The sequence below is a fragment of the Burkholderia sp. MSMB1589WGS genome (assembly GCF_001636105.1).
GTDB lineage: Bacteria > Pseudomonadota > Gammaproteobacteria > Burkholderiales > Burkholderiaceae > Burkholderia > Burkholderia humptydooensis.
In genome coordinates this window covers 906,199-962,905 of record NZ_LNJT01000007.1, presented here as the reverse complement: position 1 = coordinate 962,905, position 56,707 = coordinate 906,199, and the positions used below count along the sequence as shown (strand labels likewise).

The window sequence follows — 56,707 nt, the reverse complement described above, 5'->3', positions numbered from 1 at the left end:
CGCTGGCTGCGGCGTCTACGCGCTGTTCGGCGACGACGATGCGCCGCTCTATGTCGGTCGCAGCGTTCGGGTCCGCCAGCGGTTGCGCGCGCTGCTGATGGGCGAGCGACGCTCGGCGAAAGACATGCGGCTCGCTCAACTGGTTCGGCGCGTCGAATGGCGCGAGACGGGCGGCGAGCTCGGCGCGCTGCTGGCCGAGGCGGACTGGATCGCGTCGCTCGCGCCGTCGTTCAACCGGCGGCCGGACCGGAGCGCCGCGGGCGAGGCGCACTGGCCGTTCGATGGGCCGGTCGCGTTCGAGGAGCGCGGCGAGTCGAGCGTCTTCCATGTGGTCGACCGTTGGCGCTACGTCGGCGCGGCATCGTCGCTCGAGCAGGCGGCGGCGCTCGCGGCCGATGCGCGCGCGGCGGGCGAGGGCGTGTCGGACGCCGCGCCGGCGGTGCGCCGCATTCTGCAGACGCATCTCGCGCGCGGGCTCGAGCTGATTCCGCTCGCGGGCGCCGCGCCTGCCGCAGCCTAGCCGACGGCGCTGGCGCTGCCCGCCGTGCAGACGTGCGACAGTGCGGTGCCGAGCGCGTCCTTCTGACCGGAGTCGTAGCGCGTCAAGGTCTTCCAGTTCGCGATGCTGCGTGCGAGGCGCGACGGACAATCCGGCGCATCGCGCAGCGGCGCGACGCGCGCGAGCGCGGCGATCAGCGATTGCGTGAGCCGGTCGAGCTGCGGCCGCGTGCTCGTCGCCAGATCGGGCGCCGGGCCTTCGGGGCCGTGCGTTGCGCGCCATGTCGCGAAGAGCGTGTTCTGCACCTGCTTGCTCGCCGCGATCTGGTCGTCGAAGAACGCGCGGGCGTACGCGGGATCGACGCCGTTCGCCGTCGCGCGCTTCTCGACGTCGGCCAGGAGCGCCGCTTCGCGCGGCGGGTCCGAGATCGGCTTCCTGTTGATCCATTTCCAGTGAGCGACGGGTTCGGCAAGCGCAAGGCGCTGCGACGCGAGCGCGACGAGGTTCGTGAGCGCGGTGTCGTCACCGTCGGCGGCGGCGATGCGGGGCGCGCTCAGCACGGCGCAGCCGAGCAAGGCGGCGGCCAGGCTTGCGCGAAGCGACTGTTTCATGGCGAAAAATGACAATGCCGGCGTGCGGGAACCGGGCGATGGAAAAAACAGAAGAATAAGCGAAGACGTTGCGCAGCGACGTGGCGCAAGCGGGAGATCAGCGGACGCAACAACCTCGACCCGGCTCACGATGGCGGGCCGGATTCCGTGCGGCTTGCCGGGACGGCGAAGTGGTGGGGCACACGAAAGCGTTCGCGGACACGCGACGATTCACCGGCCCGCACGTGCCGCCAGCGGATGCACGGTCATTTCGGTGAGCACAGCTTGCGCTGCTCGTCGAAGAACGCGCGCACGTGCTCGGGCAACTCGGCGAGAAACTCGACGGCCACGGGCTCAGGGTCCGGGCTCATCACTTTCTCGGGAGGCGGAATGCGGGTGGGCCTTTCGTCCATGATTTCTCTCCTTGGTGAGACAATTATCGAACGCGAGCTTTGCTTTATGCCAGTGTTCAATCGTTAGATTTTGTCTCTGTTGCTTAAACAGCACATGCGTTTGCGTTGATGTGCAGCAACGCGTGATCCCGCACGGATGCGCCTCCTTCGAAGCGCGATCGCGAACCGCCTTGTTATACTGCGCGCCTCTTTTCCCCAAACTGCGATGAAACGTTCGACGCGATGGTTGAGCCTCGTCTGGCTGGCGCTGGTACTCAATGTACTGTCGCCCGTCATCGGCTATGCGCGCGCCGCCGCGAACGCGCACGACGTGCCGTTCGCGCTCGAATTGTGCAGCGCAGCGGGCGCGCAGCGCGTCGTCATCGGCAGCGGCGGGGCGACGCGCCAGGACGACGGTTCGCTCGCGCACGCCGCGCATTGCGTCTACTGTCCCGGCTTCGCCGCGAATGTCGCGCTCGGCTCGAGCGCGCCCGTGTTGCCCCGCTTCGTCCGCGCGTTCGTGTATGCAAACCGCGCCGAGCGGCCCGCCGTCTTCTTTCGCCGCGGCGTGCGCATCGCGCAGCCGCGCGCTCCGCCTGAAACCGTCCCGGTCTGATTTCCGCAGCCCGCTCGCGCATCGCCACGCGTGAGCGTCGTCGTGCGCGCGACGTCCGGCGTCGTGCCCGTTCTTCCTTGAAGACAGGCGCGGCGCGCGTTCGCCCGCGCGGCGATCCGCCGACCACGTTTCAGGATTCGCTTTTCCATGTCTAATGAACTTGCCGCGCATGTCGCGCGCAGGCGGCTCGCGGCCGCGTGCGCTGCGGCGTTCGCCTGGCCCGCCGCCCACGCCGCCACGACGGGCGCCGCCGTCCCTGCCGATTCAACGTCCGCCGTCGCCGAGCCGGCCGCATCCGGAAAGACCCTGGATGTCGTCAGGATTACCGCGCCGCGCCCCGCATTCGCGCCCGGCACGCCCGGCGTCGTCGAGACGCTCACGCGCGAGCAGATCGATTCGCACGTCAACGTGACGACCGAAGACGCGCTCAAGTACGCGCCGAACCTGATGGTGCGCCGGCGCTATATCGGCGATCGCAACTCCGTGTTTGCCGGCCGCGACTTCAACGAGTTGCAGAGCGCGCGCGGACTCGTCTACGCGGACGGCATCCTGCTGTCCAATCTGCTCGGCTCCAGCTATTCGTATCCGCCGCGCTGGTCGTTGATCCAGCCCGACGACGTCGCGCGCGTCGACGTGCTGTACGGCCCGTTCTCCGCGCTCTACCCGGGCAACGCGATCGGCTCGACCGTGCAGATCACGACGCGCAAGCCGGATCGGCTCGAGGCGTCGGTGTCGACGCAGTTCTTCACGCAGCGCTATCACGATGGCTATGGTTTTGCCGACAGCTTCGGCGGCAATCACCAGACCGCGCGCATCGCCGACCGCGTCGGGCGCTTCTGGTACGCGCTGTCGCTCGACCGGCTCGAAAACGACAGCCAGCCGATGCAATACGCGAGCCCGAACGGCGCGTTCGATCCGAGGCTCGGCGCGAGCGTGCCGGTGACGGGCGCCGTTTCCGACATCGGCCCGAACGGGCGGCCGCGGACAATCGTCGGCGCGCAGACGATCGAGCGCACCGAGCAGCTCAACGAAACGCTGCGCTTCGGCTATGCGTTCACCGACCACGTCGACGCGACGGTCACGCTCGGCCATTGGGAGAACCACTACCGGCAGCACGGCGACACGCTGCTGCGCGACGCGGCGGGTAATCCGGTGTACGGCGGCAACGTGTCGTTCGGCGGGCGCAATTACACGGTGTCGCCCACCGCGTTCGCGCCGCAGAACGGCGATCAGGAGAACTGGCTGTACGGCCTCGGGCTCGACGCGCGTCTCGCGTCCGGCTGGAAACTGTCGGCGACCGCGTCCGCATACGAGGTGTCGCGCGACGTGCTGCGCAGCGCGTCGAGCGCGCCGCCCGGCGCATGGGACGGCGGGCCTGGAACGGTGTTCCGCGGCGACGGCACCGGCTGGCGCACCGTCGACTTGCGCGCGGAGTCGCCCGACGCGCGTGGGCACCGCTTTTCGTTCGGCTATCACTTCGACGCTTATTTCCTGCGCAACGCGACCTACAACACGGCGGATTGGCAAAACGCCGTGCCGACGACGCTCGCGAACCGCTATCGCGGCAACACGCGCACGCAGGCGCTGTATGCGCAGGACGCGTGGCGTTTCGCGCCCGGCTGGCTCGCGACGCTCGGCCTGCGCTACGAGCGGTGGGACGCGTATGGAGGCGAGCTCGGCAACGCGAGCGCGACGCTCGGCTATGCGGACCGCGGCGCGACCGCGTTCTCGCCGAAGCTCTCGCTCGAATGGCGGCCGGCGGATGCGTGGCGCTTGAGGTTGTCGTTCGCGACGGGCACGCGTTTTCCGACCGTCGCCGAGCTGTTCCAGGGCACGATCTCGAACAACGCGATCGTCAACAACAACCCGAACCTGCAGCCGGAAAAGGCGATCGACTGGGACTTCACGGCCGAGCGCGACGTGGGCTTCGGCGTCGTGCGCGCGAGCGTGTTCCAGAGCGATCTGCGCCAATCGATCTACAGCCAGACGACGCTCGCGGGCGCTTCGACGTACACGAACATCTCGAATGTCGACCGCGTGCGGGTGCGCGGCGTCGAGCTCGCGTTCTCGGGGCAGGACGTCGCAATCAGGGGACTCGACGTCGACGCGAACGTGTCCGCGACGAATGCGCAGACGCTCGCCGACGCGGCGAACCCGAACTACGTCGGCGCGCGCTGGCCGAGGATTCCGCGGATGCGCGCGAACCTGCTCGCGTCGTACCGCTTCGACGAGCACTGGATGACGAGCGTCGGCGTTCGCTATTCGGGGCGGCAGTACAACGCGCTCGACAACAGCGACGTGAATCCGAACGTGTACGGCGGCACCAGCTCGTATGCGGTCGTCGACCTGAAGGCGCGCTACCGGTTCGATCGGCACTGGCTCGCGTCGTTCGGCATCGACAACGTGACCGATCGCCGCTACTACGTGTTCCATCCTTATCCGGGCCGCACTTTTTATGGAGAGTTGAAATGGTCGCTATGAAGCATCGATCGGCGGGCGTCGCGCTCGTCGCGCTTGTTGCGTTCGCGCGCGGTGCGCTCGCGCACGACGCGCAGCCGGCCGCGGGCGTATCGTCCGCGCATGCTGCGCACATGGAGATGGACGCTGCGCCGGCCGGCGCGGCGCAGAAGGCGCCGCTCGCGACGGGAGCCGCATTCGATGCGCGTCATCGGCTGTGGGTCGCGTGGGTCGAAGGGCAGCATGTCGTCGTCGCGCATTCGGACGACGCCGGGCGCACGCTGAGCGCGCCCGCGACGGTCAACGCGCTGCCCGAACCGGTCTACACGAGCGCAGAGAACCGGCCGAAGATCGCCGCGAGCCCGGACGGGCGCGCGATCTACGTCACGTGGTCGATGCCGCTCGATGCGCCTTACACCGGGATGGTGCGCTTCTCGCGCTCGCTCGACGGCGGCGCGACGTGGTCGGTGCCCGTCACCGTGCATCGCGACCGGCAGGCGATCACACATCGTTTCGACATGCTGACGATCGATCCGCAAGGCCGCATCTTCGTCGCGTGGATCGACAAGCGGGATCTCGTCGCGGCGCACCGGGCGGGGCGTTCGTACGACGGCGCGGCGATCTACTACGCGGTGTCGACCGACGGCGGCGCGACGTTCGAGCCGGAACGCAAGGTGAGCGACCACACGTGCGAATGCTGCCGGATCGCGATGGCGATCGATGCCGGCGGCCGCGTGCAGGCCGCGTGGCGCAACGTGTTCCCAGGCCAGATCCGCGATCATGCGGTGGCGGTGCTGCCCGCGTCGGCGGACCGCGCGGTCGAGCCCGTGCGCGCGACATTCTCGAACTGGCATGTCGAGGCGTGCCCGGATCACGGGCCTGCGCTCGCGATCACGACGGATGGCGTGCGGCATCTCGCATGGTTCGGCGTCGTCGACGGCAAGGCAGACGTGTTCTATTCGCGACTCGATGCGAGCGGCGCGCCGCTCGGCACGCCGCTCGCGTTCGGCGACGATCCGGCGGCGCCGAACGAACAGGCGTCGCATGCGGCACTCGTCGCGCAGCGCGACACGCTATGGCTCGCGTGGAAGGCGTTCGACGGCGACACGATGCGCATCAGGCTGCGCCGGTCGGACGACGGCGGCATGCACTGGAGCGCGCCGCGCACGCTCGCGTACACGTCGGGCGCGAGCGACAACCCGCAACTGCTGGCCGACCGCGGACGCATCTATCTGTCATGGCGCACGCGCAACGACGGCTATCGATTGATCGACGTGGAGGCGCAGCAATGAAACGGATGGTTTTCGCACTCGCTGCGTTCGCGATTGTCGCGTCGGGCGTCGCGGGAGAAGCGCCGGCGCCGCAGCCGCTGCGCGCGTCGGAGGTCGCATCGCTCTATGCGAGCGGAAGCGGTGCGCCGCTCGTCGTCGAAGTGTGGTCGCTCGACTGCGGCTACTGCCGCGAGAACGCCGTGCATCTCGTCGAATGGCAGCGGCGGCATCCGCAGGTGCGCATCGCACTCGTCGCGCTCGACTCGCTCGACGAGCACGCGCAGGCGCTCGCCGGCGCGCTCGCGCAGATGCAACTGCCCGCGACGGTCAGGCAATACGCGAACGCGGAGCCGATGCCGGAACGATTGCGTGCGGCGCTCGATCCGGCGTGGCGTGGCGAACTGCCGCGCACGCTGTGGATCGGCGCGGACGGCACGCGGCGCGCGAAGAGCGGCTTGCTCACGCCGGCCGTGCTCGATGCTTGGCTGCAACATCGGGATTCCTGACGATCGGTGGGGAGGCGAAGGTCGTCGGCGCGAGTAAGCGATCCGGAATGCAGAAGAACGCGGCGCGCGGCCGCGAGAAAGGCGAGGGGACGGCGAGAAAGCGCCCGGCGGCCATGCGGCGCGCCGGGCAACGTCGTTATACGTCAGGCTCGCTTGAATAGCCGGATCACGAACAGCAGGATGACTGCGCCGATGACGGCGACGATCACCGAGCTGATGAAGCCGCCGCCGATGTGAATGCCGAGAATGCCGGCGAGCCAGCCGCCGATGACGGCGCCGACGATGCCGACGATGATGTCCACGAGCAGCCCGAAGCCGCCGCCCTTCACGAGCAGGCCGGCGAGCCAGCCGGCGATTGCGCCGATGATGAGCCACATAATCAAGCCATGAGCCATGGTGGTCCTCTCCTTTGTTGGTTCCCACGAATGAGCCGACGTCGGGCGCTACCTGTGACGTGACGCGGATCGCACGCCGATCCCGGAGCGTCGCACACGCAATTTACTGCAATAGGCGGGTCAGGATCGTTAAGTAATGTTACGCATCCCGTCCGGATTGACCAAATATTTTTTGCCGGACGAATGCCGATGCGCGCATTGAAATAAAAGCGTAAGAAAACGTGTGCCCGATTGGCTTGCGATGACGCGCTGCGTTGCGAGCGGCGCGCGTGCGGCGGCGCAGCGAATGGTTTTGACGGTAGCCGACGGTGGGCATGCGCACAGTGCGGTACGGCACCGTTCAGGCGGACGAATGAACGCGCAAGTGCGCTTGAGTTGAAACATGTCGAAGGCGGGGCGATCGATTGCGATCGCGCTGGCATCGCGCCAACGACGTCGAGCCACGTGACGGCGCTGCTTTATTCGGGACCGTTATCGGCGATTGGTTCGGACTGCTGTCCGGTATCGCTTGGAGCGCGACGACGGTTGTCGTGAGGAGAACGCGGCTGTCGATCCTGCCGCTGCTCGCGACCGTGACATGAGGATGACGCGCGGCTTCGGCGAGGCTGTCGCCGCGCGCGGACGCTTCGAATGTGCGCAACGCCGACAGAGGCGGAAGCTTCGACGTGTCTTGCGGATCGGGCCGCATGGGCGGGCTTGATCGGATCGATAAATGAAAAGGGCTGCGATGCTTTCGCATCGCAGCCCTTGAATCTGTTGGTGCCGGAGATAGGAGTCGAACCTACGACCTTCGCATTACGAATGCGCTGCTCTACCAACTGAGCTACACCGGCAACAAAGAAATGAAATTATAGGGAGCTACTGGAGGCTTGGCAAGAGGGTTGGCGAAAAAAAATCGATGTTTTTTGCCGCGCGGATAACGGCCCGATTCGTCGATATTTCGCGCAACCGATTCGCGCCGATTCGCGCCGGTTCGCCGTCATTCGACGAGTGCACATCGAACGGAGCGCGCCGGATGCGGCAGGGCGGTGCCGACGGCGGCGCCCCGACGCCCTCGGTCGTGCGTCAAGACTGCGCTTCCTGGTGATAGCGCGCGACGCGCTCGACTTCGTTCTTCGAGCCGAGAATCACCGGCACGCGCTGGTGCAGGCCCGTCGGCTGCACGTCGAGGATCCGCTGCAGGCCCGTCGTCGCCGCGCCGCCCGCCTGCTCGACGATGAACGACATCGGATTCGCCTCGTACATCAGCCGCAGCTTGCCCGGACGATCCGGCGTGCGCTTGTCGGCGGGGTACATGAAGACGCCGCCGCGGTTCAGGATCCGGTGCACGTCGGCGACCATCGACGCGATCCAGCGCATGTTGAAGTTCTCGCCGCGCGGGCCTTCGGCGCCTGCGTTCAGCTCGTCGACGTAGCGCTTCACCGGGTCGTACCAGTGGCGCGCGTTCGACGCGTTGATCGCATATTCGCGCGTGTCCTCCGGAATCCGCAGGTTGCTCTGCGTGAGCACCCACGAGCCGACTTCGCGGTCGAGCGTGAAGCAGTTCACGCCGTTGCCCGTCGTCAGCACGAATACGGTCTGCGGGCCGTACACCGCGTAGCCTGCCGCGACCTGCTCGGTGCCCGGCTGCAGGAACGACTGCTCGGTCGCCAACTGGCCGTCCGGGCAGCGCAGCACCGAGAAGATCGTGCCGATCGACACGTTCACGTCGATGTTCGACGAGCCGTCGAGCGGATCGAACACGAGCAGGTATTCGCCGCGCGGGTAATTTTCCGGGATCGGGAAGAACGTCTCCATTTCCTCCGACGCCATCGCGGCGAGATTGCCGCCCCATTCGTTCGCGTCGAGCAGGATCTCGTTCGACAGGATGTCGAGCTTCTTCTGCACCTCGCCCTGGACGTTCTCGCTGCCGGCCGTGCCGAGCGCATCGCCCAGCGCGCCCTTGCTCACGTTGTAGCTGATCGCCTTGCACGCGCGCGCGACCACTTCGATCAACAGGCGCAGGTCGGCGGGGAGGTTGTGGGTCTCACGCTGCTGCTCGATCAGATACTTGGACAGCGTGGTGCGTCGGGTAATGGACATGGGGAACTCCGAGAGGCTGAAGAATGCGTTGGATGTTGGGATAGGAATAGGCTCGATTTTACCCGTCGCGACCCGTGGCAGACGGTTTTTCGGCGAAAACGGGCCGCAAGCGGCGGGCGGCGCGCCGCCTACAGCAGCTCGATCTCGGGCAGCGACGCCGCGCTCGTCTCGCGCATCGTCGCGACGAAGTCGGCCGCGTACGCGCGCGTCGAGAACGCGGGCAGCGTCGCCGCGTAGAGCTCGCCCGACAGCGTCGAGCCGTCGGCGCGCAGCACCGGGCGCGCGCTCACGTAACGCTTGTCGAGGTAGGTCGCGACCGCCCACAGCGGCAGTGCCGCGACGCCGCGCCGGCTCGCGACGAGCTGCAGGATCGCGATCGTCAGCTCCGACGTGCGCCGCTTCGGCTCGATGCCGGCGGGCTTCAGCACCTGCCGGACGATGTCGAGCATCTCGTCGGGCACCGGGTACGTGATGAGCGTTTCGTCGCCGAAGTCGGCGGCCGCAAGCGACGGTTTTTGCGCGAGCGCGTGGTCGTTGCCGACGAGCCCGACGATCTGGAAGCGAAAGAGCGGGTGATAGTCGACCGCTTCGTCGGCGTCGGCCTCGGCGACGATCGCGAGATCCGCGCGGTCCTGGTGTAGGAGGCCGATCGGGTCCGCGTGAAAGCCCGACACGATGTCGAGCTCGACTTCCGGCCAGCGCTGCCGGAACGCGTCCATCGCGGGCATCAGCCAGTCGAAGCAGGTATGGCATTCGACCGCGATCCGCAGCGCGCCGCCCGTGCCGAGCGCGAGGCGCGCGATGTCGCGCTCGGCTTCCTCGATCGCGGGCACGACCTGCTCGGCGAGCGCGAGCAGCCGCTTGCCGGCCGCGGTGAACGTGAGCGGCGCGGACTTGCGCACGAAGAGCGGCAGCCCGAAGTGCGTCTCGAGCGCCTTCAACTGATGCGACAGCGCCGACTGCGTGAGGCACAGCACCTGCGCGGCGCGCGACAGGTTGCCGGTATCGCGCAGCGCGACGAGCGTCTGCAGATGCCGGAATTCGAGCGGGGAGCGGATCATCGCAGTGCGCGTCGCAGGGTTTGAAGTTGAAAAATATTCATGTTGTTCGGCAAAAACTTTCGTTTGAGTAATGATAGGGCAAATCCGATACTGCTGGTCACTTCTGGAGGATCGAGATGAGCACCGCACATATCCTGGGTTTTCCGCGCATCGGCGCGCAACGGGAACTGAAGTTCGCCCTCGAACGCTACTGGCGCGACGGTGCGTCGGCCGACGCCGAGCGCGCGCTCGTCGACACCGGCCGCGCGCTGCGCGCCGCGCACTGGCGCACGCAGCGCGACGCCGGGCTCGACTGCGTGACGGTTGGCGATTTCGCGTGGTACGACCACGTGCTGACGACGCTCGCGCATGTCGGCGGCCTGCCGCCGCGCTTCGGCTTCGACGCGCGCGCGCTCACGCTCGCCGATCACTTCGCGGCCGCCCGCGGCAACGCCGCTCAGCCGGCGATGGAAATGACGAAGTGGTTCGATACGAACTACCACTACCTGGTGCCCGAGTATTCGCCCGCGACGACGTTCGGGCCGGGCGTCGAGTGGCTCTTCGACGAGGTGCGCGAAGCGCGCGCGCTCGGCCACCGCGCGAAGGCGGCGCTCGTCGGCCCGCTCACGCTGCTCTGGCTCGGCAAGGCGCGCGACGGGCTCGCCGAGCGTCTCGATCTGCTGCCGCGCCTCGTGCCCGCGTATCGCGCGCTGCTCGCACGGCTGAAGGAAGAGGGTGTCGACTGGGTGCAGATCGACGAGCCGATCTTCGCGCTCGATCTGCCCGCCGCGTGGCGCGACGCGGCGCAGCCCGCGTACGAAGCGCTCGCGCCCGGCGCGCCGAAGCTGCTGGTCGCGACGTACTTCGACGACGCGAGCGAGCACGCGGCGCGGCTGAAGGCGCTGCCCGTCGCGGGCCTGCACATCGACCTCGTGCGCGGCGACGCGCAGCTCGACGCATTCGTCGCGGATTATCCGGCCGACAAGGTGCTGTCGTGCGGCATCGTCGACGGCCGCAACGTGTGGCGCAACGACCTCGACCGCTCGCTCGCGCGGCTCGCGCCGGTGCGCGACGCGCTCGGCGAGCGGCTGTGGGTCGCGACGAGCTGCTCGTTGCTGCACGCGCCCGTCGATCTCGCGCACGAGCCGAAGCTCGACGACGAGCTGAAGGCGTGGCTCGCGTTCGCGGCGCAGAAGACGCGCGAGGTCGCGGCGCTGCGCGACGCGCTCGTGAAGGGGCGCGCGGCGGTCGCGGCGGAGTTCGACGCCGCTGCTGCGGCGGCGGCCGCGCGCCGCACGTCGGCGCGCATCCACAATCCGCTCGTCAAGCGCCGCGTCGCGGCGCTGAACGACGCCGACGCGCGCCGCGCGAGCGCGTATCCGGCGCGCGCGGCCGCGCAGCGCGCGCGCTTCGACTTGCCGCCGCTGCCGACGACGACGATCGGCTCGTTCCCGCAGACGCCGGAGATCCGCCGCGCGCGCGCCGCGTTCAAGCAGGGCGTGCTCGATCACCTCGGCTATCTGGAGGCGATGCGCGAGCAGGTGCGCATCGCGATCGACAAGCAGCTCGCGTACGGCCTCGACGTGCTCGTGCACGGCGAGGCGGAGCGCAACGACATGGTCGAATACTTCGGCGAGCTGCTGTGGGGCTTCGCGATCACGAGCAACGGCTGGGTGCAGAGCTATGGTTCGCGCTGCGTGAAGCCGCCCCTCGTCTATGGCGACGTCTATCTGCCGGAGCCAATGACGGTGGGCTGGGCGTCGTATGCGCAGAGCCTGACGACGAAGCCGGTGAAGGGGATGCTGACGGGGCCCGTGACGATGCTGCAATGGTCGTTCGTGCGCGACGACCAGCCGCGCGCGACGACGGCGCTGCAGATCGCGCTCGCGCTGCGGCAGGAGACGCTCGATCTCGAGAAGGCCGGCATCGGGATGATCCAGATCGACGAGCCGGCGCTGCGCGAGGGATTGCCGCTGAAGGCGCGCGATCGCGCCGCGTATCTGGAGTGGGCGGTGCGCGCGTTCAGGATCGCGGCGTCGGGCGTCGCGGACGCGACGCAGATCCACACGCACATGTGCTATTCGGAGTTCGGCGACATCCTGCCGTCGATCGCGGCGCTCGACGCGGACGTGATCTCGATCGAGACAACCCGCTCGAACATGGAGCTGCTCGACGCGTTCGAGACGTTCGAGTATCCGAACGAGATCGGGCCGGGCGTCTACGACATCCATTCGCCGCGCGTGCCGCACTCGGACGAGATCGAGCGGCTCATCCTGCTCGCGCTCGAGCGGATTCCGGCGCAGCGCCTGTGGGTGAATCCGGACTGCGGGCTGAAGACGCGCGAGTGGGGGCAGGTCGACGCGGCGCTCACGGCGATGGTCGACGCGGCGAAGCGCGTGCGGCAGACGGTCGAGCAGACGGCGCTGGCCTGACGCGATTCGGCTGGGTTCGATCGAATACGGTCCGATAAGAAAGCCGGCATCGCATGGCGCGATGCCGGCTCGTTCGTCCGCGGCCGCCGGGAAAAGAGCCGCGGCCGCCCGCATCGTCCGTCAGGCGAGCGCCTTCTCGACGATCTCCCGCACGTCGCGCGACTGCGCGTTCGCGGCGACGCGTTCGAGCGCGTCGCGCATCCTGTCGCGCAGCGCCGGCGTGAAGCGGCGCCACAGCTCGAGCGCGCGCGCGAGCCGCGCGGCGACCTGCGGATTGAGCGCGTCGAGCGCGAGCACCTGGTCGGCCCAGAATGCATAGCCCGAGCCGTCGGCCGCATGGAACTGCGCGGGATTCGCCGTGCAGAAGCCGAAGATCAGCGAGCGCGCGCGGTTCGGATTCTTCAGGTTGAACGCCGGATGCGCGAGCAGCCTGCGCACGAGGTCGAGCGTCGGATGCTCGGGCGTGCCGCGCCGCGTCGCCTGCATCGAGAACCACTTGTCGATCACGAGCGCTTCCTTCTCGAAGCGGCGATAGAAATCGTCGAGCGCGCGATCGGCGTCGCGCGCGGCGTCGGCCGACGCGGTCGCCGCCGACAGCAGCGCGACGAGCGCGGACGCGCGGTCCGTCATGTTGTTCGAGGCGTCGTATTGCGCGGTGGCGAGACGGATCGCGTCGGCCGGCTCGTCGAGCTCGGCGAGGTAGGCGAGCGCGAGGTTCTTCAGTGCGCGGCGGCCCGCGTCGTCGGGCGTCGGCGCATACGCGCCCGGCGTCTGATGGCGCTCGTAGACCGCGAGCCAGTCGGCGGCGAGCGCGGTCGCGAGCTGGCGGCGCACGAACTGGCGCGCGCGATGGACGGCGGCCGGATCGGCTTGCGTCATCTGGTCGGCGAGGTAGGCCTCCGACGGCAGCGTGAGCGCGAGCTCGCGGAACGCGGGCGACAGCGTGTCGTCCGTCAGCACGCGCCTGAACGCGGCGACGAACGCGTCGTCGAGCGCGAGCGGCTGCTGCGCGGCCGCGCGCGCGGCGAGCGTGAGCAGCGCGCGCGTCGCGAGGCGCTGGCCCGCCTCCCAGCGGTTGAACGGATCGCTGTCGTGCGCGAGCAGGAACGCGAGCTCGTCGTCGCGGTAGTCGTATTCGACGATCACGGGCGCCGAGAAATTGCGCAGCAGCGACGGCAGCGGCGCTTCGTCGATGTCGGCGAACGTGAACGTCGTCTCGGTCTCGGTCAGCTCGAGCACGCGCGTCGTGCCCGACGCGGCCGCTTCGCCGTCGAGGCGCAGCGGCAGGTCGCGGCCGTCGGCGCCGATCAGGCCGATCGCGAACGGGATCAGGAGCGGCCCCTCCTGCGTGTCGCGTGCGGCGGGCGAGGTGTCGCCGTAGCCTTGCCGCAGCGTCACCGCGTAGCGCTTCGCGGCGGCGTCGTAAGCGGTGCGAACCGTCACGCGCGGGGTGCCCGCCTGGCTGTACCAGCGCTCGAACAGCGCGAGATCGCGGCCGTTCGCGTCGGCCATCGCGTGGCGGAAGTCGTCGCACGTGACGGCTTGTCCGTCATGACGCCGGAAGTACAGGTCCATCCCCTTGCGGAAGCCGTCGCGGCCGAACAGCGTCTGGTACATCCGCACGACTTCCGCGCCTTTCTCGTAGACGGTCATCGTGTAGAAGTTGTTGATCTCGACGTAGCTCTCGGGCCGCACCGGATGCGCCATCGGGCCCGCGTCCTCGGCGAACTGAAGCTGGCGCAGCACGCGCACGTCCTCGATGCGCTTGACCGCGCGCGCGGCGTCGTCGTCTTCGGCGCCCGCCGACATGTCGGCCGAGAATTCCTGGTCGCGGAACACGGTGAGGCCTTCCTTCAGGCTCAACTGGAACCAGTCGCGGCAGGTCACGCGGTTGCCCGTCCAGTTGTGGAAATACTCGTGGCCGACGACCGATTCGACGTTCGCGAAGTCGACGTCGGTCGCCGTCTCCGGATTCGCGAGCACGTACTTCGTGTTGAAGATGTTGAGCCCCTTGTTTTCCATCGCGCCCATGTTGAAGTCGCCGACGGCGACGATCATGAAGCGGTCGAGATCGAGTTCGAGGCCGAAGCGCCGTTCGTCCCAGCGGATCGAATGGATCAGCGAATCCATCGCGTGGCGGGTCTTGTCGAGATCCTGCGGCTCGACCCACACCTGAAGGAGCTTGTCCTTGCCGCTCGCCGATTTGATCGTCTCCTCGAGCTTGACGAGCGTGCCCGCGACGAGCGCGAACAGATAGCTCGGCTTCCTGAACGGGTCTTCCCACTTCGCGAAGTGGCGGCCGTTCGGCAGATCGCCGGAATCGACGAGATTGCCGTTCGACAGCAGCACCGGATACGCGGCCTTGTCGGCGCGCAGCGTGGCCGTGTACGACGCCATCACGTCCGGACGGTCGACGAAGTAGGTGATGCGCCGGAAGCCTTCCGCCTCGCACTGCGTGAAGAAGTTGCCGCTCGATACGTACAGGCCCGAGAGCGTCGTGTTCGATTCGGGCGCGCACGCGCTCTCGATCGTCAGCTCGAACGCGTCGGGCACGTTCTCGACGGCGAGGCCATGCTCGTGCACGCGCACCGCGTCGTACGGCTTGCCGTCGAGACGCGCGCCGGCGAACGCGAGCGCCTCGCCCATCAGCTCGAAGTGCGGCGCGGGCGCGGCGTCCGGGTTGCGGCGCACGCGCATCGTGTTCTTGACGATCGTGCGCGCCGGCTCGAGATCGAACTCGAGCGCGACGGTATCGATCAGGAACGCAGGCGGCGTGTAGTCGCTGCGGCGGATCACGGCGGAGGGAGCGGCGATGTCGGACATGGCGATCGTGGGCGTAGGAAAAGTATGGACACGCGCCGGGCGGGCGGCGCGGCGGCAAGGGCCCATTGTACAAAGCCTTTGCGCAAGGCGCGCGGGACGAACTTTTCGGCGGCGCGGGCGGTCTTCGTCATATCGGCGCGGCGTCGGCGCGACGGCGTATGATCCGGTCATCGCGCCGCCCGGCCAGCCCGCGCGGCGCCATTGACCCTGAGGACGAACATGAAACGCATTTCCTTCATCCGCGGCACGGCGCTCGTCGCGGGCGCCCTGATCGTGCTGCTGTCCGGCTGCACGTCCTACGTCACGACGCAGGTCACGGCATTCTCGAACTGGAGCGGCAACGACGCGACGCGCACCTACGCGTTCGCGCGGACCGCCGAGCAGCAGAACAGCCTCGAGCAGTCGACCTATGAGCAGATCGTCGGCAACGAGTTGTCGACCTATTCGTTCAAGCGCGTGCCGACGAAGGACGCGCGCTATCTCGTCCGGCTCGCGTACGGGATCAAGAGCGACTGGGTGTCGGTGCCTCAGCCCGTCTACTACGACCCGTGGTTCGGCCCCGGCCCGTACTGGCGCGGCGGCCCGTGGGGGCCATACGGTCCATGGGGACCGTTTCCAGCGGGCTACGTGAATCAGAGCTACCAGATTTTCCAGCGCTCGCTCGAGATCCGGATCACCGAGCGCGCGACGGGCACGGAGGTCTATAACGTCGCCGCGCGCAACGCGGGCGAAGGCTCGTCGCTGCTGCAGGCGATGCCGTATCTCGCCCGCGCGGCGCTCGCCGACTTCCCGCTCGGCAACGGCACCGTGCGCGCGGTGCGCCTGCCCGTCGACAAGAACGGCGCGCCCGCGCCGATGCCGTCGAACGAGCGCACGGTGCCGGCCGCGCCCGCATCCGGCGCAGCCGTCGCGCCGGCGCGTTGAAACGGCGAGCCGACGAATCGGCGAGCCGGCTCGCCGGCGCAGTGAAAGGGGAGCCGGGAAAAAGGCGAAGCGGCGAACCCGTGAAACGGCGCGATGCCGAACCGGGCGCCACGCCGGTTCGACAGCCGGCCGTCAGTTGCCGCGGCCGTTGCCGCTGCTGTTGCCGCAGCCGCCGTGACGAGCGGCTGCGATGCGCGGGGCGCGCGAACGTCTCGACGGCGGGCCGGCAGTTCCCTTCGCGCCGTCATACGTCGCCGTGGATGAACGCGAGCGCGCCGAGCACGATGAACAGCACGGCCGCGATGCCGTGAACGAGCTTCGTCGGCAGCCGGTGCGCGAAGCGGTCGCCGAGCAGGATCGCCGGCACGTTCGCGAGCATCATCCCGAACGTCGTGCCGGCGACGACGCCCACGTAATCCTGGAAGCGCGCGGCGAGCGCGACGGTCGCGATCTGCGTCTTGTCGCCCATTTCCGCGAGGAAGAACGCGACGAACGTCGCGCCGAACACGCCGAGCCGCGAGCGGTTCGCGTTCGCCTCGTCGGCGTCGAGCTTGTCCGGCACGAGGGTCCACAAGCCCATCCCGATGAACGAGATCGCGAGCGCCCAGCGCATCACCGTCGGCGTCAGATAGACGCCGAGCCACTCGCCGAGCGCGCCGGCGAAGCCGTGGTTGATCAGGGTCGCGGCGAGGACGCCGGCGATGATCGGCAGCGGCTTGCGGTAACGTGCGGCGAGGACGAGGGAGAGCAGTTGGGTCTTGTCGCCGATTTCGGCGAGGGCGATGGCGCCCGTCGAGATCAGGAAGGCTTCAGTCACGGAACGAATATCCCAGGGCCAGGTTGAACGCGAGCGACGATTCGCCGCGCGCCGGGCCCATCTGCGGCGTGCGGTGAACCATCGGTCTCGCCAGGCCCTGCAGGCTGCGTCCGCCATGGCCGCGACGGCCAAGTCTGTTGACGGACGCCCCCGTCACGAGCACGCCGGGCGGCGTCGGCTCGAGCGGAGCGGCTACTCCCCAATGAGGAGCGGATTCTAGCACGCCTTTTTTGCACGAAGGGGGCGATTGTTGCGATCCGCCTGCCGCCTGCCGGGCCGCGCCGGGCCGGCCCGCGGTCCCGGCGGCCTTCGCGCGCTCAGCCCGCGTCGGCGGCGTCGCGCCGGTGCACGCAGCGGCCCGCCGCATACGTGCGATAGACCGCGCGATCGTCGCCGAGCAGCGCGAGCGCGAACAGCAGCTCCTCGAGCGATTCCGCGCGCGCTGTGCGGCGCGCGAGCAGCGGCGTCGCGGCCGGATCGAGCACGACGAAGTCCGCCTCCGCGCGCGGCGCGAGCGTGCCGATCGTCTCCGCGAGGTCGAGCGCGTGCGCGGCGCCTGCCGTCGCGAGCCAGAACATTCGCGTCGCGCTCAGATGATGGCCCGTCATCCGCGCGATCTTGTGCGCCTCGTTCATCGTCTGCAGCATCGAGAACGACGTGCCGCCGCCGACGTCGGTCGCGAGCGTGACGGCCATCTGCCGCGCGTTCGCGCGATCGAAGTCGAACAGGCCGCTGCCGAGGAACAGGTTCGACGTCGGGCAGTGCGCGGCGATCGCGCCCGTTTCGGCGAAGCGCCGGCGATCGTCGTCGTCGAGATGGATGCAGTGGCCGTAGACCGCGCGTCGGCGCAGCAGGCCGTAATGATCGTAGACGTCGAGATAGCTGCGCCGCTCGGGGAACAGCTCGGCCGCCCAGCGGATCTCGTCGAGATTCTCCGCGACATGGCTCTGGATGAACACGTCCGGATGAAGCTTCGCGAGCGCGCCGCACGCTTCGAGCTGCTCGGGCGTCGACGTCGGCGCGAAGCGCGGCGTGAGCGCGTACGACTGCCGGCCGCGGCCGTGCCAGCGGGCGATCAGCTCGGCGCTGTCGTCGTAGCCCGATTGCGCGGTGTCGCGCAGGAACTCGGGGCAGTGGCGGTCCATCAGCACCTTGCCCGCGACCATTCGCAGGCCGCGCGCGTCGCTCGCGTCGAAGAACGCGTCGGCTGACTGCTTGTGCACCGTGCAGTAGACGAGCGCCGTCGTCGTGCCGCACGCGAGCAGGGTGTCGAGGAAAAACTCGGCGATGTCGCGCGCGTGCGCGGAATCGGCGAAGCGCCGCTCGGTCGGGAACGTGTAGCGGTCGAGCCACGGCAGCAAGCCCGGCGCCGGCGACGCGATCATTTCGGTCTGCGGATAATGGACGTGCGTGTCGATGAAGCCGGGCACGATCAGCTTGTCGCGCATCTCGACGAGCGTCGCGTCGGGGGCGAGACGCGGCGCGAGCGCCGCATGGGCGCCCGCCGCGACGACGCGTCCGCCGTCGACGATCAGGAGGCCGTCTTCGTCGTACGCGATCGCATCGTCCGATTGCGCGGGATCGCCGTCGAACCTCAGCAGGCGGGCGCGGAAAGCGGTTTGAGTCATCGTTTGGAATCCGTATCGATTGAAATCAGAGCTGCGCGACGAGCAGCACCGACAGCGCGGCGACCACCCACATCGCGGGCTTCACGTCGCGGCGGCGGCCGGTGAAGAGCTTCAGCACGACGAACGCGAGAAAACCGTATGCGATGCCTTCGGTGATCGAGTACGTGAGCGGAATCAGGATCATCGCGAGGAACGCGGGGATCGCCTCGTCGAAGCGGTGCCATTCGATCTTCGTGATCGATTCCATCATGAACACGCCGACGAGCACGAGCGCGGGCGCCGTCGCGATCGCGGGCACGAGCGACAGGAGCGGCGACAGGAACAGGAACGGCACGAAGCACAAGCCCGCGATCACCGCGACAAGCCCCGTGCGGCCGCCCGCCGAGATGCCGGCCGCCGATTCGATGTACGCGTTCGCGGGGCTCGTGCCGAGCGGCGCCGACACGACGGCCGAGAACGCGTCGACGATCATCGACTGGCGGATGTTGCGCGGATTGCCGCCGGCATCGCGCAGGTTGCCCGCCTCCGAGATCGCCATGAAGGTCGACAGTGCGTCGAAGAACGCGGTGAACAGCATCACGAAGATGAACGGCCAGTACGCGAACTTCAGCGAACCGAGCAGATCGAGCTGGCCGAGCGCCGAGAAGTCCGGCGCGGCGACGAAGCCGTTCCAGTTGACGAGCGTCTTCGTCGCGATCGCGGCGGGCCAGTACGCGCTGCCGTCGCCCCACACACGGCCAATCGGGATCGCGAGCAGCGTCGTCGCGACGATGCCGAGCATCAGCGCGCCCGTCACGCGGCGCACGACGAGCACGGTCGTGATCGCGAGGCCGGCGAGAAACGTGACGATCACCGGATTGAGCGACGTCGCATGGACGATCGTCACCGGGTCGCCTACGATGAACTTCGCGTTCACGAGCCCGATCAGGCTGATGAACAGGCCGATGCCGCACGACACCGCGTGCCGCAGGCTGGCCGGAATCGCGTCGACGACGAGCTTGCGCGCGTTGAACGCGGCGAGCGCCGCGAACAGCACGCCCGCCCAGAACACGCAGCCGAGCGCGGTCTGCCAGGGCATCTTGCCGCCGTGGACCATCACGAACGTGAAGAGCGCGTTCATGCCCATGCCTGGCGCGACGAGCACCGGATTGCGCGCGTACAGGCCCATTGCGCAACTGCCGAGGAAGCTGACGATCACGGTCGCCGTCAGCGCGGCCGGAAACGGCACGCCCGCCTGCGACAGGATGCCGGGATTCACGACGATGATGTACATCGCGGTCAGGAACGTCGTCACGCCGGCGACGATCTCGGTGCGCAGCCGCGAGCCGGACTCGCGGATGCCGAAATGGCGCTCGAGCGCCGAGCGTTTCGCGGGCGCGGCGGTGCCTTGATAGAGGTCCATCGTTAAGCTCTCCTCAGAGTCTCGCGTCGGGCGCGCCGCGTCGCAACGCGCGCGCGCGTCGTGCGGCTGTCAGGCCGCGTGCCAGTGCGCGTCGAGCTTCGCGATCAGCGCCGCGCGTTCGTCGGCGCTCACGAACGACGCTTCGAAGCCGTTCCTGATCACCGTGTAGACGTCGGCCTCGCCAAGCTGCAGCGCGTCGACGGTCGCGAAGTAGTTTTCGTTGACGTAGCCGCCGAAATACGCGGGATCGTCGGAGTTGATCGTCACCGCGACGCCGCGATCGAGCAGCGCCTTCAGCGTGTGCTTCGTCAGGTCGTCGAACACGCGGAGCTTCAGGTTCGACAGCGGGCAGACGGTGAGCGCGATCTTCTCGCCGGCGAGGCGCGCGACGAGCGCCGCGTCCTCTGCGCTGCGCACGCCGTGATCGACGCGATCGACCTTCAGCACGTCGAGCGCTTGCGTGACGTATTCGGGCGGGCCTTCCTCGCCCGCGTGCGCGACGAGCTTCAGGCCCCGCTCGCGCGCCTTCGCGAACACGCGCGCGAACTTCGACGGCGGATTGCCGCGCTCGGACGAATCGAGGCCGACGCCGACGAGGCGCTGCGCGTAGCGCTCGAAGAGGGGCAGTGCCGCCTCGAATGTCGCGAGCGCGTCTTCCTCGGACAGGTGGCGCAGGAAGCACAGGATCAGCTTGCTCGAGAAGCCGCGCGCTTGCGCATCGGCGAGCGCGCGATCGATGCCGGCGACGACCGTCTCGATCGGCACGCCGCGCTCGGTGTGCGTCTGCGGATCGAAGAAGATCTCCGCGTGCGCGACGTGATCGGCGAGCGCGCGCTCGACGTACTCGGCCGTCATGTCGTAGAAATCCTGCTCGGTGAGGAGCACGCTTGCGCCTGCGTAGTAGATGTCGAGGAACGACTGCAGATCGGTGAACGCGTACGCGGCGCGCAGCGCGTCGATCGATTCGTACGCGAGCTTCACGCCGTTGCGCTGCGCGAGCTTGAAGATCAGTTCGGGCTCGAGCGAGCCTTCGATGTGGATGTGCAGTTCGGCCTTCGGCGCGCGGGCGATCTTGTCTTTGAATGTCGGGGTCATTGTGGTGTCGGTGGTCGTATCCTGGTTTGAATGATGGCGATTCAGCACGCGCTTGCGCCGGATGGCGAAGGCGACGCGGCCGCACGCTCGTTCGCGCGGCGCGCGTCGACGGTCTGCAGGATCTGCGCGGCGACGGCGATCGCGATTGCCTCGGGCGCCTTGTCGACGATGCCGGGCACGCCGACCGGGCATTGCATCCGCGCGATCTGCAGCGGATCGATGCCGCGCGCGGCGAGCCGGTGCTCGAACTGCATCCGCTTCGTGCGCGAGCCGATCATGCCGAAGTACGCGTAGTCGCCGCGCGCGAGAATCCGGTGCGCGAGCTCGAGATCGCGGGCGTGATTGTGCGTCATCACGACGAAGTACGCACCGGGCGGCGCTTCATCGACCGCTTCGTCGGGCGCGTCGTTCGCGTCGAGCGACAGGTTGCGGATGCCCGCGAGCGCGTCGGGCGGCGGGAATTGCGCGTCGCGTTCGTCGACCCAGCGCACGTGGCAGGGCAGCGTGCCGAGCACGCGCACGAGCGCCGCGCCGACGTGCCCCGCGCCGAACAGCACGACCGAAAACGTGTGCGGCGCGATCGTCTCGGTTAGCAGCGGCGCGTCGCCCATCTCCCACAACAGGCAGTCGGCGCGCGCGGCGTTCGGCCCCGACCCCGGTTCGGGCTCGCTCAGCATCACCGCGTCGGGGACGGGGCCGAACGACACGCTGCGCACGGTTGGCGCGCCCGCCGCCGTGCGCTTCGCGAGCGACGTGATCCAGCCGAGATCGGCGATGTCGAGCCGCTCGAATGCGAGCACGACCGCGCCGCCGCAGCATTGGCCGAGGCTCGGACCGAGCGCGAGCCGTTCGAGCCGGCGTGCGTGCGGCGTGTGCGCGCCTTCCTTCAGCAATTGTCGAGCGATCTCGATCGCCTTCCATTCGAGATGGCCGCCGCCGATCGTGTGGCGCGCGGCCTCGCGCGTGACGAGCATCTTCGTGCCCGCGTCGCGCGGCGCGGAGCCGTCGACGCGCGCGACCGTCACGAGGACGGCCGCGTCGCCTCGGGCGAGCAGATGCTGCAGGTCGGTGAGCCAGGTTTCCATCCGGCGTTTCTCCTGATCGTGAATCAGGCCGTGGCGGCCGGGCGGGCGGCGGTTGCCGCGTGAAGCGCGCATCGCGCGCGGGCGCACTTCATGTCGCGGCGCGGCGAACGTGCGATTGCAGCGCGAGCCCACGGCATGCTGCGCGCGAAGCCCGTGCGGCCGGCTTGCTCGCTGTGGCCGAAGCCGATGCGGGAAACGTTGTCGATGCGGCAAGGACGAGCGGCGGCGCGGACGAAGCCGCGGCGGGACATGCGGATGGTTTGCGTTGTCATGGCGAATCCACGGGACATTGCGGATCAGGCGCGCGTTACGCAGGGTCGAGAGGCTCCCGCCTCGCGCACGTAGATCGCCATCCGGAAACGAAGATAGCACCGCAAAAAAGCGGCGGTATGGCCTGGCAATGATGCGGGCTATTCGGCGGCGATCATGATGCACGTAGGATTCGCGCGCCGGGCCGAAGTTGCCGGCGGCGGGAAACCGTTGCCCCGCGAGGGTCGCGGCGGGGCGGGAGGCGGGTGCGGCGCCGGCGGGCGCGTCGGCGCCGGGGCCGTCGCGCCCGGGAAAACGAGCAGTGGCGGCGACGGCCGCGCGGCGCAATCCGTCGCGATTGCGCCGCGCCGACGCGCCGACGCCGATCAGCGCAGCCGGCCGCGGTGGCGCAGCAGGCTCACGGCAACGGGCACGACGATCAGCGCGAACGCGATCAGCGCCCAGCCGGGCAGCAGGATGCCGAAGATCGGCGGATAGACGGTCTCGCACAGCCCGGCGACCTTGAACACGCCCGGCAGCCAGTGCGCGGGCGGCAGGCTGTCGACGACGGGCTGCAGCGCGTCGAAGCCGCAACTGAAGCCCGGATTGAGCTGCACGTACAGGTGGCGCGCCGCGGTGCCGACGCCCGCGGCGGCTGACAGCACGATGAGCGCCTCGGCCACCGCGATGCCCGCGCCGCTCGTCACCCCCGCGCCGATGAACGCGAACACCGCGATCAGCACGAAGAAATAGCGCTGGATGATGCACAGCGGGCATGGGTCCTCGTTTTTCACGTACTGCAGATAAAGCGCGCCGGCGAGAAGCGCGAGGCATACGAGGCCCAGCAGCACTAGCAGGCGTCGTTCGCGGCGCAGCGAGAGCGTCAGATGGTTCATCGAAACGGAGTTCCTTCGAGCGGTCGGGAAAATCAATCGTCGGATTTTAACGCGAACGCCGCGCCGCTTTCCGACGGCGCGGCATCCGGCGCGCAAGCGGCGCTCAGCGAATCGTCGCGAGCAACGCTTCGACCGCCTGGCCGATCGCGAGCAGCGCGTCGTCGTGGTGCGGCGCGGCGGCGAGCATCAGGCCGACGGGCGCTGTGTCGCGCGGATGGCACGGCAGCGACAGCGCGCACGCGTCGAGAAAATTGAACGCGCTCGGGTTGCGCAGCACGAGCGCGTTCATGCGCGTGAACGCGTCGTCGTCCTGTTCGAGCTCGGCGATGCGCGGCGGCGCGATGGGCACCGTCGGCGCGACGAGCGCGTCGAAGCGCTGCCACACGGTGCGCGCCGCCTCGTCGATGAGCGCCGCGCGCGCGGCGACGAGATCGAGGTAATCGGCGGCGCTCGCCGGCTCGCCCCTCAGGATGCGCGCGAGCACGCGCGGATCGTACGCGTCGCGGTGGCGCGCGACGAGCGGGCGATGCCACGCGTACGCCTCGATCGAAGCGAAACCGAAGCGGTTGATGTCGGGCAGCGTGTCGAGCGGCGCGAAGCGCGCGTCCGACACGATCGCGCCCGCCGCCTCGAGATGCTTGAGCGCGGCGTCGAGCGACGCCGCGACGTGCGCGTCGACGCCATCCGTCACGTAGTTCGTCAGCAAGCCCAGCCGTACGCCTTCGAGCGGCCGCGCGGCGCTCACGTGCGGCTCGAGGCCCGCGAGAATCCGGTCGACGAGCGCGCAGCACGCGACCGATACGCCGATCGGGCCGAACGAATCGAGCGTCGTCGACAGCGGCACGCCGCCTTGCTTCGGAATCCGGCTCGCGGTCGGCTTGAAGCCCGTCAGCCCGCAGAGCGCGGCGGGAATCCGGATCGAGCCGCCCGTGTCGGTCGCGAGCGCGACGGCCGCCATGCCGTCCGCAACCGACGCGGCCGCCCCCGACGACGAGCCGCCCGCGATCCGCTCGTCGCCCGGCACGCCGCGCCGGTACGGCGAGCGCGGCGTGCCGTAGTGCGGATTCAGGCCCAGGCCGGAGAACGCGAACTCGCTCATGTTCGTGCGGCCGACGAGCACGGCGCCCGCGCGCTTCAGGCGGGCGACCGTGACGGCGTCGGCGGCCGCCGGGGGCGCGTCGGCTAGCACGCGGGAGCCCGCGCGCGTCACCTGGCCCGCGACGTCGAACAGGTCTTTCACCGACACCGGGATGCCCGCGAGCGGCGACAGCACGGTGCCCGCCGCGCGCAGGCGATCGTGCGCGTCGGCGGCGGCGCGCGCGCCTTGCGCGTCGACCTCGGTGAATGCGAGCGCGCCTTGTCCCGCCGGATCGGCGATCCGTTCGAGCGCGGCTTCGACGAGCGCGCGGCTCGTCGTCGTGCCGGCGGCGAGGTCGGCGGCGAGTCGGGCGAGCGGCGGGAAGGGGGCGAAAGTGGTCATGGCGGTATCGGGCTGGATCGGGTTGGCGAAGCGCCGCGCGAAGCGGCCCGGAACGCTCCGGCGCGTCGCGAAGCCGCGCGATGGAGGGCGGCGGGCGGGTTCGCGCATTGTAGAACAGCGGTGCGTCGCGGAGGCGAGGGTCGCGAGCCGGGCATGAAATCGCGAAGTCGATGCGCTCGCGTGGCGCGCCTTGTCGCGCCGCTGCCGTTGCGATGCCGCCGCGCGTCGTTTCGTCGGTCGAATCGCACGTCGAATCGTGCGTGTCGTCGCGCAATTGCAACGCGCGTCGGCGTGAATTCGACACAGCGTTGCAACAATATTGACGAAATTCTGTCGGTTTGCCGTCGATCGTGTACTGAAGCATAATGAATCTTTGTTGATTCTCCGCGTGACCGACGCGCTAGACCTTCGTCATGAGCGAAAACACGTCCGCAAGAGCCGACCAGTCCGGTTCTTCCTCTTCTTCCGCCGCGACGCCCTCCGGGCACGCCGGCCCGGCTTCCGCGCCGTCTCCCGTCTCCGACAAACCGCCCGCGGGCGCGACTGTTCACGTCGGCGCGTTCGCCGCGCAGATCGCCGCCGCGCAGGACGTCGGCGATCCCGGCTCGGCGCCGACCGGCACGATCGCCGAGCCCGGCGCGCCCGGCATTGCGGCGGGCGGCGCGGCCGTGGAGCCGGCGGCAACCGCGCACGGCGCGCCTGCCGCCGCGCCCTCGGGCGCGACGAGCGCAGGCGCATCGGCGGCGGGCGCCGCAGGCTCCGCCGCGCACGCGAAAGCCGGCTCGCCGCCGCCGGGCTTCGGCGCGCAACCCGATTTCGAGACGTCGCGCCCGCCGCCCGCGAGCGCGGCCGCGCCTGCGCCGCCCGCCTACCTGAAACAGAGCGACACGCCGTGGTCGGTGTTCGGACGGATCATCGCGGCGCGCGCGCGGCGGCTCTTCGACCGCGCCGGGCAGCGAATCACGCAGCGCACGCTGCGCATCGGCGTGTCGGCGCGCATCTTCCATCCGGAGGTGGGCGCGCCGGGGCTGCGCGGCAAGACGCTGCAGTATCTGGAGGAATCGATTGCGCACTGGGTGATGTCGCGCGACGTGCTCGTGTTCATGATTCCGACGGTCGGCCATCAGGGGATGCTGCATCCGAGCAACATCCGGCTGCGCGACTACGCGAAGCATCTCGACGGTCTGTTGCTGCAAGGCGGCGCCGACGTGTCGCCGCAGACCTACGCGGCGTCCGACGCGCGTCCCGAATGGCCCGGCGATCGCGTGCGCGACATGTACGAGCTCGAGCTGCTGCACGAGTTCATCGAGTCGGGCAAGCCGGTGCTCGGCGTGTGCCGCGGCTGCCAGCTCATCAACGTCGCGTTCGGCGGCTCGCTCTATCAGGACATCGCGACCGACGTGCCGACCGCGGGCGCGCACGTCAGCGAGCACTACGACCAGCACCGGCACGCGATCCGCTTTCCGGACGGCTCGACGCTCGCGAACATGTTCCCCGGCCGCCGCGAGGCGATCGTCAATTCGATCCACCATCAGGCGATCCGCGACATCGGCCGCGATCTGAACATCGAGGCGGTGTCGGCGGAAGACGGGATCATCGAAGGGGTCCGCTATCGCCGCGCGCCGTTCGTCGTCGGCGTGCAATGGCATCCGGAGTTTCATCGCGCGGGCGGCCCGGAGCTGCTCGACTGCACGCCGCTTCTCGACACGTTCCTGCGCGCGGCGCGCGAGACGCGGCTGTAGCCGGCGCGACGCGATTTCCCCGCGAGCAGGAAAGAGACGGGCCGCGCTTCGGTGCGGCCCGTCGTTCGTTCGGCGTCCGGAGCGTCGGCCGGATGATCGCGCGATCGCGCCGCGCGTAAGAAGACGTGTAAAAGGACTCGAAAAGCGCTTTTTTTCAAATGCCTTTCGGATTGCTTCGCAAGCGGCGCTTTGACGCATCTCGCCGTCGTTCGCAGTAAGATGGCGGACGCCGCGCAGCGCATCATCGATCTGCGCGGCCCCCGGCGCGCCGGGGCAAGAAACACGATGTGACATGCGCCGTGCGCCGCCCTCGGGGCAGCCGCGGCGCAGCCTTATCGAGAGAGACATGACTACCGCGTCCCCCGCAATCCAGCAGGAATCCAAGGCCAGGACCGTGTTCCGCGTCGTCAGCGGCAACTTCCTGGAAATGTACGACTTCATGGTCTACGGCTACTACGCGTCCGCGATCGCCAAGACCTACTTTCCGAGCGGCAACGCGTTCGCCTCGCTGATGCTGTCGCTGTCGGTGTTCGGCGCGGGCTTCCTGATGCGTCCCGTCGGCGCGATCGTGCTCGGCGCGTACATCGACCATCACGGCCGCCGCAAGGGCCTCATCCTGACGCTCGCGTTGATGGCGCTCGGCACGCTGACCGTCGCGACGATTCCGGGGTACGCGACGATCGGCGTGCTCGCGCCGGTTCTCGTGCTGCTCGGCCGCCTGCTGCAGGGCTTCTCGGCGGGCGTCGAGCTGGGCGGCGTGTCGGTGTACCTGTCGGAGATCGCGACGAAGGGCAACAAGGGCTTCTACACGTCGTGGCAGTCGGGCAGCCAGCAGGTGGCCGTCGTGTTCGCCGCGTTCGTCGGCGTGCTGCTGAACCGCGCGCTGCCCGTCGAGCAGATGACGTCGTGGGGCTGGCGCATCCCGTTCCTGATCGGCTGCCTGATCGTGCCGTTCCTGTTCCTGATCCGCCGCTCGCTGAAGGAGACCGACGAGTTTCTCGCGAAGCGCCGCCGTCCGAGCATGGGCGAGATCATGAAGTCGATGCTCGAAAACTGGGGCGTCGTGCTCGCTGGCATGGGGATGGTCATCATGACGACCGTGTCGTTCTACATGATCACCGCGTACACGCCGACGTTCGGCAAGGAAGTGCTGCACCTGTCGGCGACCGACGCGCTCGTCGTGACCGTCTGCGTCGGGCTGTCGAACCTGGTCTGGCTGCCGCTGTCGGGCGCGCTGTCCGACCGGATCGGACGTCGCCCGGTGCTGATCGCGTTCACGGCGCTCACGATCCTCACCGCGTATCCGGCGATGCAGTGGCTCGTCGGTTCGCCGTCGTTCCTGCGGCTGCTGACCGTCGAGCTGTGGCTGTCGTTCCTGTACGGCTCGTACAACGGCGCGATGGTCGTCGCGCTGACCGAGGCGATGCCGGCCGACGTGCGCACCGCGGGCTTCTCGCTCGCGTACAGCCTCGCGACGACGATCGGCGGCTTCACGCCGGCGATCTCGACGCTGCTGATCCACGAGACCGGCAACAAGGCGGCGCCGGGGCTCTGGCTCGGCCTCGCCGCGATCTGCGGGCTGATCGCGACGCTCGTGCTGTACCGGTCGCCGGAAGCGCGCAAGCAGTACAAGACGACTTGAGCGGACGGGCGGCCCGCCGCGAGCGGGCCGTCGTCGGCGAATCGGAAAACGGAGCGCGTCGCGCTCCGTTTTTGTTCGGGCGAAACGTTGGCGTGGGCGCGCAGCGAAGACGCCGGGGCAAGCCGCGAGCCGTGAGGGCGTGCGAGCGCAGCATCGACGAATCGATCATGTCGCGGCGAGAAAGCGAGAGGGCGAGAGGGCGAATCCCGTCGGACGCATCCTGGACGCGAAGCTCATACGGTCAAAAGGGGCACGCACGAATGCGCGCGCGCCGTCACCCGCGTGCGATCTCGCCCGCGACGGCCGCGACCACGTCGTCCCAGCGTCCCGGCTCCGATTGCCGGACGAGCCGCGCGCGCGGATACCACGGGCTGTCGTTGCCCGTGCTCCAGCGCCAGTCGGCGGCGACGGGCAGCATCAGCCACAGCGGCTTGTCGAGCGCGCCCGCGAGGTGGGCGACCGCGGTGTCGATCGAGACGACGCCGTCGAGCCGATCGATGAGCGCGGCCGTCGCCGCGAAATCGGTCAGGCCGTCGAGCCGATGGATGCGAGCCGCATCCGGATGCGCGTCGAGCGCCGCGCGCTCGGTATCCGTCAGCGTCGGCTGCAGCACGATCCAGTCGATGCCGGCGAGCGCGAAGAGCGGCGCGAGCGCATCGAGCGGCAACGCGCGATTCTCCTGCACCTGCGCGCTGCCGGACCATGCGATGCCGAGCTTGCGCTTCGCCTGCCCGCCGAGCGAGCCGCGAAAACGGCGGCGCGCGGCGTCGGGCACGTCGAGATACGGCGTGCGAGACGGGATCGAGTCGTATTCGAGCCCGAGCGCGAACGGCAGGCTCAGGAGCGGGCAGACGAGATCAGCGGCGGGCGTTTGCGCCGCATCGGCCGACACGACGCTCACGCGCCAGCGCGCGGCCATCGGCGCGACGAGCGGCAGCAGCGTGGGCTGGACTTGCAGGATCAGCCGCGCGCAGCGCGCGCGCGCGAGCGGCACGAGCCGCACGAACTGCAGCGTGTCGCCGAAGCCCTGCTCGGCGCGCACGAGCAGCGTGCGGCCCGCGATCGGCTCGCCTTGCCAGCGCGGCAGCGGCCCGAGCGGCGCCGCGCCCGGCAGCGCATGCCGCGCTTCGTACGCGGGCAGGCCGCGTGCGAAGTCGCGCAGCGTGAGCAGCGTGACCGCGCGATGCATTTGCGCGAGCGCGTGCGACGGATCGAGCCGCAGCGCCTGATCGAACGCGCGCAGCGCCATCTCGTGCGCGCCGAGCGCGTGATGCGCGGTGCCGAGGTTGAGCCAGGCGAGCACGAACGACGGATCGAGCCCGACCGCGCGCTCGTAATGCGGCAGCGCGTCGCGATGGCGGCCGAGCGCCGCGAGCGCGTTCGCGAGCCCGAACAGCGCGAGCGGGAAGCGCGGCTGCAGCGCGAGCGCGGATTCGAACGCGCGCAGCGCCTGCGCATGCCGGCCGACCGCGTCGAGCGCGTTGCCGAGATTGAAATGCGCGGCGACGAAGCGCGGCTCGGCGGCGAGCGCCGCGCGAAAATGCGCGACCGCCTCGTCGGTATCGCCGAGCGCGGCGAGCGCCATCCCTAGGTTGTTGTGCGCGCCCGCGTGGCCGGGGCGCAGTGCGAGCGCGCGGCGAAACGCCGCAAGCGCGCCGTCGTGCCGGCCGAGCGCGTTGAGCGCGTTGCCGAGGTTGTTGTGGATCGACGCGTCGCCGGGCGTGAGCGCGAGCGCGCGCTCGAACGCGTCGACCGCGTCGTCGTGGCGCTCCTGCGCCGCGTACGCGTTGCCGAGGTTGTAATGCGCGAGCGGAAACTCCGGCGCAAGCGTGAGCGCGTTGCGAAAGCGCTCGATCGCTTCGTCGAGCCGGCCGAGCGCCTTGAACGCGTTGCCGAGGTTCAGTTGCAGCGCCGCGTCGTTCGGGCGCAACTCCACCGCGCGGCCGACGAGATCGGCTGCTTCTTCGTGCCGGCCCTGCTGATGGCGCAGCACGCCGAACAGGTGCAGCGCGTCGGCATCGGCGGGATTGGTGGCGAGCGCCGCCCGGTAGCCGTGCTCGGCATCGTCGAGCCGGCCGGCGCGGTGCGCGGCGAACGCGCGGTCGAAAGCGGATTCCATGACGCGGGACAAACGGGAAACCCCGCATTTTCCCATACCTCGAACCGCGCCGGCCGAATCCACCGGTGCGGCCGCCCGCTATGGATGCGGTGCGGCGGCGGGCGTAGACTGCGGATGTTGCGTATCGACGAGGTCCTTATGGCAGTCGTTCCGCTCGCCACGCCTCCCGTGCTGATCGTCGGCGCCGGGCCGACCGGGCTCGCCGCCGCGCTTTGCCTTGCGCGCGCCCGCGTGCCGTTGCGAATCGTCGACAAGGCGGCGCAGCCCGCGCGCCATTCGCGCGCGATCGGCATCCAGGCCCGAACGCTCGAGCTCCTCGAGCAGCAGCGCGTCGTCGACCGGTTCGTCGAGCTCGGCCATCGCGCGCGCGTCGCGATCCTGTACTCGGCCGGGCAGCGTATCGCCGAGCTCGACTTCGATCCGCTGCAAACGCGCTATCCGTACCTGCTGTTTCTCGACCAGACCGTCACCGAGCGTTTGTTGGCCGAGCATCTCGCGACGTTCGGCGTCCACGTCGAGCGCGGCGTGACGCTCACGCACTGCGGAGAGCCGGAAGGCGCGCTCGACGTCCGGCTGCGCCACGGCGACGGCCGCGACGAGCGTCTGCAGCCGTCGTACGTCGTCGCGGCAGACGGCGCGCACAGCACCGTCCGGCGTCTGCTCGACGTCGATTTCGTCGGACATGCGTTCGAGCAGACGTTCATGCTCGCCGATCTCGACGTCGGCGCCGACTGGCCGGACGACGAGATTCATTTGTTCACGACGGGCGACGGCATTGCCGGATTGTTTCCGATGGGCAACGGCCGCTACCGGCTCGTCGCCGATCGGCCGCCGCGCAACGGCGCGCTCGACGACGAGCACGGGCCGTCGCTCGACCTGTGCCGCGAAATCGTGCGCGCGCGCGTGACGCCGGATCTGAAGATCGGCGATCTTGCGTGGTCGTCGTATTTTCATCTGCACAGCCGAATGGTCGCGAAGCTGCGCGTCGGGCGCGTGTTCTTCGCGGGCGACGCGGCGCACGTGCACAGCCCGGCGGGCGCGCAGGGGATGAACACGGGTATCCAGGAGGCGTTCAATCTCGGCTGGAAGCTCGCGCGCGTGCTGGCCGGCAACGCGCCCGAGCGGCTGCTCGACACGTATCACGCGGAGCGCCATCCGATCGAGCGCGACATGCTGCGGCAGACGAGCTTCGCGACACAGCTCGTCGAGGCGGACCGCGGGCCGCTCAAGCTGCTGCGCGATCACGTCGTGCCGATCCTCGCGTCGTTCGGGCCGCTGCGCGATGCGGCGCGCCGCACGGTCAGCGAGCTCGCGATCCAGTATCGGAAGAGCCCGCTCACGCTCGAGCGCGTGCTCGACGGCGGGCCGCGCGCGGGCGAGCGCGCGCCGGACGCGCTCGTGCAGGTGCTCGACGGGCCGCTGGGCAAGGCGCCCGGCGTCGCGCGCCTCTTCGATCTGCACGATCCCGCGCATTTCACGCTGCTCGTGCTCGAGCCGCGCGAGGCGATTGACGACACGTTGCCGTCGGACCCCGGCGAGGACGGCCGCGCGCTCGCCGACGCGCTCGAGCGGATCATGCCGGGCGCGGTGCGCTGCTGGCGCGTGACGGATGCGCAAGGCGAGGGCGCGCCGCTGCTGGCCGATGCGTACGGGCGCGCGCGGCCCGTGTTCTACCTGCTGCGCCCGGACGGCTACGTCGCCGCGCGCGGCCGCCCGGCGACCGATGCGAACGCGTTGCTGCGCCATTGCGAGACGTGGTTCTCGGGAATGCGGCTCGAAGGCTGAAGACGACGGCGCGCCCGGCGGGCGCAGCGCCTGCGCCCGTCCTACGCGGCGTGCGGCGCGACGGGCGAGGCAGGCGCCGGCTCGAGCGACGCGCGGTGCCTGTCGATCGCCTCGCGAACGATCGGTGCGACGCTTTGCGCGGTCTCGTCATGCGGATCGTCGAGCGCGGCGAGGAGCGCGCGGCGCATCCGCGGCTCCCAGAAGCGCCGGATGTGGTCTGCGATGCCCGCGACCGCCTCGTCGTGATCCGGCATCGACGCGAAGAACGCGCCGATCTGGTTCGCCATGTCGATCAGATGTCGGCTTTCCATGTCGACCTCACTTGCCCGATGCCGTTGCCGGCGCGCCCGCCGCCGTGCGCCGCTCGAGCAGCGCGAGCTGCTCCGCGCGAAAGCGCGTGTACGCGCGCTGCCACTCGGACGGTTGCGCGACGGGCGCGACCTGCACGGCCGTCACCTTGTACTCGGGGCAGTTGGTCGCCCAGTCGGAGCTGTCGGTCGTGATCACGTTCGCGCCGGATTCCGGGAAGTGGAACGTCGTGTAGACGACGCCCGGCTGCATCCGCTCGGTGACGAGCGCGCGCAGCACCGTCTGCCCCGCGCGCGATTCGACGCCGACCCAGTCGCCCGTCCCGATCCCGCGATCGTTCGCGTCGTGCGGATGGATCTCAAGCCGGTCCTCGCCGTGCCAGCGGACATTTTCCGTGCGGCGCGTCTGCGCGCCCACGTTGTACTGCGACAGGATCCGGCCTGTCGTCAGGATGAGCGGATAGCGCGGCGTGACCTTCTCCGGCGAAGCGATGTACTGCGTGATCATGAACTTGCCCTTGCCGCGCACGAAGTGATCGACGTGCATCGTCGGCGTGCCTTCGGGCGCCGCGTCGTTGCACGGCCACTGGACGCTGCCCAGCTCGTCGAGCAGCGCGTACGACACGCCCGCGAACGTCGGCGTGAGACGCGCGATCTCGTCCATGATCTCGGACGGATGCGCGTAATGCATGTCGTAGCCGAGCGCGCGCGACAGCATCAGCGTCACCTCCCAGTCCGCGTAGCCGGAAAGCGGCTTCATCGCGCGGCGCACGCGCGAGATCCGGCGCTCCGCGTTCGTGAACGTGCCGTCCTTCTCGAGGAAGGTCGCGCCCGGCAGGAACACGTGCGCATACTTCGCGGTTTCGTTCAGGAAGATGTCCTGCACGACGAGGCATTCGAGCGACGACAGCGCGGCCGCGACATGCTGCGTGTTCGGGTCCGACTGGACGATGTCCTCGCCCTGGCAGTAGAGGCCCTTGAAGCTGCCGTCGAGCGCCGCGTCGAACATGTTCGGGATGCGCAGGCCGGGCTCCGGCTGCAGCGTCGTCGACCACGCTTCGTCAAAGAGCGCGCGCACCGCGGCGTCGCCGATGTGCCGGTAGCCGGGCAGCTCGTGCGGGAACGAGCCCATGTCGCACGAGCCCTGCACGTTGTTCTGCCCGCGCAGCGGGTTCACGCCCGCGCCCTCGATGCCGAGGTTGCCCGTCGCCATCGCGAGATTCGCGATGCCCATCACCATCGTCGAGCCCTGCGCATGCTCGGTCACGCCGAGCCCGTAGAAGATCGCGGCGCGTCCGCCCGTCGCATACAGGCGCGCGGCGGCGCGCACCGCGTCGGCCGGCACGCCGGTGACGTCCGCGGTTGCCTCGGGCGAGTTCTCGGGCTGCGCGGCGAACGCGCGCCACACGTCGAACGCATGCGGCTCGCAGCGCTCGGCGACGAATGCCTCGTTGACGAGGCCCTCGGTGACGATCACGTGCGCGAGCGCGTTGACGAGCGCGACGTTCGTGCCGGGGCGCAATTGCAGATGATGGACGGCCTTCACGTGCGGGCCATCGACGAGATCGATCCGGCGCGGATCGACGACGATCAGCTTCGCGCCCTCGCGCACGCGGCGCTTCAGGCGCGAGCCGAACACCGGATGGCCGTCGGTCGGATTCGCGCCGATCACGACGATCACGTCGGCCGAGCCGACCGACGCGAACGTCTGCGTGCCCGCCGATTCGCCTAGCGTGACCTTCAGGCCATAGCCCGTCGGCGAATGGCAGACGCGCGCGCAGGTATCGACGTTGTTGTTGCCGAACGCCGCGCGCACGAGCTTCTGCACGAGGTACGTCTCCTCGTTCGTGCAGCGCGACGACGTGATGCCGCCGATCGAATCGCGGCCGTGCCTGTCCTGGATGCGGCGGAACCGCGCGGCCGCATGGCCGATCGCTTCGTCCCAGCTCACTTCGCGCCAGGCATCGGTGATCTTCTCGCGGATCATCGGCTTCGTGATGCGGTCCTTGTGCGTCGCGTAGCCCCACGCGAAGCGGCCTTTCACGCACGCGTGGCCTTCGTTCGCCTGACCGTTCTTGTGCGGCGTCATCCGCACGACCTGCTCGCCCTTCATCTCCGCCTTCAGCGAGCAACCGACGCCGCAGTACGCGCAGGTCGTCACGACCTCGTGCTCGGGCTGGCCGAGCCGCACGACGCTCTTCTCGACGAGCGTCGCGGTCGGGCACGCGGCGACGCATGCGCCGCACGACACGCATTCCGAATCCATGAACGCCTCGTCCGCGCTCGCCGCGACGCGCGATTCGAAGCCGCGCGCGGCGATCGTCAGCGCGAACGTGCCCTGCGTTTCCTCGCACGCGCGCACGCAGCGATTGCAGACGATGCACTTCGACGGATCGTAGCTGAAGTACGGATTCGATTCGTCCTTCGCGTCGTTCAGATGGTTCTTGCCGTCGAAGCCGTAGCGCACCTCGCGCAGGCCGACCGCGCCCGCCATGTCCTGCAGCTCGCAATCGCCGTTCGCCGCGCACGTGAGACAGTCGAGCGGATGATCGGAGATGTAGAGCTCCATCACGTTGCGGCGCAGGTCCTGCAGCCGGTCGCTTTGCGTGCGCACCTTCATGCCGGCCTCGACGGGCGTCGTGCACGACGCCGGATAGCCGCGCCGGCCCTCGATCTCGACGAGGCACAGGCGGCATGAGCCGAACGGCTCGAGCGAATCGGTCGCGCAGAGCTTCGGCACGTTGATGCCGGCCTCGATCGCCGCGCGCATCACCGACGTGCCGGCCGGCACCGTGACCGTGCGGCCGTCGATGTCGAGCGTGACGTCGGCGTCGGCGTGGCGCTTCGGGGTGCCGTAGTCGGTGTCGTCGAACGGATCGGCGCGGCGCGCTTGCGCCGCGCTCTTGCACGCGCACTGGCCGGAGCCGCAGCCTTGCCGGGACGAATCGAATGCGGAAGAGGTCATCGGGGCTCCTGCTGTCAGGCCGTGGCGGGCGCCGCGCCGCTCGCGTGCGCGGCGAGGCCGAAATCTTCGGGGAAGTGGTCGAGCGCGGACAACACCGGGTACGGCGTCATGCCGCCCATCGCGCAGAGCGAGCCCGCGGTCATCGTGTCGCACAGGTCGCGCAGCAGGCGCACCTGCTTTTCCGACGTGTCGCCCGCGCGGATCTTCGCGATCGTCTCGACGCCGCGCGTCGAGCCGATCCGGCACGGCGTGCACTTGCCGCACGATTCGAGCGCGCAGAAGTGCATTGCGTATTCGGCGAGCGCGGCGAGGTTCGACGTGTCGTCGTGCAGCACGATGCCGCCGTGCCCGACGACGGCGCCGACGGCCGCGTACGCCTCGTAGTCGAGCGGGATGTCCCACTGGCTGTCGGGCAGGTAGGTGCCGAGCGGGCCGCCCACCTGCGCGGCGCGCGCCGGGCGGCCGCTCGCGGTGCCGCCGCCGAAGTCGAACAGCAGCTCGCGCAGCGTGACGCCGAATGCGAGCTCGACGAGCCCGCCGCGCTTCACGTTGCCCGCGAGCTGGAACGGCAGCGTGCCGCGCGAGCGGCCCATCCCGTAGTCGCGATAGAACGCCGCGCCGCGCGCGAAGATGATCGGCACGGTCGCGAGCGTGATCACGTTGTTGATGACGGTCGGCTGCCCGAAGAGCCCCGACAGCGCGGGCAGCGGCGGCTTCGCGCGCACGACGCCGCGCTTGCCCTCGAGCGATTCGAGGAGCGCCGTCTCTTCGCCGCAGACATACGCGCCCGCGCCTTTCGCGACGTGCAGCTCGAACGCGTGCGCGGTGCCGAGCACGCTCGCGCCGAGCCAGCCGGCCGCGCGCGCGCGGGCGATCGCTTCGCCCAACGCCGCGATCGCGTGCGGATATTCGCTGCGCACGTAGATATGGCCGACCGTCGCGCCCGTCGCGACGCCCGCGATGATCATCCCTTCGATCAGGCAGTACGGATCGCTTTCCATCAAGAGGCGATCGGAGAACGTGCCGGAATCGCCTTCGTCTGCGTTGCAGACGATGTATTTCTGCGCGGCCGCGGCTTCGCGCACGGTCCGCCACTTGATGCCCGCCGGAAACGCGGCGCCGCCGCGTCCGCGCAGGCCCGATTCGACGAGCGTCTCGCACGCGGCGGCGCCGTCGAGCGCGAGCGCGTTCTTCAGGCCCGCCAGGCCGCCGTGCGCGACGTAGTCGTCGATCGACACGGGATCGGTGATGCCGATGCGCGCGAACGTGAGCCGCTGCTGGCGCTTCAGATAAGGAATTTCGTCGACGATGCCGACGCGCGCCGGATGTTCGCCGCCGTCGAGCCAGCCGGCGTCGAAGAGCGCGGGGACATCGGCCGGCGTGAGGTTCGCGTAGCCGACGCGGCCCTCCGCGATGCCCACTTCGACGAGCGGCTCGAGCCACAGAAGGCCGCGCGAGCCGTTGCGCACGAGTTCGATCGCGACGCCGCGCTTCGCCGCCTCCGCCTCGATCTCGCGCGCGAGCGCGTCCGCGCCGACCGCGAGCGCCGCGCAATCGCGCGGCACATGGATGCGCGTGCTCATGCGGGCTCCTCCGTGCGGACGGCCGCGTCGAAGAGCGCGTCGAAGCGCGCGGGCGACATCCTGGCATGCGGCTCGTCGTTGATCGTGAGCGACGGCGACTGCGCGCAAAGGCCGAGGCAATAGACCGATTCGAGCGCGACCTCGCCGCCGTGCCCGCCGTCGATCCGGCAGCCGGCGCGCGCCTGCGCGTGCGCGACGAGCGCCTCGCCGCCCATGCTGCGGCACGCTTCCGCGCGGCAGAGCCGGATCGTCACGCGCGCGGGCGGCGCGGTGCGGAAATGGTGGTAGTAGGTCAGCACGCCGTGCACTTCGGCGCGCGACAGGTTGAGCGCTTTCGCGAGCGGCTCGACGCACGCGGGCGGCACGTAGCCCGCGTCGTCCTGGATCGCGTGCAGGATCGCGACGAGCGACCTGCCGGGTTGCGCATGCGCGCGCACGAGCGCGTCGGGCGCGACGGAACTGGGGGACATCCTGTTGCCTCCTCCGAAGCCATATATGCGCTTATGGTTCATATAGAGCGCAAACAGACCTTGAGATATTGATGTGTATCAACGATAAATCGATAGAATGACGGTCGCAATAGGAAACAGGATTGCATAAATGATTCGAGTCGAATGCGACGCGCATTTGATCGTGCGCGACACCGACGGCCGCACGGCGAGCCTGACCGATGTGGCGCCGCTCCTCGAGCTCGTCGCGACGGCGGGCAGCATCGCGCAGGCGGCCGACGCGAGAGGGCTGTCGTACCGGCACGCGTGGGGGCTGCTGCGCGCGTTCGAGGCGTGCGTCGGCGGCGCGCTGATCGAAACCGTGCGCGGCAAGGGTTCGTCGCTGTCCGAGCTCGGGCAGGCGGTCGTCGATGCGCAGCGGCTCGCCCGCGAGCGTCTCGACGGCAACCTGCGCGCGCTCGCGGCGGAAGTCGCGAGCGGGCTCAACCGGCGGCTCGCGCGTCACGCGGGCGCGCTGCGAATTCACGCGTCGCACGGCTACGCGGTTGCGGCGCTCGTGTCCGCGCTCGTCGAAGCCGGTTCGCCCGTCGACATCAAGTACCGCGAGAGCGTCGAGGCGATGCGCTCGCTCGCGGGCGGCGAATGCGATCTGGCGGGCTTTCATCTGCCGCGCGGCGCGTTTCGCGCGCCCTGCGCGCAGATCTACCGGCCGTGGCTCGACGATGCCGATCACGTGCTGATCCACCTGACGCGCCGCCAGCAGGGCCTGTTCGTGCCGCGCGGCAACCCGAAGCGGGTGGCGGGCCTCGCCGACCTCGCGCGCGGCGACATCCGCTTCGTCAACCGGCAGCCGGGCTCCGGCACGCGTATGCTGCTCGATCTCGCGCTGCGCGACATCGGCATCGATCCGGAGCGGATCGACGGCTATGCATCGGCGGAGCTCACGCATTCGGCGATCGCCGCGTTCGTCGCGAGCGGGATGGCCGATCTCGGCTTCGGCGTCGAGCCGGCGGCGCGCCACTTCGGGCTCGACTTCATTCCGATCGTCGACGAGGATTATTACTTCGCGTGCGAGCGTTCGCGGCTCGGCGGCGCGCCGCTCGCGGGCGCGCTTGCTTTGCTGCGCGACGACGGCTACCACGCTGCCGTCGCGCGGCTCGACGGCTACGATCCGAGCGTGTGCGGCACGCTCGTCGATGTGGCGGCGGGCCTCGCGGGCACGGCCGACGATGCGCGCGCCGGCGGTCATCTGCTGTAACGAAGCGGCTGCGCGAACAGCGCTGCAAGGCGCGCGCATTTGCGTTACGCTTGCCGCTTCCTTTCGTGTGATCCAAAGCGCCGACAGGCGTTCGACATCGATGAAGCTCCTGACCCAACTCGCCATCGCGTCCGCTGTGGCGGGCGCGCTTGTCGCGGCCGCCACGGCCGCGTTCGCGCAGAACTCGCCCGGCGTGCCGGGCGGCATCCTGAACGACCAGTTCCGGCTGAACGAGCATCCGCAAATGCAGTTCGCCGCGTCGGCGCCGACGAAGAAATATCAGAGCGGCAAGAAATCGGACCTGCGCAGGAAGGGCGACATGGGCGACCCGAACGGCTGCAACCTGAAGTGCCCGATGAACTGACGATGCGCATGCGCGGCGCGACGTCACGCGGCCGTCGAGGGCGGCTGCGCGCGCGGCCACGAATGGCCGATCGACGACGGGGACCCCGAGAAGTCCGCGTAGCGCTGCAGCCGATAGACGGCTGCGGGCGGCACGTTCGCCCACGCGATGCCGATGCGCTCCGCACGAATGCCGATTGCCGCGAGCCGGCGGGCGGGAATCGGGCAGCGGGGCAGATAGGTGAACTGATAAAACGCGCCGCCCGGGCCGAGGTGCATCGCGAACGCGCCGTGCACGATCGCGATCGCCTGCTCGACCGGCATTGCGACGAGCGGCAGGCCGCTGACGACGGTGCTCGCGCGCGCGTCGCCGAACAGGCCGTGCGTGATGCCGAGTTCGGCTGCATCCATGTTCATGACCCGCAGCGCGGGGAAGCGGCGGCGCAGTGTCGCGGCGAAAGCGGGATCGGCTTCGACGAGCACGAGCCGCTCCGCTGCGACGCCGCGCGACAGCAACTCGCGCGTGAAGACGCCCGTGCCCGCGCCGAGCTCGATCACGCGCGCGCTTTCGCCGGGGATCTGGGCGGTCATCAGGGCGGCGAGCGCGGGGCTGGACGGCGCGAGCGCGCCGACCTGCCGCGGATTGCGCAGCCAGGCACGCAGGAAGAGCGCGAGTTCGGGGATTCGCATGATTCATTCCTGAGGAATTGAGCGGCAAGCGGAACGCGGCATCGTTCGGACGAAATCGGTTCCGACGCTACGACCGGCAAGCTAGCCTGCCACGTTCAAAAACACCGGCCATCGTGTATTACCCGCTGTATTGCGCTCGCGCATGAAGCGAGGCGATGGCGCGAAGCGGCGGCGCGCAAGCCGCGCCATTGCGCCGGCCGATGATGGCGCGGCGTGAAATCGCCGGAGCCGGATAAAAGAGCGTGGCGAAGAGTGGCGAAAAAGCGTGGCGAAAAGAAAAAGCCCTTGTTGAACAAGGGCTTTCGGGGTGTCGGGTGGTGGAGGCGGCGGGAATCGAACCCGCGTCCAGAAGCGGTCCACGACCAGTTCTACATGTTTAGTTCTGTCATTTGATTTAACCGTGACGTCGCGGACGAACACGCTCCGTTACGGCGATTCACTCGATTTTCGACCCGGCCGTCGTGACGCCGGACAGGCTTAACTGACGTATATGACCTCTGTCGGTATTGCTACCGGTCTTGCGACACTAGCCCGTCAGTGAACTAGGCAGAGGACGGCGGCCCTTAGGCTGCCAGTGCGAACGTATCGTCGTTTGCAGTTACGTTTTTCCCATTGATTAACGAGGTGACGGGTCCTCGACATGCCCTAGCCGCTTCACAACCCCTGTCGAAACCAGGTCGCCCCCAGCGGATCAGACATTATAGCGCAACACGCGCAGCAGCCGCTGCAGGTCGTCCGTCGTCTCGGCGAGATGCTGCGCCTGCCAGTCGGCGGGCGCGGCGCCTTCGCCGCAATAGCCGTATGCGGCCGCGACCGTCGACATGCCGGCCGCGCTGCCCGCCTGGATGTCGCGCAAGTCGTCGCCGACGTACACGATCCGTTCGGGCGCGAGCGACAGCCTCCGCGCGGCATGGAGCAGCGGCGCCGGATGCGGCTTCGGGTGCGACGCCGTGTCGCCGCTGACGACGCACGCCGCGCGCGCCGCGAGGCCGAGCAGCGCGACGAGCGGATCGGTGAACCGCGCGGCCTTGTTGGTCACGATGCCCCAGCGCACGCCGCGCGCGTCCAGGTCGTCGAGCAGCGCGCCGATGCCTGGAAAGAGCGTCGTGTGCACGCACAGGTCCGCCGCGTAGTTGGCGAGGAATTCGTCGCGCAGCGCATCGAATTCCGCGTCCGCGGGCACGATGCCGAACGCGCTGCCGATCAGGCCGCGAGCGCCCGCCGACGCGAGCGGACGCAGCGCATCGAGCGGCGTTTGTGCGGCGCCGCGCGAGCGCTGCATCTTGTTGATCGCGGCCGCGAGGTCGGGCGCGGTGTCGGCGAGCGTGCCGTCGAGATCGAACAGCACGGCCTCGCAGGCGTCGAGGTGCGGCCCGACGGACGGCGGGGCGGCGAAGGAGGGCGACGAAGAGCTCATGAACGCGGATCGGTGCGGGTGGCGGGTCAGGTGCTGCGGCGGCATGCGACGAGGTAATTGACGTCGGTGTCGTTCGACAGCGCGAAGCGCTTCGCGAGCGGATGGTAAGTGATGCCCCTGATTTCGACGAGCTGCAGGCCGGCCGCGCGCACGAAGTGCGCGAGTTCGGACGGGCGGATGAAGCGCGCATAGTCGTGCGTGCCCTTCGGCAGCATCTGCGCGATGTATTCGGCGCCGACCACGGCGAGCAGGTACGACTTGAGGTTGCGGTTCAGCGTCGAGAAGAACACCCAGCCGCCCGGCTTCACGAGCGTCGCGCACGCGGCGACGATGTTCGCGGGCGACGGCACGTGCTCGAGCATTTCCATGCACGTGACGACGTCGTATGCGCCCGGCTCGCGCGCGGCGAGCGCTTCGGCCGCGATCGCCTCGTAATCGACGCTCACGCCGCTTTCGAGGCTGTGCAGATCGGCGACGCCGAGCGCTTCCGTCGCAAGATCGATGCCCTTGACCTGCGCGCCGAGCGACGCCATCGATTCCGACAGGATGCCGCCGCCGCAGCCGATGTCGACGACGCGCTTGCCGGGCAGATGCGCGTGCGCATCGATCCAGTTCAGGCGAACCGGATTGAGGTCGTGCAGAGGCTTGAATTCGGCGTTCGGATCCCACCATTTGTGAGCGAGGTCGCTGAATTTCTGGAGTTCGTGCGGATCGGCGTTCGTCATGTCGGCAAGCGGATGCGGGAAAGAGGGCGGCGGCGCGCCCGTCAAGCCACGAGTATATAAGCTAAGCGGGCGAGGTCGCCAGGAACGCGGCCGCGCGATGCCCGGGCCGCGTCAATGAAAAAGCCCCGCCGAAGCGGGGCTTTTGAAGCAGATGCGTTCGATCCGGGGCTTACTGCGCCGGAACGGTCGTCTTCTGCACTTCCTGCGTGCCGACCACTTCGACTTCCACGCGGCGGTCCGGTGCGAGGCAGGCGATGAGCTGCTTGCGGTTCTTCTGCTTGCACGTGTTGCCCGTGACCGGGTTGCGCTTGCCCTTGCCTTCCGTGTAGACCTTGTTCGCCGGGACGCCCTTGCTGACGAGGTACGACTTGACGGCTTGCGCACGGCGCAGCGACAGACGGTCGTTGTACTTGTCTGAACCGATGCGGTCGGTGTAGCCCGTGGCCACGACCACTTCGACGTTCATGCCCTGGATCTTCGAGGCCAGTTCGTCAAGCTTCTGCTTGCCGGCCGGCTTCAGGATGGCCTTGTCGAAGTCGAACAGCGTATCGGCTTGGTACGTAATCTTCTGGCTCGTGATGACCGGAGCAGCCGGTGCGACCGGGGCCGGTGCCGGTGCCTGGGCGACCAGTGCGCCATCGCACTTCGCGTTGGCGGTGGCCGGCGTCCAGAACGCATCGCGCCAGCAGAGCTCGTTCGTGCCGTTCATCCACACCCATTCGCCCGTGCCATTCACCCAGTTGTCATTCACGGCTTGTCGCGACGCCGGCACCGACTGTGCCGAAGCGGATGCAGCCATAACTGCGGTAGCTGCAATGAACGCGAGCTTTGAAAGTTTATTCATATTTCTCCTCTCGAAATTGAGATTACCGCAGGTTTACTGCGAGCCTGTTGACGATGACAAGTCATACATTGCTCGAAGTATAACATTGGTGCGGCACAAAAAACGCGGCACCGCTCTGTGTAGACTTCGAGCAGCGTCTAACTTTCAGTGCGTTGGCATTTTGCCATATCGTTCCCTTCCCACGAAAAAAAATCCTCCCCACCCTAACATCGCTCTATCGATTGTGGCGCGAGTGCAACACCGCTTGCCGCATGTTTCGAAAATTGTCAAGTCTGTTGGCGGGAAATTGCGGATTTTTTGAAGTGCGAACCTTTCGCCAATCGTTTTGTGTTTTTTTGTGCGCGCATCGGCGGGCGGGGGAGCGAGGCGGCGGGCGATTCACTCGCGCGAGTTTCGCCTTTCTTATATAGAGGGGCCCGCGTTGGGGCGGGTTGGGGCGCATGTTAGAATTGCGTGTTGCGTCGCGCGAGCGGCGCCCACGCGAAAGGCGGCCCCGTCTTCGCTCCGAAAAGATACGGATACATGGATCAATTCGCCAAAGAGACCCTGCCCACCTCCCTCGAGGAGGAAATGCGCAAGTCGTATCTCGATTACGCCATGAGCGTGATCGTCGGTCGTGCCCTTCCGGATGTCCGCGATGGCTTGAAGCCCGTGCACCGGCGCGTGCTGTTCGCGATGCACGAACTGAACAACGACTGGAACCGGCCGTACAAGAAGTCCGCGCGCATCGTCGGCGACGTGATCGGTAAGTACCATCCGCACGGCGACACCGCGGTCTACGACACGATCGTCCGGATGGCCCAGGACTTCTCGCTGCGCTACATGCTCGTCGACGGTCAGGGCAACTTCGGCTCGGTCGACGGCGACAACGCGGCCGCGATGCGCTACACCGAAATCCGGATGGCCAAGATCGGCCACGAACTGCTCGCGGACATCGACAAGGAAACCGTCGACTTCGGCCCGAACTACGACGGCAGCGAGATGCAGCCGCTCATCCTGCCGTCGCGGATTCCGAATCTCCTCATCAACGGTTCGTCGGGGATCGCGGTCGGCATGGCGACCAACATTCCGCCGCACAACCTGAACGAGGTCGTCGACGCATGCCTGTACCTGCTGAACAATCCGCAGGCGAGCGTCGACGAGCTGATCGAGATCATCCCCGCGCCCGATTTCCCGACGGCCGGCATCATCTACGGCGTCGCCGGCGTGCGCGACGGCTATCGCACCGGCCGCGGGCGCGTCGTGATGCGCGCGGCCACGCACTTCGAGGAGATCGACCGCGGCCAGCGGATGGCGATCATCGTCGACGAGCTGCCGTACCAGGTCAACAAGCGCTCGCTGCTCGAGCGGATCGCGGAGCTCGTCAACGAGAAGAAGCTCGAGGGCATCTCCGACATCCGCGACGAGTCCGACAAGAGCGGCATGCGCGTCGTGATCGAGCTCAAGCGCGGCGAAGTGCCCGAGGTCGTGCTGAACAACCTGTACAAGGCGACGCAGTTGCAGGACACGTTCGGCATGAACATGGTCGCGCTCGTCGACAACCAGCCGAAGCTCCTCAATCTGAGGGAGATCCTGCAGTGCTTCCTGTCGCATCGGCGCGAAGTGCTGACGCGGCGCACCGTCTACGAACTGCGCAAGGCGCGCGAGCGCGGCCACGTGCTCGAAGGCCTCGCCGTCGCGCTCGCGAACATCGACGAGTTCATCGCGATCATCAAGGCCGCGCCGACGCCGCCGATCGCGAAGCAGGAGCTGATGGCGAAATCGTGGGATTCGTCGCTCGTGCGCGACATGCTCACGCGCGCCGAAACCGAGAACGCGGCGGCCGGCGGGCGCGACGCGTACCGGCCGGAGGGCCTGAGCCCGGCGTTCGGCATGCAGGGCGACGGCCTGTACCGGCTGTCCGACACGCAGGCGCAGGAAATCCTCCAGATGCGCCTGCAGCGCCTGACGGGCCTCGAGCAGGACAAGATCATCGGCGAATACCGCGACGTGATGGCGCAGATCGCGGATCTGCTGGACATCCTGGCTCGCCCCGAGCGGATCACGGTGATGATCGGCGAGGAGCTGACCGCGGTGAAGGCGGAGTTCGGCGACGCGCGCCGCTCGAAAATCGAGCTGAACGCGACCGAGCTGAACACCGAAGACCTGATCACGCCGCAGGACATGGTGGTCACGATGTCGCACGCGGGCTACGTGAAGTCGCAGCCGCTGTCCGAATACCGCGCGCAGAAGCGCGGCGGCCGCGGCAAGCAGGCGACGCAGATGAAGGAGGACGACTGGATCGAGACGCTCTTCATCGCGAACACGCACGACTACATCCTGTGCTTCTCGAACCGCGGCCGCGTGTACTGGGTCAAGGTCTACGAGGTGCCGCAGGGCTCGCGCAACTCGCGCGGCCGCCCGATCGTCAACATGTTCCCGCTGCAGGACGGCGAGAAGATCAACGTCGTGCTGCCCGTGAAGGAATTCTCGGCGGACAAGTACGTGTTCATGACGACAGCGTTGGGCACCGTCAAGAAAACGCCGCTTGAGGCGTTCAGCCGCCCGATGAAGAAGGGCATCATTGCGGTCGGCCTGGATGACGGCGACTACCTGATCGGCGCGGCGATCACCGACGGCGCGCACGACGTGATGCTGTTCTCCGACGCCGGCAAGGCGGTGCGCTTCGACGAGAACGACGTGCGGCCGATGGGCCGCGAGGCGCGCGGCGTGCGCGGGATGCAGCTCGACGACGCGCAGCAGGTGATCGCGATGCTCGTCGCGGGCAGCGAGGAGCAGTCGGTGCTGACCGCGACCGAGAACGGCTACGGCAAGCGCACGCCGATCACCGAGTACACGCGCCACGGCCGCGGCACGAAGGGGATGATCGCGATCCAGACGTCCGAGCGCAACGGCCGCGTCGTCGCCGCGACGCTCGTCGATGCCGAGGATCAGATCATGCTGATCACGACGGCGGGCGTGCTGATCCGCACGCGCGTGTCGGAGATTCGCGAAATGGGACGGGCGACGCAAGGTGTTACACTCATCAGCCTCGATGAAGGCACCAAGCTTTCGGGTCTGCAGCAGATCGCCGAGGCGGACGCCGATACCGACGACGACGCGTCGGAGGGCGGCGACGCCTGAGTCAGGTTGTGACCGTCGAGCCGCCGCCCGGCGCGCACGCAAAGATGTGGCGTGAAGGGCGCGGCGTATAAACTGTACATATTTCCATGAGGGAGTGATGATGCAAAAACGATTCAAGCAACTGGTCCTGCTGGCGGCGATGGTTCCGGCATTCGCAATGGCGCAATCGCTGTCGAACCAGTCTTCGGCTCCGGCGGCCGCTGCTCCGATCGACGCAGACAAGAAGGCGGCGATCAAGGATCTGCTCGACGCAATCGACGCGCCGAAGCTCGTGTCGGCGATCGCGAACAGCGCCGAGATGCAGTCGAAGCAGCTCGTGCCGGCGATCCTGTCGGACGCGCTGTCGGAGAACAAGACGCTGAACGACAAGCAGAAGCAGGCCGCCGTGCCGACGCTGCAGAAGAACGCGGTGCCGAAGCTCGTCGACGGCGCGGGCAAGGTGTTCGGCACGCAGCAGTTCACGAGCGATGCGATGCAGGCCCAGTACGACGCGTATGCGAAGTACTACAGCACGTCGGAGATCAAGGATCTGACGACGTTCTACAAGAGCCCGACGGGCCGCAAGTTCATTCAGGTGCAGGATCAGGTCGGCCGCGACGTCGTGAACGGCCTGATGCAGAAGTACATGCCGCAGGCGATCAAGGCGACGCGCGACCAGGCCGACAAGGAAGTCGCGGCAGTCAAGCCGGGCAAGTAAGCCGCATCGGCTGAGGCTCGCCGGCCCGGGCGGCGTTCGTCGCGCGGGTTTGGCGGGTTCGTCAGGACAGTGCGATAATGGCCGTTTGCGCGATAGCGCAAGCGGCCATTTCCTTTTCCCGCGCGGCATTCGGCCGGTTCGAAGCGGCCGGGTCCCTTCCGAGGTTTTTCACGATGCGCGTCTTTAATTTCTCCGCCGGTCCCGCGGCGCTGCCCGAGGAAGTGCTGCGTCAGGCGGCCGCCGAAATGCTCGACTGGAACGGCAGCGGCATGAGCGTGATGGAAATGAGCCATCGCGGCAAGGAGTTCATGTCGATCCACGAGGCCGCGCTCGCCGACCTGCGCGAGCTGCTCGACGTGCCCGCGAACTACCGGATCCTGTTCCTGCAGGGCGGGGGGATCGCCGAGAACGCGATCGTGCCGATGAATCTGCTCGGCTCGCGCGCGACGGCCGACTTCGTCGTCACGGGCTCGTGGTCGCAGAAGTCGTTCAACGAGGCGAAGAAATACTGCACGCCGCATCTCGCCGCGACGGGCAGGACGGACGCGGGCTTCACGCGCGTGCCGGCGTTCTCCGAATGGCAAATGTCCGACGATCCGGCGTACGTGCACCTCTGCACGAACGAGACGATCGACGGCGTCGAGACGTTCGACATCCCCGATCTCGGCAACGTGCCGCTCGTCGCCGACGTGTCGTCGCACATCCTGTCGCGCCCGATCGACATCGAGAAGTACGGCGCGATCTTCGGCGGCGCGCAGAAGAACATCGGGATGGCGGGCGTGACGCTCGTGATCGTGCGCGAGGATCTGCTCGACCGCGCGCTGTCGATCTGCCCGTCGGCGTTCGAATGGAAGACGGTCGCGCTCAACAATTCGCTCTACAACACGCCGCCCACCTACGCGATCTACATCGCGGGGCTGGTGTTCAAGTGGCTGAAGGCGCAGGGCGGCCTGGCCGAGATCGAGGCGCGCAACATCGAAAAATCGAAGCTGCTGTACGGCGCGATCGACGCGAGCAGCTTCTATCTGAACAAGGTCGAGAAGTCGGCGCGTTCGCGGATGAACGTGCCGTTCTTCCTCGCCGACGAATCGCGCAACGAAGACTTCCTCGCCGGCGCTAAGGAGCGCGGGCTGCTGCAGTTGAAGGGCCACAAGTCCGTCGGCGGCATGCGGGCGTCGATCTACAACGCGGTGCCGCTCGCGGGCGTGCAGGCGCTCGTGGAGTACATGAAGGATTTCGAGCGGCGCTGCGCGTGACGCGCGCCGCTCCTTACGCATTGCTGGCCAATTCATGGACGACGAACTCAATTCCCGCCTGAAACCCCTGCGCGAGCGCATCGACGCGATCGACTCGCAGCTCATCGCGCTGCTGAATCAGCGCGCGGCGGTCGCGCTCGAGGTCGGCGAGGTCAAGAAGCACTTCAACGCGCCCGTGTTCCGGCCGGAGCGCGAGCAGCAGGTGATCGCGCGCTTGCAGGACATGAGCGCCGGGCCGCTCGCGAGCGAGCACATCAGCGCGATCTGGCGCGAGATCATGGCGGCGAGCCGCGATCTCGAACAGACGATCCACGTTGCGTTCCTCGGGCCCGTCGGCACCTACAGCGAACAGGCGATGTTCGACTACTTCGGGCAATCGATCGAAGGGCTGCCTTGCCCGTCGATCGACGAAGTGTTCCGCTCGGTCGAGGCGGGCGCCGCGACGTTCGGCGTCGTGCCGGTCGAGAATTCGTCGGAAGGCGCGGTGTCGCGCACGCTCGATCTGCTGCTGCATACGCAGCTTCTGATCGGCGGCGAGCTGTCGCTGCCGGTCCACCACAACCTGCTCACGCAGACGGGCAAGCTTGACGGCGTGAAGCGCGTCTGCGCGCACGCGCAGGCGCTCGCGCAGTGCCAGCAATGGCTCGCCTCGAACGTGCCGCATCTCGAGCGGCAGGCGGTGGCGAGCAACGCGCAAGCCGCGCGGCTCGCGGCCGACGACGCGACGATCGCCGCGATCGCGGGCGACCGCGCGGCGACGCACTACGGGCTGCAGATCGCGTATGCGCTGATCCAGGACGACCCGCACAACCGCACGCGCTTCGCCGTGATCGGCAAGGAGCCGGCCGGGCCGAGCGGGCATGACCAGACGTCGCTCATCGTATCGGTGAAGAACGAGCCGGGCGCGGTGTTCAAGCTGCTCGAGCCGCTCGCGCGGCACGGCGTGTCGATGACGCGCTTCGAGTCGCGCCCGGCGCGGGTCGGCACGTGGGAGTATTACTTCTACATCGACATCGAAGGGCACCGCGACGACGCCGCCGTCCAGCGCGCGCTCGCGGAGCTCGGCAAGAAGGCGGCATTCCTGAAGATTCTCGGTTCGTATCCGCGCGCGCGGTGATGCGCGTCGCGCTGCGCCGCGCGTCGCCGCAGTCGTGTTGGCCGCGTCGGCCGAAGTGGCAACGAGCGTAAAGCGACGGCTGGCGCAGGCGCGTGGCGGCCGACTTCGCGGCCCGGCCGCGCGCCTCGGGCAGGCGACCGTTCGATATTGACCCTTGCGCGCCCGGGCCCGTCCCGGACGCGCGTTACTTGGCTCTCGTCGTGTCAGGCTTTTCTTTCGACAAACTGGTGATTTTCGGCGTCGGGCTGATCGGCGGCTCGCTCGCGCTCGCATTGCGCGAAGGCGCGTCGGGCGGCAGGCGCGAGGTGGTCGGCGTCGGCCGCTCGGCGGCGTCGATCGAGCGCGCGCTCGCGCGGCGCGTGATCGACCGCGCGGCTGCGCTCGACGACGACGCGCAACTGCGCGACGCGCTCGCGGGCGCGGACCTCGTGCTGCTCGCGGCGCCCGTCGCGCAGACGGGACCGCTTCTTGCGCGAATCGCGCCGTTTCTCGACGCATCGACGATCGTCACCGACGCAGGCAGCACGAAGTCGGACGTCGTCGCGGCCGCGCGCGCGGCGCTAGGCGTGCGGATCGGCCAGTTCGTGCCGGGGCACCCGATCGCCGGGCGTGAAGCGAGCGGCGTCGAAGCGGCGCTCGCCGATCTGTACGTCGGCCGCAACGTCGTGCTGTGTGCGCTGCCGGAGAATGCGCCGCACGCGCTCGCGCGCATCGAGGCGATGTGGCGCGCGGCGCGCGCCGACGTGCGCGCGATGAGCGCCGAGCGGCACGACCGCGTGTTCGCGGCGGTGAGCCATCTGCCGCACGTGCTGTCGTTCGCGCTCGTCGAGCAGATTCTCGGCGAATCCGACGCCGAGCTGAAGTTTTCGTATGCGGCGGGTGGTTTCCGCGATTTCACGCGCATCGCCGCGTCGAGCCCGGAAATGTGGCGCGATGTCTGCCTCGCGAACCGCGCGGCGCTCCTCGACGAGCTCGACGCGTACACCGCCGTGCTCGCGCGGTTGCGCGCGGCGATCGACGCGGGCGACGGCGCGGCGCTCGAAGCCGTGTTCGCGCGCTCGCGCGCCGCGCGCGCCGCATGGCGCGAGCGTGGCGCGAAGCCCGCTCCCGCTGTCCGTTCAGACACTCCTGGAACAGGATCTCACATGGAACATCTCGATCTCGGCCCGTTCTCCCATGCGCAAGGCACGGTGCGTCTGCCCGGCTCGAAGAGCATCTCGAACCGCGTGCTGCTGCTCGCGGCGCTCGCGGAGGGCGAGACGACCGTCACGAACCTGCTCGATTCCGACGATACGCGCGTGATGCTCGACGCGCTGGCGAAGCTCGGCGTGAAGCTGTCGCGCAACGGCGACACCTGCGTCGTCGGCGGCACGCGCGGCGCGTTCACCGCGAAGACCGCGGATCTCTTCCTCGGCAACGCGGGCACCGCGGTGCGGCCGCTGACCGCGGCGCTCGCGGTCAACGGCGGCGACTACCGGATCCACGGCGTGCCGCGGATGCACGAGCGCCCGATCGGCGACCTCGTCGACGGGCTGCGCCAGATTGGCGCGCAGATCGACTACGAAGGCAACGAGGGCTTCCCGCCGCTCAGGATCCGGCCCGCGGCGATTTCGGTCGACGCGCCGATCCGTGTGCGCGGCGACGTGTCGAGCCAGTTCCTGACCGCGCTCCTGATGACGTTGCCGCTCGTGAAGGCGAAGGATGGCGCGAGCGTCGTCGAGATCGACGGCGAGCTGATCTCGAAGCCGTACATCGAGATCACGATCAAGCTGATGGCGCGCTTCGGCGTGACGGTGGAGCGCGACGGCTGGCAGCGCTTCACGGTGCCGGCGGGCGTGCGCTACCGGTCGCCCGGCGCGATCATGGTGGAGGGCGACGCGTCGTCGGCGTCGTACTTCCTCGCGGCGGGCGCGTTGGGCGGCGGGCCGTTGCGCGTCGAGGGCGTTGGCCGCGCGAGCATCCAGGGCGACGTCGGCTTCGCGAACGCGCTGATGCAGATGGGCGCGAACGTGACGATGGGCGACGACTGGATCGAGGTGCGCGGCATCGGCCACGACCACGGCAAGCTCGCGCCGATCGACATGGACTTCAACCTGATTCCGGACGCTGCGATGACGATCGCCGTCGCCGCGCTGTTCGCCGGCGGCACGAGCACGCTGCGCAACATCGGTAGCTGGCGCGTGAAGGAGACCGACCGGATCGCCGCGATGGCGGCCGAACTGCGCAAGCTCGGCGCGACGGTCGAGGAGGGCGCCGACTATCTCGTCGTGACGCCGCCCGCGCAACTCGTGCCGAACGCGTCGATCGACACCTACGACGACCACCGGATGGCGATGTGCTTCTCGCTCGTGAGCCTGGGCGGCGTGCCCGTGCGCATCAACGATCCGAAGTGCGTCGGCAAGACGTTCCCCGACTATTTCGACCGTTTTCTGGCGCTCGCGACCGCGTGACGCCCGCATTGACCCGATGAAATCGACTCGACCTTTTCACCCGACCCCAGTTATCACGATCGACGGCCCGACGGCGTCCGGCAAGGGCACCGTCGCGGCGCTCGTCGCCGCGCACCTCGGCTTTCACCTGCTCGACAGCGGCGCGCTGTACCGGCTCGCGGCGCTCGCGAGCATCCGCTACCAGGTCGCGCCCGATGACGCCGATGCGCTCGCCAAGCTGGTCGACGGCCTGCACATCACGTTTCGCGAGGGCTGTGCGCAGCTCGACGGCATCGACGTGTCCGACGAGATCCGGGCGGAGGCGGTCGGCAACCGGGCGTCGGCGATCGCCGTCCACGCTCCGGTGCGCGCGGCGCTCGTCGCGCGGCAGCGCGCGTTCCGCAAGACGCCGGGGCTCGTCGCGGACGGCCGCGACATGGGGACGGTGATCTTTCCGGACGCGGTGCTGAAGGTGTTCCTGACGGCGAGCGTCGAGGCGCGCGCCGCGCGCCGGCATAAGCAATTGATGCAAAAAGGTTTTTCTGCTAACATAGATAACTTGCTTCAGGATTTGCGCGAACGTGACGCACGCGACAGCAATCGCGCCGCCGCGCCGCTCAGGCCTGCGGCGGACGCCAGGCCCCTCGACACGTCGGCCTTGACGATCGAGCAATCGGTCGAACAGGTGCTCGCGTGGTATCGGGAGCTCGGCCAGCCCGCTTGAAAGAGGGGCGAAAGCGTAGGTAGTGGTGCTTCGCGCGACGCGCGAAGCGTGTGTTAAACCCTTAACCCCGTGTGGATTCGCGGGCGCGTCGCCAGCCGTTGCGGCCGGCGCGGGCGGTAGAGCGAAACCACGCACAAACCGATTTTTATGTCCGACCTGCAAACCTCCAACCCGAATACCGAATCCTTCGCGGCTCTGTTCGAAGAGTCGCTCACCCGCCAAGACATGCGCGCCGGCGAGGTGATCTCCGCCGAAGTCGTGCGTGTCGACCACAACTTCGTGGTCGTCAACGCAGGCCTCAAGTCCGAGGCTTACATTCCCATCGAGGAATTCCTGAACGATCAGGGCGAGGTTGAGGTCCAGGCGGGCGATTTCGTTTCCGTCGCGATCGACGCGCTGGAAAACGGCTACGGCGACACGATCCTGTCGCGCGACAAGGCGAAGCGCCTCGCTTCGTGGCTGTCGCTGGAAAAGGCGCTCGACAACAACGAACTCGTCACGGGCACGATCACCGGCAAGGTGAAGGGCGGCATGACGGTGATGGTCAACGGCATCCGCGCGTTCCTGCCGGGCTCGCTCGTCGACACGCGTCCCGTCAAGGACACGACGCCGTACGAAGGCAAGACGCTCGAATTCCGCGTGATCAAGCTCGACCGCAAGCGTAACAACGTCGTGCTGTCGCGCCGCGCGGTGATCGAAGCCACGCAGGGCGAAGAGCGCGCGAAGCTGCTCGAGACGCTCAAGGAAGGCGCGATCGTCAACGGCGTCGTCAAGAACATCACCGATTACGGCGCGTTCGTGGATCTGGGCGGCATCGACGGCCTGCTGCACATCACCGACATCGCATGGCGCCGCGTGCGTCACCCGAGCGAAGTCCTGTCGGTCGGCCAGGAAGTCACCGCGAAGATCCTCAAGTTCGACCAAGAGAAGAACCGCGTGTCGCTCGGCATCAAGCAGCTTGGCGATGATCCGTGGGAAGGCATCTCGCGCCGCTACCCGTCGGGCACGCGCCTGTTCGGCAAGGTCACGAACATCACCGATTACGGCGCGTTCGTCGAAGTGGAATCGGGCATCGAGGGCCTGGTGCACGTGTCGGAAATGGACTGGACGAACAAGAACGTCGCTCCGTCGAAGGTCGTTCAGCTCGGCGACGAAGTCGAAGTCATGGTGCTCGAGATCGACGAAGACCGTCGTCGTATCAGCCTCGGCATGAAGCAGTGCAAGCCGAATCCGTGGGACGACTTCAGCCGCAACTTCAAGAAGGGCGACAAGATCACGGGCGCGATCAAGTCGATCACCGATTTCGGCGTGTTCATCGGTCTGCCGGGCGGCATCGACGGCCTGGTCCACCTGTCGGACCTGTCGTGGAGCGAAGCGGGCGAAGAAGCGGTTCGCAAGTACAAGAAGGGCGACGAAGTCGAGGCAATCGTGCTCGGCATCGACGTCGAGAAGGAACGCATTTCGCTTGGCATCAAGCAGCTCGAAGGCGATCCGTTCAGCAACTACGTCGCGATGAACGACAAGGGCTCGATCGTCGACGGCGTCGTGAAGTCGGTCGATGCGAAGGGCGCGGTCATCACGCTGACGCCGGACGTCGAAGGCTACCTGCGCGCGTCGGAAATCTCGCAGGATCGCGTCGAAGACGCTCGCAACGTGCTGAAGGAAGGCGAGAAGGTCAACGCGATGGTGATCAACATCGATCGCAAGTCGCGCGGCATCAACCTGTCGATCAAGGCGAAGGATTCGGCCGAGCAGCAGGAAGCGATGCGCGGCCTGCAAGCCGATTCGAGCTCCGCCGCGACCGGTACGACCAACCTCGGCGCGCTGCTGAAGGCGAAGCTCGACGGCCAGAACCAGTAAGCCTCGCGAGGTCTGCTGAAGTATGACCAAATCCGAGTTGGTCGCCCAGTTGGCATCGCGATTTCCGCAGCTCGTGTTGAAGGATGCGGATTTCGCGGTGAAAACGATGCTCGATGCGATGTCCGACGCATTGTCGAAAGGGCATCGCATCGAAATTCGCGGCTTCGGCAGCTTCGGTCTGAACCGTCGCCCGGCGCGCGTCGGGCGCAATCCGAAGTCGGGGGAGAAGGTGCAGGTGCCCGAGAAGCGCGTGCCGCACTTCAAGCCAGGCAAGGAATTGCGCGAGCGCGTCGACGGCCGCGCCGGCGAGCCGTTGAAGAACGACGAGCCGGAAGACGGCCAGTGACGGTTCCGTCGCAGCCGAGGTCGAGCCAGCATGGCTGAAAGAAAGCGCCCCTTGCGGGGCGCTTTTTCTTTGGGCGCGCCACGCGCGTTTCGCGAAGCGCGTCAAGCGCCGCGCAAGCGATTCACGAAGCGCGAAACGCTTCCTTTACAATACGGGGCGCCCGAGACGCTGCGAAGGGGAGTCGCATGCGCCGCCGAACAATCTCAGTCAAAGAGAGGGAGTCATGAAGTTCATCGTCTGGTTGATCCGTGTGCTGGTGTTCGTGCTGCTGCTCGTGCTCGCGTTGGCGAATACGCAAAGCGCGACGCTGAATTTCCTCGCCGGCTACAACTGGCAGGCTCCGCTGATCCTGATCGGTCTCGCGTTCTTCGGCGTCGGGCTGATCGCGGGGTTGCTGTCGGCATTGCCCGCGATCTTCCGGATGCGGATGGAGAACGGCCGCCTGAAGCGCGACTTGCGCGCCGTGCGCGAGAACCCGGCCGTCGTCGACCAGCCGCCGATGCCGCCCGTCATTTAACGATGCCGACGCCGCGCACGATGCGCGGCCCAGGTTTTTTTCGACACACGTTGCATGGATCTCGATTTCTGGTGGCTGCTCGCCATCCCCGTCGCGTTCGCGCTCGGCTGGATGGCGTCGCGCTACGACCTCAACAAGCTGCTGTCCGAGAGCGCGAACCTGCCGCGCTCGTATTTTCGCGGCCTGAATTTCCTGCTGAACGAGCAGCCGGACAAAGCGATCGACGCGTTCATCGAAGTCGCGAAGCTCGACCCAGAAACGGTCGAGCTGCACTTCGCGCTCGGCAACCTGTTTCGCCGCCGCGGCGAAACGGACCGCGCGATCCGCGTTCATCAGAACCTCTTGAGCCGCAACGATCTGCCCGTGAACGAGCGCGACCACGCGCTCTTCGAGCTCGGCCAGGATTTCCTGAAGGCGGGCTTGCTCGACCGCGCGGAAGAGACGTTCCGCATGCTCGCCGAAGGCGACTACGCGCTCGACGCGCAGCGCGCGCTCCTCACGATCTACGAGATCGAGAAGGACTGGAACAAGTCGATCGACACCGCGACGCGGATCGAATCGATGGGCGCGCCGCGTCTTGTGACGGAGATTGCGCAGTTCCATTGCGAGCTTGCGCAGGATGCGCTGCAGCGCAAGAACGCCGAGCTCGCGGCCGGGCATCTGCGCGACGCGCTCGCGGTGAATCCGCAGAACGCGCGCGCGGCGATCCTGTCGGGCGACGCGGCCGCCGCGGCGGGCGACCATCGCGCGGCGATCGAGCACTGGCGCCGGATCGAGACGCAGAATCCCGCGTACCTGCCGCTCGTCGCCGACAGGCTGATGAAATCGTACACGGCGCTCGATCGGGCGGCCGAAGGCGCCGAACTGCTGACGGGCTATGCGCAGCGCTATCCGTCGAACGATCTGCTCGACGTCGTCTATCAGTACGTCGCGCAACTGCGCGGCAACGGCGTCGCGCACGCGCTCGCACGTTCGCAGATGGAAAAGGCGCCGAACCTGTCCGGCATGCTGCATCTGCTCGACGCGCAGATCGCCGCGGCCGACGAGCCGCGCCGCGCGGAGCTCGAGATGATGCGCGCGCTCGTCAGGCAGCGCACCAAGAATCTGCCACGATATACATGCCAGAATTGCGGTTTCCGGGCGCGCCTCTTCTATTGGCAGTGCCCTGGATGCAGCGGCTGGGAAACCTATGCGCCGCGGCGCGTCGAACCCGCCGTTGCGTAATGGGGTGGTAATGGGGCGGTAATGGGGCAGGCCGCGCGGGCCGGCGCGACGCCGCCTGCGGCCTGAACCGGGCGGACGCCGTCCGCTCGAGCGAATCATCGGAATACTTATGAAGATCACCATCATCGGCACGGGCTATGTGGGCCTCGTCACCGGCGCGTGTCTCGCCGAGATCGGCCACGACGTGTTCTGCCTCGACGTCGATCCCCGCAAGATCGACATCCTGAACAACGGCGGCATGCCGATTCACGAACCCGGGCTGCAGGAAATCATCGCGCGCACCCGAGCGGCGGGACGCATCACGTTCTCGACCGACGTCGCGGCGAGCGTCGCGCACGGCGAGATCCAGTTCATTGCGGTCGGCACGCCACCCGACGAGGACGGCTCCGCGGACCTGCAATACGTGCTCGAGGCGGCGCGCAGCATCGGCCGCCACATGACGGGCTACAAGGTGATCGTCGACAAGTCGACGGTGCCCGTCGGCACCGCGCAGCGCGTGCACGCGGTGATCGACGAGGCGCTCGCGGCGCGCGGCCTCGCGGGCAGCGCCGAGCATCGCTTCTCGGTCGTGTCGAATCCCGAGTTCTTGAAGGAGGGGGCGGCCGTCGACGATTTCATGCGGCCCGACCGGATCATCATCGGCGTCGACGACGACGCGGCGGGCGCGATCGCCCGCGAGAGGATGAAGAAGCTCTACGCGCCGTTCAACCGCAATCACGAGCGCACGATCTACATGGACGTGCGCTCGGCCGAGTTCTCGAAATACGCGGCGAACGCGATGCTCGCGACGCGCATCTCGTTCATGAACGAGATGTCGAATCTCGCGGACCGCGTCGGCGCCGACATCGAGGCGGTGCGGCGCGGGA

Annotated in this window: 47 protein-coding genes, 1 tRNA gene, 1 other RNA gene, 1 pseudogene and 1 riboswitch (2 of these 51 running past the window's edge); of the genes and pseudogenes, 25 read left to right on the top strand and 25 right to left on the bottom strand. The window is 68.3% G+C overall.

All coding sequences use genetic code 11. The features are described 5' to 3' along the window. Positions 1–520, top strand: partial view of an exonuclease domain-containing protein gene (locus WT16_RS12365; protein ID WP_063533428.1) — the 3' portion only. Its footprint begins 620 nt before the window's first position; the window shows 520 of its 1,140 coding nt (coding positions 621–1,140); its start codon lies off the left edge, out of view; it ends in the stop codon at positions 518–520. Here the strand turns inward: WT16_RS12365 and WT16_RS12360 are convergent. After that, complete coding sequence (locus WT16_RS12360; RefSeq protein ID WP_015601943.1) at positions 517–1,110, bottom strand: chorismate mutase; 594 nt, start codon at positions 1,108–1,110, stop codon at positions 517–519. The two genes, WT16_RS12365 and WT16_RS12360, sit on opposite strands and share 4 nt — an antisense overlap. Positions 1,111–1,355: 245 nt before the next feature. Beyond that, on the bottom strand, positions 1,356–1,502 hold the full coding sequence (locus tag WT16_RS34400; RefSeq protein WP_006025628.1) for a hypothetical protein: 147 nt from the start codon (positions 1,500–1,502) through the stop codon (positions 1,356–1,358). Between the two features lie 205 nt (positions 1,503–1,707). Between WT16_RS34400 and WT16_RS12355 the strand changes: the two genes are divergently transcribed. The 4 genes from WT16_RS12355 (at position 1,708) to WT16_RS12340 (ending at position 6,331) form a co-directional block, all read left to right on the top strand. Next, positions 1,708–2,097 carry a DUF2946 domain-containing protein gene (locus tag WT16_RS12355; protein ID WP_015600174.1) on the top strand — a complete coding sequence of 130 codons (390 nt, stop codon included), beginning with the start codon at positions 1,708–1,710 and terminating at the stop codon, positions 2,095–2,097. 147 nt (positions 2,098–2,244) lie between these two features. After that, positions 2,245–4,578 (top strand): TonB-dependent receptor, encoded by a 2,334-nt coding sequence (locus WT16_RS12350; RefSeq protein WP_063533427.1) that lies wholly within the window; start codon positions 2,245–2,247, stop codon positions 4,576–4,578. Further along, positions 4,566–5,846 (top strand): sialidase family protein, encoded by a 1,281-nt coding sequence (locus WT16_RS12345; RefSeq protein ID WP_063533426.1) that lies wholly within the window; start codon positions 4,566–4,568, stop codon positions 5,844–5,846. The genes WT16_RS12350 and WT16_RS12345 overlap by 13 nt, the downstream gene beginning before the upstream one ends. Then, complete coding sequence (locus tag WT16_RS12340; RefSeq protein ID WP_063533425.1) at positions 5,843–6,331, top strand: hypothetical protein; 489 nt, start codon at positions 5,843–5,845, stop codon at positions 6,329–6,331. Before WT16_RS12345 ends, WT16_RS12340 begins: the two co-directional genes overlap by 4 nt. A 143-nt stretch (positions 6,332–6,474) precedes the next feature. Here the strand turns inward: WT16_RS12340 and WT16_RS12335 are convergent, their stop codons facing one another. From WT16_RS12335 to WT16_RS12320, 4 genes are all read right to left on the bottom strand, one after another. After that, entirely contained in the window at positions 6,475–6,726 is a 252-nt protein-coding gene (locus WT16_RS12335; protein WP_004197795.1) for a GlsB/YeaQ/YmgE family stress response membrane protein, read from the bottom strand. 757 nt (positions 6,727–7,483) lie between these two features. Continuing rightward, a tRNA-Thr gene (locus WT16_RS12330) sits at positions 7,484–7,559 on the bottom strand. A 232-nt stretch (positions 7,560–7,791) separates the two neighbouring features. Further along, complete coding sequence (locus WT16_RS12325) at positions 7,792–8,808, bottom strand: class 1 fructose-bisphosphatase (protein WP_006025635.1); 1,017 nt, start codon at positions 8,806–8,808, stop codon at positions 7,792–7,794. Positions 8,809–8,936: 128 nt separating this feature from the next. After that, positions 8,937–9,869 (bottom strand): LysR family transcriptional regulator, encoded by a 933-nt coding sequence (locus WT16_RS12320; protein ID WP_006025636.1) that lies wholly within the window; start codon positions 9,867–9,869, stop codon positions 8,937–8,939. Positions 9,870–9,985: 116 nt separating this feature from the next. Between WT16_RS12320 and metE the strand changes: the two genes are divergently transcribed. Further along, on the top strand, positions 9,986–12,280 hold the full coding sequence (gene metE / locus WT16_RS12315) for a 5-methyltetrahydropteroyltriglutamate--homocysteine S-methyltransferase (RefSeq protein WP_063533424.1): 2,295 nt from the start codon (positions 9,986–9,988) through the stop codon (positions 12,278–12,280). Between the two features lie 120 nt (positions 12,281–12,400). Here the strand turns inward: metE and pepN are convergent, their stop codons facing one another. Next, complete coding sequence (pepN, locus tag WT16_RS12310) at positions 12,401–15,103, bottom strand: aminopeptidase N (RefSeq protein WP_063533423.1); 2,703 nt, start codon at positions 15,101–15,103, stop codon at positions 12,401–12,403. Positions 15,104–15,127: 24 nt separating this feature from the next. Between pepN and WT16_RS35610 the strand changes: the two genes are divergently transcribed. Together WT16_RS35610 and WT16_RS12305 are read left to right on the top strand one after the other, a co-directional pair. Continuing rightward, on the top strand, positions 15,128–15,265 hold the full coding sequence (locus WT16_RS35610; protein WP_075644773.1) for a branched-chain amino acid ABC transporter ATP-binding protein: 138 nt from the start codon (positions 15,128–15,130) through the stop codon (positions 15,263–15,265). Positions 15,266–15,322: 57 nt separating this feature from the next. Next, entirely contained in the window at positions 15,323–16,027 is a 705-nt protein-coding gene (locus tag WT16_RS12305; RefSeq protein WP_063533422.1) for a DUF4136 domain-containing protein, read from the top strand. 244 nt (positions 16,028–16,271) lie between these two features. On the opposite strand, the gene WT16_RS12300 is transcribed toward WT16_RS12305, so the two are convergent. The 8 genes from WT16_RS12300 to WT16_RS12270 all read right to left on the bottom strand — a co-directional run bounded on the left by WT16_RS12300 (position 16,272) and on the right by WT16_RS12270 (position 24,679). Beyond that, entirely contained in the window at positions 16,272–16,844 is a 573-nt protein-coding gene (locus WT16_RS12300; protein ID WP_006025640.1) for a TMEM165/GDT1 family protein, read from the bottom strand. A 61-nt stretch (positions 16,845–16,905) separates the two neighbouring features. Then, positions 16,906–17,057: riboswitch (yybP-ykoY riboswitch) on the bottom strand. A gap of 104 nt (positions 17,058–17,161) precedes the next feature. Further along, a complete protein-coding gene (gene guaD, locus WT16_RS12295) occupies positions 17,162–18,472 on the bottom strand; it encodes a guanine deaminase (RefSeq protein ID WP_006025642.1) in 1,311 nt (436 codons plus the stop codon). Between the two features lie 25 nt (positions 18,473–18,497). Further along, the gene (locus WT16_RS12290; RefSeq protein ID WP_063533421.1) at positions 18,498–19,874 is read right to left on the bottom strand and encodes an NCS2 family permease; all 1,377 of its coding nucleotides are present in this window, start codon (positions 19,872–19,874) and stop codon (positions 18,498–18,500) included. Between the two features lie 69 nt (positions 19,875–19,943). After that, positions 19,944–20,969, bottom strand: coding sequence for an adenosine deaminase (locus WT16_RS12285; RefSeq protein WP_006025644.1), 1,026 nt, complete (start codon positions 20,967–20,969; stop codon positions 19,944–19,946). A 41-nt stretch (positions 20,970–21,010) separates the two neighbouring features. Further along, the gene (gene xdhC, locus WT16_RS12280) at positions 21,011–22,054 is read right to left on the bottom strand and encodes a xanthine dehydrogenase accessory protein XdhC (protein ID WP_015601934.1); all 1,044 of its coding nucleotides are present in this window, start codon (positions 22,052–22,054) and stop codon (positions 21,011–21,013) included. 23 nt (positions 22,055–22,077) lie between these two features. Next, entirely contained in the window at positions 22,078–22,326 is a 249-nt protein-coding gene (locus WT16_RS34395; protein ID WP_197486471.1) for a hypothetical protein, read from the bottom strand. A gap of 363 nt (positions 22,327–22,689) precedes the next feature. Next, complete coding sequence (locus WT16_RS12275; RefSeq protein ID WP_006025647.1) at positions 22,690–23,199, bottom strand: disulfide bond formation protein B; 510 nt, start codon at positions 23,197–23,199, stop codon at positions 22,690–22,692. Positions 23,200–23,302: 103 nt separating this feature from the next. Beyond that, a complete protein-coding gene (locus WT16_RS12270) occupies positions 23,303–24,679 on the bottom strand; it encodes an amidase (protein WP_063533851.1) in 1,377 nt (458 codons plus the stop codon). Between the two features lie 413 nt (positions 24,680–25,092). Here WT16_RS12270 and WT16_RS12265 point away from each other — a divergent pair, with 413 nt between their 5' ends. Together WT16_RS12265 and WT16_RS12260 are read left to right on the top strand one after the other, a co-directional pair. After that, complete coding sequence (locus WT16_RS12265) at positions 25,093–26,421, top strand: type 1 glutamine amidotransferase (protein WP_059934063.1); 1,329 nt, start codon at positions 25,093–25,095, stop codon at positions 26,419–26,421. Positions 26,422–26,767: 346 nt separating this feature from the next. Then, the gene (locus tag WT16_RS12260) at positions 26,768–28,063 is read left to right on the top strand and encodes an MFS transporter (RefSeq protein WP_006025650.1); all 1,296 of its coding nucleotides are present in this window, start codon (positions 26,768–26,770) and stop codon (positions 28,061–28,063) included. 274 nt (positions 28,064–28,337) lie between these two features. On the opposite strand, the gene WT16_RS12255 is transcribed toward WT16_RS12260, so the two are convergent. Then, a complete protein-coding gene (locus WT16_RS12255; protein ID WP_063533420.1) occupies positions 28,338–30,182 on the bottom strand; it encodes a tetratricopeptide repeat protein in 1,845 nt (614 codons plus the stop codon). 138 nt (positions 30,183–30,320) lie between these two features. Between WT16_RS12255 and WT16_RS12250 the strand changes: the two genes are divergently transcribed. Then, a complete protein-coding gene (locus WT16_RS12250; protein ID WP_063533419.1) occupies positions 30,321–31,967 on the top strand; it encodes an FAD-dependent monooxygenase in 1,647 nt (548 codons plus the stop codon). 41 nt (positions 31,968–32,008) lie between these two features. On the opposite strand, the gene WT16_RS12245 is transcribed toward WT16_RS12250, so the two are convergent. From WT16_RS12245 to WT16_RS12230, 4 genes are read right to left on the bottom strand one after another with little or no spacing between them, the layout of a single operon-like run. Beyond that, positions 32,009–32,278 (bottom strand): formate dehydrogenase subunit delta, encoded by a 270-nt coding sequence (locus WT16_RS12245; protein ID WP_059934058.1) that lies wholly within the window; start codon positions 32,276–32,278, stop codon positions 32,009–32,011. Between the two features lie 7 nt (positions 32,279–32,285). Next, positions 32,286–35,240 (bottom strand): formate dehydrogenase subunit alpha, encoded by a 2,955-nt coding sequence (gene fdhF, locus WT16_RS12240; RefSeq protein WP_063533418.1) that lies wholly within the window; start codon positions 35,238–35,240, stop codon positions 32,286–32,288. Between the two features lie 14 nt (positions 35,241–35,254). Next, positions 35,255–36,823 (bottom strand): formate dehydrogenase beta subunit, encoded by a 1,569-nt coding sequence (locus tag WT16_RS12235; protein WP_063533417.1) that lies wholly within the window; start codon positions 36,821–36,823, stop codon positions 35,255–35,257. Next, the gene (locus WT16_RS12230; RefSeq protein WP_015600799.1) at positions 36,820–37,293 is read right to left on the bottom strand and encodes an NAD(P)H-dependent oxidoreductase subunit E; all 474 of its coding nucleotides are present in this window, start codon (positions 37,291–37,293) and stop codon (positions 36,820–36,822) included. Before WT16_RS12230 ends, WT16_RS12235 begins: the two co-directional genes overlap by 4 nt. A 130-nt stretch (positions 37,294–37,423) precedes the next feature. Between WT16_RS12230 and WT16_RS12225 the strand changes: the two genes are divergently transcribed. Continuing rightward, positions 37,424–38,530, top strand: a complete 1,107-nt coding sequence (locus WT16_RS12225) for a substrate-binding domain-containing protein (protein ID WP_009913262.1) — start codon at positions 37,424–37,426, stop codon at positions 38,528–38,530. A gap of 100 nt (positions 38,531–38,630) precedes the next feature. Further along, positions 38,631–38,894, top strand: coding sequence for a hypothetical protein (locus WT16_RS12220; RefSeq protein WP_063533416.1), 264 nt, complete (start codon positions 38,631–38,633; stop codon positions 38,892–38,894). Positions 38,895–38,917: 23 nt separating this feature from the next. Here the strand turns inward: WT16_RS12220 and WT16_RS12215 are convergent, their stop codons facing one another. The 5 genes from WT16_RS12215 to ompA all read right to left on the bottom strand — a co-directional run bounded on the left by WT16_RS12215 (position 38,918) and on the right by ompA (position 42,548). Next, on the bottom strand, positions 38,918–39,562 hold the full coding sequence (locus WT16_RS12215) for an rRNA adenine N-6-methyltransferase family protein (RefSeq protein WP_006025659.1): 645 nt from the start codon (positions 39,560–39,562) through the stop codon (positions 38,918–38,920). A gap of 315 nt (positions 39,563–39,877) precedes the next feature. Then, positions 39,878–40,247, bottom strand: a transfer-messenger RNA (tmRNA) gene (gene ssrA, locus WT16_RS12210). A 6-nt stretch (positions 40,248–40,253) separates the two neighbouring features. After that, on the bottom strand, positions 40,254–40,979 hold the full coding sequence (gph, locus tag WT16_RS12205; RefSeq protein WP_009916803.1) for a phosphoglycolate phosphatase: 726 nt from the start codon (positions 40,977–40,979) through the stop codon (positions 40,254–40,256). A gap of 26 nt (positions 40,980–41,005) precedes the next feature. Next, positions 41,006–41,704 (bottom strand): bifunctional 2-polyprenyl-6-hydroxyphenol methylase/3-demethylubiquinol 3-O-methyltransferase UbiG, encoded by a 699-nt coding sequence (gene ubiG / locus WT16_RS12200; protein WP_063533415.1) that lies wholly within the window; start codon positions 41,702–41,704, stop codon positions 41,006–41,008. A gap of 169 nt (positions 41,705–41,873) precedes the next feature. Next, the gene (gene ompA, locus WT16_RS12195; RefSeq protein ID WP_006025709.1) at positions 41,874–42,548 is read right to left on the bottom strand and encodes an outer membrane protein OmpA; all 675 of its coding nucleotides are present in this window, start codon (positions 42,546–42,548) and stop codon (positions 41,874–41,876) included. A gap of 522 nt (positions 42,549–43,070) precedes the next feature. Here ompA and gyrA point away from each other — a divergent pair. The 12 genes and pseudogenes from gyrA to WT16_RS12140 all read left to right on the top strand — a co-directional run. Continuing rightward, on the top strand, positions 43,071–45,671 hold the full coding sequence (gene gyrA, locus WT16_RS12190; RefSeq protein WP_063533414.1) for a DNA gyrase subunit A: 2,601 nt from the start codon (positions 43,071–43,073) through the stop codon (positions 45,669–45,671). Between the two features lie 100 nt (positions 45,672–45,771). After that, positions 45,772–46,368, top strand: a complete 597-nt coding sequence (locus tag WT16_RS12185; protein ID WP_009916801.1) for a DUF2059 domain-containing protein — start codon at positions 45,772–45,774, stop codon at positions 46,366–46,368. A 173-nt stretch (positions 46,369–46,541) separates the two neighbouring features. Continuing rightward, a complete protein-coding gene (serC, locus tag WT16_RS12180; RefSeq protein WP_015602168.1) occupies positions 46,542–47,624 on the top strand; it encodes a 3-phosphoserine/phosphohydroxythreonine transaminase in 1,083 nt (360 codons plus the stop codon). Positions 47,625–47,658: 34 nt separating this feature from the next. Continuing rightward, positions 47,659–48,741 carry a prephenate dehydratase gene (gene pheA, locus WT16_RS12175; protein WP_015600290.1) on the top strand — a complete coding sequence of 361 codons (1,083 nt, stop codon included), beginning with the start codon at positions 47,659–47,661 and terminating at the stop codon, positions 48,739–48,741. Positions 48,742–48,833: 92 nt separating this feature from the next. Further along, a pseudogene (locus WT16_RS35605) lies at positions 48,834–49,781 on the top strand (prephenate dehydrogenase/arogenate dehydrogenase family protein); the annotation flags it as partial. A 105-nt stretch (positions 49,782–49,886) separates the two neighbouring features. After that, a complete protein-coding gene (gene aroA, locus WT16_RS35600) occupies positions 49,887–51,191 on the top strand; it encodes a 3-phosphoshikimate 1-carboxyvinyltransferase (RefSeq protein WP_063533850.1) in 1,305 nt (434 codons plus the stop codon). Positions 51,192–51,207: 16 nt separating this feature from the next. After that, positions 51,208–51,894 carry a cytidylate kinase CmK gene (gene cmK / locus WT16_RS12165; RefSeq protein WP_059934044.1) on the top strand — a complete coding sequence of 229 codons (687 nt, stop codon included), beginning with the start codon at positions 51,208–51,210 and terminating at the stop codon, positions 51,892–51,894. Positions 51,895–52,041: 147 nt separating this feature from the next. Beyond that, entirely contained in the window at positions 52,042–53,754 is a 1,713-nt protein-coding gene (rpsA, locus tag WT16_RS12160; RefSeq protein WP_006025716.1) for a 30S ribosomal protein S1, read from the top strand. A 22-nt stretch (positions 53,755–53,776) separates the two neighbouring features. After that, positions 53,777–54,100, top strand: a complete 324-nt coding sequence (locus WT16_RS12155; RefSeq protein WP_009916398.1) for an integration host factor subunit beta — start codon at positions 53,777–53,779, stop codon at positions 54,098–54,100. Positions 54,101–54,323: 223 nt separating this feature from the next. After that, positions 54,324–54,617 (top strand): LapA family protein, encoded by a 294-nt coding sequence (locus tag WT16_RS12150; RefSeq protein WP_004195986.1) that lies wholly within the window; start codon positions 54,324–54,326, stop codon positions 54,615–54,617. Between the two features lie 54 nt (positions 54,618–54,671). Next, positions 54,672–55,841: a lipopolysaccharide assembly protein LapB gene (gene lapB / locus WT16_RS12145; RefSeq protein WP_006025718.1), complete on the top strand. Its 1,170-nt coding sequence runs from the start codon at positions 54,672–54,674 to the stop codon at positions 55,839–55,841. A 109-nt stretch (positions 55,842–55,950) separates the two neighbouring features. Continuing rightward, on the top strand, positions 55,951–56,707 hold the 5' portion of the coding sequence (locus tag WT16_RS12140) for a UDP-glucose/GDP-mannose dehydrogenase family protein (protein ID WP_015600060.1). It continues 644 nt past the right edge of the window; only the first 757 of its 1,401 coding nucleotides appear in the window; it begins with the start codon at positions 55,951–55,953; its stop codon lies off the right edge, out of view.

Coding starts and splice junctions, on each gene's coding strand:
- WT16_RS12360 (WP_015601943.1), bottom strand. CDS start 1,110: ATGAAACAGTCGCTTCGCGCAAGCCTGGCCGCCGCCTTGCTCGGCTGC.
- WT16_RS34400 (WP_006025628.1), bottom strand. CDS start 1,502: ATGGACGAAAGGCCCACCCGCATTCCGCCTCCCGAGAAAGTGATGAGC.
- WT16_RS12355 (WP_015600174.1), top strand. CDS start 1,708: ATGAAACGTTCGACGCGATGGTTGAGCCTCGTCTGGCTGGCGCTGGTA.
- WT16_RS12350 (WP_063533427.1), top strand. CDS start 2,245: ATGTCTAATGAACTTGCCGCGCATGTCGCGCGCAGGCGGCTCGCGGCC.
- WT16_RS12345 (WP_063533426.1), top strand. CDS start 4,566: ATGGTCGCTATGAAGCATCGATCGGCGGGCGTCGCGCTCGTCGCGCTT.
- WT16_RS12340 (WP_063533425.1), top strand. CDS start 5,843: ATGAAACGGATGGTTTTCGCACTCGCTGCGTTCGCGATTGTCGCGTCG.
- WT16_RS12335 (WP_004197795.1), bottom strand. CDS start 6,726: ATGGCTCATGGCTTGATTATGTGGCTCATCATCGGCGCAATCGCCGGC.
- WT16_RS12325 (WP_006025635.1), bottom strand. CDS start 8,808: ATGTCCATTACCCGACGCACCACGCTGTCCAAGTATCTGATCGAGCAG.
- WT16_RS12320 (WP_006025636.1), bottom strand. CDS start 9,869: ATGATCCGCTCCCCGCTCGAATTCCGGCATCTGCAGACGCTCGTCGCG.
- metE (WP_063533424.1), top strand. CDS start 9,986: ATGAGCACCGCACATATCCTGGGTTTTCCGCGCATCGGCGCGCAACGG.
- pepN (WP_063533423.1), bottom strand. CDS start 15,103: ATGTCCGACATCGCCGCTCCCTCCGCCGTGATCCGCCGCAGCGACTAC.
- WT16_RS35610 (WP_075644773.1), top strand. CDS start 15,128: ATGGACACGCGCCGGGCGGGCGGCGCGGCGGCAAGGGCCCATTGTACA.
- WT16_RS12305 (WP_063533422.1), top strand. CDS start 15,323: ATGAAACGCATTTCCTTCATCCGCGGCACGGCGCTCGTCGCGGGCGCC.
- guaD (WP_006025642.1), bottom strand. CDS start 18,472: ATGACTCAAACCGCTTTCCGCGCCCGCCTGCTGAGGTTCGACGGCGAT.
- WT16_RS12290 (WP_063533421.1), bottom strand. CDS start 19,874: ATGGACCTCTATCAAGGCACCGCCGCGCCCGCGAAACGCTCGGCGCTC.
- WT16_RS12285 (WP_006025644.1), bottom strand. CDS start 20,969: ATGACCCCGACATTCAAAGACAAGATCGCCCGCGCGCCGAAGGCCGAA.
- xdhC (WP_015601934.1), bottom strand. CDS start 22,054: ATGGAAACCTGGCTCACCGACCTGCAGCATCTGCTCGCCCGAGGCGAC.
- WT16_RS34395 (WP_197486471.1), bottom strand. CDS start 22,326: ATGACAACGCAAACCATCCGCATGTCCCGCCGCGGCTTCGTCCGCGCC.
- WT16_RS12275 (WP_006025647.1), bottom strand. CDS start 23,199: ATGAACCATCTGACGCTCTCGCTGCGCCGCGAACGACGCCTGCTAGTG.
- WT16_RS12270 (WP_063533851.1), bottom strand. CDS start 24,679: ATGACCACTTTCGCCCCCTTCCCGCCGCTCGCCCGACTCGCCGCCGAC.
- WT16_RS12265 (WP_059934063.1), top strand. CDS start 25,093: ATGAGCGAAAACACGTCCGCAAGAGCCGACCAGTCCGGTTCTTCCTCT.
- WT16_RS12260 (WP_006025650.1), top strand. CDS start 26,768: ATGACTACCGCGTCCCCCGCAATCCAGCAGGAATCCAAGGCCAGGACC.
- WT16_RS12255 (WP_063533420.1), bottom strand. CDS start 30,182: ATGGAATCCGCTTTCGACCGCGCGTTCGCCGCGCACCGCGCCGGCCGG.
- WT16_RS12250 (WP_063533419.1), top strand. CDS start 30,321: ATGGCAGTCGTTCCGCTCGCCACGCCTCCCGTGCTGATCGTCGGCGCC.
- WT16_RS12245 (WP_059934058.1), bottom strand. CDS start 32,278: ATGGAAAGCCGACATCTGATCGACATGGCGAACCAGATCGGCGCGTTC.
- fdhF (WP_063533418.1), bottom strand. CDS start 35,240: ATGACCTCTTCCGCATTCGATTCGTCCCGGCAAGGCTGCGGCTCCGGC.
- WT16_RS12235 (WP_063533417.1), bottom strand. CDS start 36,823: ATGAGCACGCGCATCCATGTGCCGCGCGATTGCGCGGCGCTCGCGGTC.
- WT16_RS12230 (WP_015600799.1), bottom strand. CDS start 37,293: ATGTCCCCCAGTTCCGTCGCGCCCGACGCGCTCGTGCGCGCGCATGCG.
- WT16_RS12225 (WP_009913262.1), top strand. CDS start 37,424: ATGATTCGAGTCGAATGCGACGCGCATTTGATCGTGCGCGACACCGAC.
- WT16_RS12220 (WP_063533416.1), top strand. CDS start 38,631: ATGAAGCTCCTGACCCAACTCGCCATCGCGTCCGCTGTGGCGGGCGCG.
- WT16_RS12215 (WP_006025659.1), bottom strand. CDS start 39,562: ATGCGAATCCCCGAACTCGCGCTCTTCCTGCGTGCCTGGCTGCGCAAT.
- gph (WP_009916803.1), bottom strand. CDS start 40,979: ATGAGCTCTTCGTCGCCCTCCTTCGCCGCCCCGCCGTCCGTCGGGCCG.
- ubiG (WP_063533415.1), bottom strand. CDS start 41,704: ATGACGAACGCCGATCCGCACGAACTCCAGAAATTCAGCGACCTCGCT.
- ompA (WP_006025709.1), bottom strand. CDS start 42,548: ATGAATAAACTTTCAAAGCTCGCGTTCATTGCAGCTACCGCAGTTATG.
- gyrA (WP_063533414.1), top strand. CDS start 43,071: ATGGATCAATTCGCCAAAGAGACCCTGCCCACCTCCCTCGAGGAGGAA.
- WT16_RS12185 (WP_009916801.1), top strand. CDS start 45,772: ATGCAAAAACGATTCAAGCAACTGGTCCTGCTGGCGGCGATGGTTCCG.
- serC (WP_015602168.1), top strand. CDS start 46,542: ATGCGCGTCTTTAATTTCTCCGCCGGTCCCGCGGCGCTGCCCGAGGAA.
- pheA (WP_015600290.1), top strand. CDS start 47,659: ATGGACGACGAACTCAATTCCCGCCTGAAACCCCTGCGCGAGCGCATC.
- aroA (WP_063533850.1), top strand. CDS start 49,887: ATGGAACATCTCGATCTCGGCCCGTTCTCCCATGCGCAAGGCACGGTG.
- cmK (WP_059934044.1), top strand. CDS start 51,208: ATGAAATCGACTCGACCTTTTCACCCGACCCCAGTTATCACGATCGAC.
- rpsA (WP_006025716.1), top strand. CDS start 52,042: ATGTCCGACCTGCAAACCTCCAACCCGAATACCGAATCCTTCGCGGCT.
- WT16_RS12155 (WP_009916398.1), top strand. CDS start 53,777: ATGACCAAATCCGAGTTGGTCGCCCAGTTGGCATCGCGATTTCCGCAG.
- WT16_RS12150 (WP_004195986.1), top strand. CDS start 54,324: ATGAAGTTCATCGTCTGGTTGATCCGTGTGCTGGTGTTCGTGCTGCTG.
- lapB (WP_006025718.1), top strand. CDS start 54,672: ATGGATCTCGATTTCTGGTGGCTGCTCGCCATCCCCGTCGCGTTCGCG.